52 protein-coding genes and 8 pseudogenes (2 of these 60 cut by a window edge) are annotated in these 56,067 nt (G+C 69.1%); 34 read left to right on the top strand and 26 right to left on the bottom strand.

Annotated elements, in window-relative coordinates:
* The 3 genes from RV986_RS05670 to RV986_RS05660 all read right to left on the bottom strand — a co-directional run.
* A protein-coding gene (locus tag RV986_RS05670; protein WP_475916326.1) for an ABC transporter permease crosses the window boundary here: on the bottom strand, positions 1–219 show its beginning. 573 nt of this gene lie to the left of the window's left edge; only the first 219 of its 792 coding nucleotides appear in the window; it begins with the start codon at positions 217–219; its stop codon lies beyond the left edge, outside the window.
* Positions 216–1,223: an ATP-binding cassette domain-containing protein gene (locus RV986_RS05665; RefSeq protein ID WP_475916325.1), complete on the bottom strand. Its 1,008-nt coding sequence runs from the start codon at positions 1,221–1,223 to the stop codon at positions 216–218. Before RV986_RS05665 ends, RV986_RS05670 begins: the two co-directional genes overlap by 4 nt.
* Before the next feature lie 433 nt (positions 1,224–1,656).
* A complete protein-coding gene (locus tag RV986_RS05660; protein WP_475916324.1) occupies positions 1,657–2,556 on the bottom strand; it encodes an alpha/beta fold hydrolase in 900 nt (299 codons plus the stop codon).
* 469 nt (positions 2,557–3,025) lie between these two features.
* Here RV986_RS05660 and RV986_RS05655 point away from each other — a divergent pair, with 469 nt between their 5' ends.
* From RV986_RS05655 to RV986_RS05615, 9 genes and pseudogenes are all read left to right on the top strand, one after another.
* Positions 3,026–3,283 (top strand): acyl carrier protein, encoded by a 258-nt coding sequence (locus tag RV986_RS05655; protein ID WP_475916323.1) that lies wholly within the window; start codon positions 3,026–3,028, stop codon positions 3,281–3,283.
* A complete protein-coding gene (locus RV986_RS05650; protein ID WP_475916322.1) occupies positions 3,280–4,503 on the top strand; it encodes a beta-ketoacyl-[acyl-carrier-protein] synthase family protein in 1,224 nt (407 codons plus the stop codon). The genes RV986_RS05655 and RV986_RS05650 overlap by 4 nt, the downstream gene beginning before the upstream one ends.
* A 32-nt stretch (positions 4,504–4,535) precedes the next feature.
* Entirely contained in the window at positions 4,536–5,963 is a 1,428-nt protein-coding gene (locus tag RV986_RS05645) for a cytochrome P450 (RefSeq protein WP_475916321.1), read from the top strand.
* A 129-nt stretch (positions 5,964–6,092) separates the two neighbouring features.
* Complete coding sequence (locus RV986_RS05640; protein WP_475916320.1) at positions 6,093–6,908, top strand: SDR family NAD(P)-dependent oxidoreductase; 816 nt, start codon at positions 6,093–6,095, stop codon at positions 6,906–6,908.
* 193 nt (positions 6,909–7,101) lie between these two features.
* The gene (locus RV986_RS05635; protein ID WP_475916319.1) at positions 7,102–8,319 is read left to right on the top strand and encodes a macrolide family glycosyltransferase; all 1,218 of its coding nucleotides are present in this window, start codon (positions 7,102–7,104) and stop codon (positions 8,317–8,319) included.
* 359 nt (positions 8,320–8,678) lie between these two features.
* Positions 8,679–9,800, top strand: a pseudogene (locus tag RV986_RS05630) (ABC transporter permease); the annotation flags it as partial.
* Between the two features lie 70 nt (positions 9,801–9,870).
* Positions 9,871–10,767, top strand: a pseudogene (locus RV986_RS05625) (hypothetical protein); the annotation flags it as partial.
* Positions 10,768–10,806: 39 nt separating this feature from the next.
* Positions 10,807–11,253, top strand: a pseudogene (locus RV986_RS05620) (ABC transporter permease); the annotation flags it as partial.
* Positions 11,254–11,608: 355 nt separating this feature from the next.
* Positions 11,609–12,010, top strand: a complete 402-nt coding sequence (locus RV986_RS05615) for a hypothetical protein (protein ID WP_475924185.1) — start codon at positions 11,609–11,611, stop codon at positions 12,008–12,010.
* Positions 12,011–12,271: 261 nt separating this feature from the next.
* Here the strand turns inward: RV986_RS05615 and RV986_RS05610 are convergent, their stop codons facing one another.
* The gene (locus RV986_RS05610; RefSeq protein WP_475916318.1) at positions 12,272–13,531 is read right to left on the bottom strand and encodes an MFS transporter; all 1,260 of its coding nucleotides are present in this window, start codon (positions 13,529–13,531) and stop codon (positions 12,272–12,274) included.
* Positions 13,532–13,622: 91 nt separating this feature from the next.
* On the opposite strand from RV986_RS05610, the gene RV986_RS05605 reads away from it, so the two are divergent.
* A complete protein-coding gene (locus RV986_RS05605; protein ID WP_475916317.1) occupies positions 13,623–14,174 on the top strand; it encodes a helix-turn-helix domain-containing protein in 552 nt (183 codons plus the stop codon).
* Between the two features lie 203 nt (positions 14,175–14,377).
* Here the strand turns inward: RV986_RS05605 and RV986_RS05600 are convergent, their stop codons facing one another.
* The 6 genes from RV986_RS05600 to RV986_RS05575 all read right to left on the bottom strand — a co-directional run bounded on the left by RV986_RS05600 (position 14,378) and on the right by RV986_RS05575 (position 20,953).
* Positions 14,378–14,941: a helix-turn-helix transcriptional regulator gene (locus RV986_RS05600; protein WP_475916316.1), complete on the bottom strand. Its 564-nt coding sequence runs from the start codon at positions 14,939–14,941 to the stop codon at positions 14,378–14,380.
* Between the two features lie 165 nt (positions 14,942–15,106).
* On the bottom strand, positions 15,107–15,529 hold the full coding sequence (locus tag RV986_RS05595) for a tautomerase family protein (protein ID WP_475916315.1): 423 nt from the start codon (positions 15,527–15,529) through the stop codon (positions 15,107–15,109).
* A gap of 77 nt (positions 15,530–15,606) precedes the next feature.
* On the bottom strand, positions 15,607–16,461 hold the full coding sequence (locus tag RV986_RS05590) for an enoyl-CoA hydratase/isomerase family protein (RefSeq protein WP_475916314.1): 855 nt from the start codon (positions 16,459–16,461) through the stop codon (positions 15,607–15,609).
* A 13-nt stretch (positions 16,462–16,474) separates the two neighbouring features.
* Positions 16,475–17,248: an SDR family oxidoreductase gene (locus tag RV986_RS05585; RefSeq protein WP_475916313.1), complete on the bottom strand. Its 774-nt coding sequence runs from the start codon at positions 17,246–17,248 to the stop codon at positions 16,475–16,477.
* A gap of 209 nt (positions 17,249–17,457) precedes the next feature.
* Complete coding sequence (locus tag RV986_RS05580) at positions 17,458–20,211, bottom strand: ATP-binding protein (protein WP_475916312.1); 2,754 nt, start codon at positions 20,209–20,211, stop codon at positions 17,458–17,460.
* 427 nt (positions 20,212–20,638) lie between these two features.
* Positions 20,639–20,953: a hypothetical protein gene (locus RV986_RS05575; protein WP_475924725.1), complete on the bottom strand. Its 315-nt coding sequence runs from the start codon at positions 20,951–20,953 to the stop codon at positions 20,639–20,641.
* Here RV986_RS05575 and RV986_RS05570 point away from each other — a divergent pair.
* A complete protein-coding gene (locus tag RV986_RS05570) occupies positions 20,852–21,070 on the top strand; it encodes an ATP-binding protein (protein ID WP_475924184.1) in 219 nt (72 codons plus the stop codon). The genes RV986_RS05575 and RV986_RS05570 overlap by 102 nt on opposite strands.
* A 1,041-nt stretch (positions 21,071–22,111) precedes the next feature.
* On the opposite strand, the gene RV986_RS05565 is transcribed toward RV986_RS05570, so the two are convergent.
* Together RV986_RS05565 and RV986_RS05560 are read right to left on the bottom strand one after the other, a co-directional pair.
* A complete protein-coding gene (locus RV986_RS05565; RefSeq protein ID WP_475916311.1) occupies positions 22,112–22,417 on the bottom strand; it encodes a hypothetical protein in 306 nt (101 codons plus the stop codon).
* Positions 22,414–23,442, bottom strand: coding sequence for a helix-turn-helix transcriptional regulator (locus RV986_RS05560; RefSeq protein WP_475916310.1), 1,029 nt, complete (start codon positions 23,440–23,442; stop codon positions 22,414–22,416). The genes RV986_RS05565 and RV986_RS05560 overlap by 4 nt, the downstream gene beginning before the upstream one ends.
* Before the next feature lie 102 nt (positions 23,443–23,544).
* Here RV986_RS05560 and RV986_RS05555 point away from each other — a divergent pair, with 102 nt between their 5' ends.
* The 4 genes and pseudogenes from RV986_RS05555 to RV986_RS05540 form a co-directional block, all read left to right on the top strand.
* Positions 23,545–24,123 (top strand): DinB family protein, encoded by a 579-nt coding sequence (locus tag RV986_RS05555; RefSeq protein ID WP_475916309.1) that lies wholly within the window; start codon positions 23,545–23,547, stop codon positions 24,121–24,123.
* A 261-nt stretch (positions 24,124–24,384) separates the two neighbouring features.
* Positions 24,385–24,957, top strand: a complete 573-nt coding sequence (locus RV986_RS05550) for a hypothetical protein (RefSeq protein ID WP_475916308.1) — start codon at positions 24,385–24,387, stop codon at positions 24,955–24,957.
* A gap of 131 nt (positions 24,958–25,088) precedes the next feature.
* Positions 25,089–25,910: an HARBI1 family protein gene (locus tag RV986_RS05545; protein WP_475924183.1), complete on the top strand. Its 822-nt coding sequence runs from the start codon at positions 25,089–25,091 to the stop codon at positions 25,908–25,910.
* Between the two features lie 38 nt (positions 25,911–25,948).
* Positions 25,949–26,431: pseudogene (locus RV986_RS05540) on the top strand (aminoglycoside phosphotransferase family protein); the annotation flags it as partial.
* A 19-nt stretch (positions 26,432–26,450) separates the two neighbouring features.
* On the opposite strand, the pseudogene RV986_RS05535 reads toward RV986_RS05540, so the two are convergent.
* The 3 genes and pseudogenes from RV986_RS05535 to RV986_RS05525 form a co-directional block, all read right to left on the bottom strand.
* Positions 26,451–26,975, bottom strand: a pseudogene (locus tag RV986_RS05535) (PP2C family protein-serine/threonine phosphatase); the annotation flags it as partial.
* A gap of 114 nt (positions 26,976–27,089) precedes the next feature.
* Entirely contained in the window at positions 27,090–28,091 is a 1,002-nt protein-coding gene (locus RV986_RS05530) for an AraC family transcriptional regulator (RefSeq protein WP_475916307.1), read from the bottom strand.
* A 186-nt stretch (positions 28,092–28,277) separates the two neighbouring features.
* Positions 28,278–28,401, bottom strand: a pseudogene (locus tag RV986_RS05525) (transcriptional regulator); the annotation flags it as partial.
* Between the two features lie 133 nt (positions 28,402–28,534).
* Between RV986_RS05525 and RV986_RS05520 the strand changes: the two are divergent.
* Positions 28,535–29,266 carry an SDR family oxidoreductase gene (locus RV986_RS05520; protein ID WP_475916306.1) on the top strand — a complete coding sequence of 244 codons (732 nt, stop codon included), beginning with the start codon at positions 28,535–28,537 and terminating at the stop codon, positions 29,264–29,266.
* A 143-nt stretch (positions 29,267–29,409) separates the two neighbouring features.
* Here the strand turns inward: RV986_RS05520 and RV986_RS05515 are convergent, their stop codons facing one another.
* Both RV986_RS05515 and RV986_RS05510 read right to left on the bottom strand, forming a co-directional pair.
* The gene (locus RV986_RS05515; RefSeq protein WP_475916305.1) at positions 29,410–29,793 is read right to left on the bottom strand and encodes a nuclear transport factor 2 family protein; all 384 of its coding nucleotides are present in this window, start codon (positions 29,791–29,793) and stop codon (positions 29,410–29,412) included.
* A gap of 186 nt (positions 29,794–29,979) precedes the next feature.
* A complete protein-coding gene (locus tag RV986_RS05510) occupies positions 29,980–30,912 on the bottom strand; it encodes a helix-turn-helix transcriptional regulator (RefSeq protein ID WP_475916304.1) in 933 nt (310 codons plus the stop codon).
* Between the two features lie 299 nt (positions 30,913–31,211).
* On the opposite strand from RV986_RS05510, the pseudogene RV986_RS05505 reads away from it, so the two are divergent.
* The 7 genes and pseudogenes from RV986_RS05505 to RV986_RS05475 all read left to right on the top strand — a co-directional run bounded on the left by RV986_RS05505 (position 31,212) and on the right by RV986_RS05475 (position 39,034).
* Positions 31,212–32,197, top strand: a pseudogene (locus RV986_RS05505) (aldo/keto reductase).
* Positions 32,198–32,659: 462 nt separating this feature from the next.
* Positions 32,660–33,010 (top strand): annotated as a pseudogene (locus tag RV986_RS05500) (transposase); the annotation flags it as partial.
* A gap of 1,009 nt (positions 33,011–34,019) precedes the next feature.
* Entirely contained in the window at positions 34,020–35,186 is a 1,167-nt protein-coding gene (locus RV986_RS05495; RefSeq protein WP_475916303.1) for a sugar ABC transporter substrate-binding protein, read from the top strand.
* A complete protein-coding gene (locus RV986_RS05490) occupies positions 35,186–36,823 on the top strand; it encodes a sugar ABC transporter ATP-binding protein (protein WP_475916302.1) in 1,638 nt (545 codons plus the stop codon). The genes RV986_RS05495 and RV986_RS05490 overlap by 1 nt, the downstream gene beginning before the upstream one ends.
* Positions 36,823–37,860: an ABC transporter permease gene (locus RV986_RS05485; RefSeq protein WP_475916301.1), complete on the top strand. Its 1,038-nt coding sequence runs from the start codon at positions 36,823–36,825 to the stop codon at positions 37,858–37,860. The genes RV986_RS05490 and RV986_RS05485 overlap by 1 nt, the downstream gene beginning before the upstream one ends.
* A 305-nt stretch (positions 37,861–38,165) precedes the next feature.
* Positions 38,166–38,354, top strand: coding sequence for a hypothetical protein (locus RV986_RS05480; protein ID WP_475916300.1), 189 nt, complete (start codon positions 38,166–38,168; stop codon positions 38,352–38,354).
* A 197-nt stretch (positions 38,355–38,551) separates the two neighbouring features.
* Positions 38,552–39,034 carry a DUF1003 domain-containing protein gene (locus RV986_RS05475; RefSeq protein ID WP_475916299.1) on the top strand — a complete coding sequence of 161 codons (483 nt, stop codon included), beginning with the start codon at positions 38,552–38,554 and terminating at the stop codon, positions 39,032–39,034.
* 102 nt (positions 39,035–39,136) lie between these two features.
* Here RV986_RS05475 and RV986_RS05470 read toward each other — a convergent pair whose 3' ends face one another.
* Both RV986_RS05470 and RV986_RS05465 read right to left on the bottom strand, forming a co-directional pair.
* On the bottom strand, positions 39,137–39,808 hold the full coding sequence (locus RV986_RS05470; protein WP_475916298.1) for a DUF305 domain-containing protein: 672 nt from the start codon (positions 39,806–39,808) through the stop codon (positions 39,137–39,139).
* A 101-nt stretch (positions 39,809–39,909) separates the two neighbouring features.
* Positions 39,910–40,374 carry a DUF6153 family protein gene (locus RV986_RS05465; RefSeq protein WP_475916297.1) on the bottom strand — a complete coding sequence of 155 codons (465 nt, stop codon included), beginning with the start codon at positions 40,372–40,374 and terminating at the stop codon, positions 39,910–39,912.
* Between the two features lie 325 nt (positions 40,375–40,699).
* Here RV986_RS05465 and RV986_RS05460 point away from each other — a divergent pair, with 325 nt between their 5' ends.
* The 4 genes from RV986_RS05460 to RV986_RS05445 all read left to right on the top strand — a co-directional run bounded on the left by RV986_RS05460 (position 40,700) and on the right by RV986_RS05445 (position 44,009).
* A complete protein-coding gene (locus tag RV986_RS05460; protein WP_475916296.1) occupies positions 40,700–41,068 on the top strand; it encodes a BlaI/MecI/CopY family transcriptional regulator in 369 nt (122 codons plus the stop codon).
* Entirely contained in the window at positions 41,065–41,982 is a 918-nt protein-coding gene (locus RV986_RS05455; RefSeq protein ID WP_475916295.1) for a M56 family metallopeptidase, read from the top strand. Before RV986_RS05460 ends, RV986_RS05455 begins: the two co-directional genes overlap by 4 nt.
* Positions 41,983–42,578: 596 nt before the next feature.
* Complete coding sequence (locus tag RV986_RS05450; protein WP_475916294.1) at positions 42,579–43,112, top strand: GNAT family N-acetyltransferase; 534 nt, start codon at positions 42,579–42,581, stop codon at positions 43,110–43,112.
* Positions 43,113–43,373: 261 nt separating this feature from the next.
* Positions 43,374–44,009 (top strand): lamin tail domain-containing protein, encoded by a 636-nt coding sequence (locus RV986_RS05445; RefSeq protein ID WP_475916293.1) that lies wholly within the window; start codon positions 43,374–43,376, stop codon positions 44,007–44,009.
* Between the two features lie 159 nt (positions 44,010–44,168).
* Here the strand turns inward: RV986_RS05445 and RV986_RS05440 are convergent, their stop codons facing one another.
* A complete protein-coding gene (locus tag RV986_RS05440; RefSeq protein WP_475916292.1) occupies positions 44,169–44,540 on the bottom strand; it encodes an MmyB family transcriptional regulator in 372 nt (123 codons plus the stop codon).
* Here RV986_RS05440 and RV986_RS05435 point away from each other — a divergent pair.
* Positions 44,424–44,702, top strand: coding sequence for an SDR family oxidoreductase (locus RV986_RS05435; protein ID WP_475916291.1), 279 nt, complete (start codon positions 44,424–44,426; stop codon positions 44,700–44,702). The genes RV986_RS05440 and RV986_RS05435 overlap by 117 nt on opposite strands.
* Before the next feature lie 60 nt (positions 44,703–44,762).
* Here the strand turns inward: RV986_RS05435 and RV986_RS05430 are convergent, their stop codons facing one another.
* A complete protein-coding gene (locus RV986_RS05430; RefSeq protein ID WP_475916290.1) occupies positions 44,763–45,230 on the bottom strand; it encodes a winged helix-turn-helix transcriptional regulator in 468 nt (155 codons plus the stop codon).
* A gap of 90 nt (positions 45,231–45,320) precedes the next feature.
* On the opposite strand from RV986_RS05430, the gene RV986_RS05425 reads away from it, so the two are divergent.
* Complete coding sequence (locus tag RV986_RS05425) at positions 45,321–45,806, top strand: PaaI family thioesterase (RefSeq protein ID WP_475916289.1); 486 nt, start codon at positions 45,321–45,323, stop codon at positions 45,804–45,806.
* An 83-nt stretch (positions 45,807–45,889) separates the two neighbouring features.
* On the opposite strand, the gene RV986_RS05420 is transcribed toward RV986_RS05425, so the two are convergent.
* A complete protein-coding gene (locus RV986_RS05420) occupies positions 45,890–47,074 on the bottom strand; it encodes an acyl-CoA dehydrogenase family protein (RefSeq protein ID WP_475916288.1) in 1,185 nt (394 codons plus the stop codon).
* A gap of 80 nt (positions 47,075–47,154) precedes the next feature.
* Between RV986_RS05420 and RV986_RS05415 the strand changes: the two genes are divergently transcribed.
* On the top strand, positions 47,155–48,381 hold the full coding sequence (locus RV986_RS05415) for a CaiB/BaiF CoA transferase family protein (RefSeq protein ID WP_475916287.1): 1,227 nt from the start codon (positions 47,155–47,157) through the stop codon (positions 48,379–48,381).
* On the opposite strand, the gene RV986_RS05410 is transcribed toward RV986_RS05415, so the two are convergent.
* From RV986_RS05410 to RV986_RS05395, 4 genes are all read right to left on the bottom strand, one after another.
* Positions 48,356–48,928, bottom strand: a complete 573-nt coding sequence (locus RV986_RS05410; protein ID WP_475916286.1) for a TetR/AcrR family transcriptional regulator — start codon at positions 48,926–48,928, stop codon at positions 48,356–48,358. The genes RV986_RS05415 and RV986_RS05410 overlap by 26 nt on opposite strands.
* A gap of 54 nt (positions 48,929–48,982) precedes the next feature.
* On the bottom strand, positions 48,983–49,756 hold the full coding sequence (locus RV986_RS05405) for an SDR family NAD(P)-dependent oxidoreductase (RefSeq protein ID WP_475916285.1): 774 nt from the start codon (positions 49,754–49,756) through the stop codon (positions 48,983–48,985).
* 153 nt (positions 49,757–49,909) lie between these two features.
* A complete protein-coding gene (locus RV986_RS05400) occupies positions 49,910–50,713 on the bottom strand; it encodes a FadR/GntR family transcriptional regulator (RefSeq protein ID WP_475916284.1) in 804 nt (267 codons plus the stop codon).
* A gap of 34 nt (positions 50,714–50,747) precedes the next feature.
* A complete protein-coding gene (locus RV986_RS05395; RefSeq protein ID WP_475916283.1) occupies positions 50,748–52,322 on the bottom strand; it encodes a class I adenylate-forming enzyme family protein in 1,575 nt (524 codons plus the stop codon).
* Positions 52,323–52,462: 140 nt separating this feature from the next.
* Between RV986_RS05395 and RV986_RS05390 the strand changes: the two genes are divergently transcribed.
* The 4 genes in view from RV986_RS05390 to RV986_RS05375 are tightly spaced (at most 37 nt apart) and all read left to right on the top strand, a layout consistent with a single transcriptional unit that may run on beyond the window.
* Entirely contained in the window at positions 52,463–53,656 is a 1,194-nt protein-coding gene (locus RV986_RS05390; RefSeq protein WP_475916282.1) for a CaiB/BaiF CoA transferase family protein, read from the top strand.
* Positions 53,657–53,667: 11 nt separating this feature from the next.
* Entirely contained in the window at positions 53,668–54,834 is a 1,167-nt protein-coding gene (locus tag RV986_RS05385; protein WP_475916281.1) for an acyl-CoA dehydrogenase family protein, read from the top strand.
* A gap of 37 nt (positions 54,835–54,871) precedes the next feature.
* Positions 54,872–55,765, top strand: a complete 894-nt coding sequence (locus tag RV986_RS05380) for an HpcH/HpaI aldolase/citrate lyase family protein (protein ID WP_475916280.1) — start codon at positions 54,872–54,874, stop codon at positions 55,763–55,765.
* On the top strand, positions 55,762–56,067 hold the 5' portion of the coding sequence (locus RV986_RS05375) for an acetyl-CoA hydrolase/transferase family protein (protein WP_475916279.1). It continues 966 nt past the right edge of the window; the window shows 306 of its 1,272 coding nt (coding positions 1–306); the start codon lies at positions 55,762–55,764; its stop codon lies beyond the right edge, outside the window. Before RV986_RS05380 ends, RV986_RS05375 begins: the two co-directional genes overlap by 4 nt.

The following is a 56,067-nucleotide window of genomic DNA, read 5'->3' as shown; positions in this document are numbered from 1 at the left end:
GATGCCCGGGACGATGTAGGCGATGTACTCGGAGCGGTCCGCGCCGCCGCCACCGATGCCCGCGCTCATCACGTCACCGAAGATGTAGACGAAGAGCAGCAGCAGCATGATCGGCGTGAGCAGCAGGTTCAGGGTTCCGGATGGGTAGCGCCACGCGTGCAGCAGATTGCGGCGCAGCATCGTGTTCGAGTCGCGGACGGCGAGGGAGAGGGCGCTCATCGGACATTCTCCTTGGACTGGTTGGGCCGGCTGGACTGGTTGGGCTGGTTGGGCTGGCTGGGTACATTGGTGGCGCCGGTCAGGGCGAAGAACACGTCGTCGAGGTCGGGGGTGTGCACGGTCAGCTCGTCCGCCTCGATGCCGGCCGAGTCCAGCCAGTCGAGGATGGAGCGCAGCTCGCGCTGGCTGCCGCCGCTGGGAATCTGCAGCGCCAGTGCCTCGTCGTCGCGGGTGACCTCGCGCAGGGCGACGGCGGCGGACTGGTACGCGTCCGGGTCGGTGAAGCGGAGCCGGACATGTCCGCCCGGGATGAGTCGCTTCAGCTCCTCGGCGGTACCCTCGGCGGCGATCTTCCCGTCGTTGAGCACGGCGATGCGGTCGGCGAGTTCGTCGGCCTCCTCCAGGTACTGGGTGGTGAGGAAGACGGTGACGCCGCCGGAGACCAGCTCTCGGATGACCCCCCACATGTTGTGGCGGGCGCGCGGGTCGAGGCCGGTGGTCGGCTCGTCGAGGAAGATGATCCGCGGGTCGCCGACGAGGGTCATGGCGAGGTCGAGGCGGCGCTTCATGCCGCCGGAGTAGGTGGAGGCGGGCTTCTTCGCCGCCTCGGTGAGGTCGAAGCGCTCAAGGAGTTCGGCGGCGGTACGGCGGCCCTCGCCGCGGGAGAGGTGGTGCAGGTCCGCCATGAGGAGCATGTTCTCCTCGCCGGTGATCAGGCCGTCGACGGCGGAGAACTGCCCGGTGACACCGATTGCGGCACGCACGGCCTGCGGGTCGGCGGCCAGGTCGTGTCCGCCGACGTGCAGGTCGCCGGCGTCGGCGGTGATGAGGGTGGAGAGGATCTTGACGGCGGTGGTCTTGCCCGCGCCGTTCGGACCGAGCAGGGAGAAGACCGTGCCGGCCGGCACCGCCAGGTCGATACCGTCGAGGACCGTCTTGTCCCCGTAGGCCTTGCGCAACCCCTTGGCCGCGATGGCGAGTGAGTGCGATGTCGTTGTCGTCATGCGGCAGAGATTGCGGCAGGGCGCATTCAACACGGTTTCAAGACGGTTTCAGTGCCCTGGAACCGGGCGGCGAAGGGCCAATGCCTCATTGCCGCCCTGCCGCTGCGGCCTCAGCACGGCTGCCGCCGCACCCCGCCGGAGTCCAGTGAGCGCTACAGCGATCCCGGCCCGCCCCACATCCCGCCTTCGTGAACCCGGGGCTCAGCCGGGCGGCCGTGCGGACGAAACCCGCCCGCGGATGTGCCGGGTACGTGTGCGACCCGTGCCGGCACTGGCGGGAAAGGGCGGAGCGGGGCCGATGCTGCCGCTGTGGGCACGGTCTCCCCGGACGGCGCGCGGGTCACATCGTCAAGGGTCGGCTGTCCGCCTACGGTGCGCCGAGTACCGCTCCCCAGCCCTCATGCAGAGCGCGAGCGCCTGGTCGGCCCCGGGTTCAGCTGCTCAAGGCGGTGCGGGGGCGTGAAAAGTGCTCGAGTGTGGCGAGGTAGGGCGAGTGTTCCAGGGGCTCGTCGAGGAGGAACCTGCGTGTCAGGTCGAGGTGCTCCCGGGCGCGTGTGAGGAAGACCCAGTGGTCGGCTTCCTGGATGGTGGCGAACACTGCCTCGGACGACATCGCGGCCAGGGCCCGGCAGTCGGTCGGACGGACAGCGACATCGTGTTCGCCGGTGACTGCCAGGAGGGGGGTCGACAGCCCGGTGGGTTGCGGTGCGTCGCACAGCAATTGCAGGCAGCGGGCCCACAAGTCGATGTGGGTGTCGTCCGCACTGTTGAAAATGTCGTTGAGAATCCAGCGCAGGGTCTCCCGTCCGCGTACGGGCAGGTCGGGGTCGAGGCACAGCAGATGGGAGACGACGTCGTCCACCGGTTCGTGCCGGGTAGCACTTTTTGCGCGGGCCGCCAGGCCGGCGGGGGTGGTGCCGCTGGGAAGGGCAGGCCGGTGTCCACTGGCGCCGGTCAGCACAACACGTTCGGTGCGCTCGGGGTGGCGTTCGGCGAGGCGATAGGCGATCTCTCCGCCGTGGGAGGTCCCGCAGACGTTCACCCGAGGGAGGCCGAGTTCGTCCAGGACACCCACGAGGCCGTCCGCGAGATCGCCGATCTCGCAGTGCGGAGGCAGTGTCCCGGGGCTGGACACGCCGGCGATGCGTACGCCCACGATGTCCGCCACGGGCAGCAGCGCTTCGGTCTGGGGACGGATGGTGGCCTCGCCCTCGGCCCGCGCGCGGACGAAGAGAACGGGCGAGATGCGCGGTGCGGGGCACGTACGGCTCTCGACCTCGAAAACCAGCGGTCCGCTGCGGATCGTGCGGGTGTTGACGTCGCGTTGCTCCATCAGGGGTCTGCTCCTCCTGCGCTCGTGGGTCTCTTGGGTCCGTGGAGGTGAAGTCCGCCGGGGAATGGGCCGGTGCCGACGGCAAGGGTGGCCGCCGAGAAGTGAACACTGCTTCGTACTGGACCTGCCGCAGTGTCAGCCGCCGTACCCGCAGCGGTTGTAGAGGGTCTTTTGTAGCAGCCGGTCCCACCACGCACGGATTTTGATCCTTCGGACGGGTGAGACGCCGAAGCTGACTGCCGCACGCCGGCGATCCCCGGAGCGTCGCCGCAGCGGTGGGCCCGATGCCGCGCGCCAGGGGGTGGTGGTCCAAGGCGCTTTTCGTCGACATCGGACAGATTGTGGTTGCGGCACGTTTCCCCGTCGGGCGTCACTCGTTGATCGTTCCGAGAGTTGTTGTGATGTGACGGAGACGTCGCGATGCGCGCGGCGAGCGGCCTTCGGGCCGGCATTCAACGGGAGGCGAACCATGGTGGGCACTGTCTACGACGCGCTGGTCGGCATTCTGGACGAGACGTTCCGGGTCGAGCCGGAGATGATCCGCGCCGATGCCACCTTGGACGAGTTGGAGTTGGATTCGCTTGCGGTGGCCGAGCTCGCCGCCATCCTGCAGGAGCAGTTCGAGGTCAAGGTCACGGGCCGAGACGTGGGCAAGGGCACCACGCTCGGCGAGGTGGCCGCACTGATCGACGCCGAGGAGGCTCCCGCGCCGATGGCGAGCCGATGAGCGCAATGGACATCGCGGTGACCGGACTGGGGATGCTCACCCCGGCCGGCACGGGGGTGGAGGCCACGTGGCGCCGGGTGCGTGAAGGCGGATCCACCGTGGCGGCGACCAACCCCGCGTTAGCGGGCATGCCGGCCGATTTCTGCGCCTCCGTCAGTGGGATCGACATCAACGTGGTGGGGCGCCGGAACGTCTATCGGCAGGACCGGTTCGTCCAGTTCGTGTTGGTCGCCGCGCACGAAGCACTGGCCGACGCCGGACTGGCCCCGACGGAGTGGGACGCAGACAGGGTCGGCGTGGTGATCGGGTGCGGTATGGGAGGCGTCGCCACCTGGGAGAAGCAGCATGCCAGGCTGCTGGGACAGGGGCCGGAGAGGGTCTCTCCGTTGATGATCCCGATGATGACGCCGAACTCGGCCGCCGGTGAGGTCGCCTTGGCCTTCGGGGTACGAGGTCCCAGCTGCGTGGTGTGCACGGCCTGCGCATCTGGTGCGACGGCCATCGCAGCAGCCCGTGACCTGCTTGCCTCCGGTCAGTGCGACATCGTGATCGCAGGTGGGACGGAAGCGGGGATCACTCCGTTGACGGTCGCGGCGTTCGCCAACCTTGGAACGCTGTCACAGCGGTGCGCGAACCCGCAGGCCGCGTCGCGGCCCTTCGACGCCGACCGGGACGGCTTCGTGATGGCCGAGGGAGCGGCCGTACTTGTGCTCGAACGAGCCGAGCACGCCGCCGCCCGCGACCGGCGCCCGCGTGCCCTGCTGGCAGGTTGCGGAGCAGCCTCTGACGCCCACCACCCCACCGCGGCACACCCCGAGGGCAGAGGAGCCCGACAGGCTCTGCAGTCGGCATTGCGCGATGCGGAGCTCGCTGCGGGGGACATCGACCATGTCAACGCCCACGGCACGTCGACTGTGTTGAACGACGAGGTCGAGGCAGTCGTCATCGGCGACGCGCTGCCGCATGGGCCCCAGGTCACCTCCACCAAGGGGGTACTCGGGCACATGCTCGGTGCAGCCGGCGCCGTCGAAGCGGCGCTGACGGTGTTGACGATCCAGCAGTCGACCATCCCGCCCACAGCCAACTTGGAGACACCCGACCCCGGCATGGACCTGAACCTCGTCTCCAAGACCGCCCTGCACCAGCCGGTGCGCGCGGCACTGTCCAACTCCTTCGGCTTCGGCGGCCACAACGTCGTCCTGGCATTCCGCACCGTGTAGAACGCACCCCTGTCGCAGGAGGCTTGTCGCCCATGGGCACCGCCACCACACATCAGGCCGCACCACCCGCCCCGCGCGGCATCATCCGGCGGCTGCAGTCCCGCCAGGGACGCGAAAACCCGTTCCCGCTGTTCGAGGAGATCCGCAGCGTCGGGCCGGTGGTCGGCCTGGGACCATGCTCGCTCCTGGTCACCGGATACACCGAATGCCTCCAGATCCTCACCGACCGGCGCTGGCAGGTACCCGACCATCAGTGGCGCACCGCACGCGGCCTCGACACCGTCAGCCCCGGCTCAAAGATCCTCGCAACCCTTCCGCGCCTCAACCCTCCGCGGCACGGCTCGATGCGTCGTCTCCAGTCCGGGCCCTTCACTCCCGCCGCCCTGGAACGGCTGCGACCCACCGTCCGCACCCTCGTGCGTACCCACCTCGACCGGTTGGACGCCGAACTGTCACAGCACGGCAGGGTGGACTTCGTCGAAACGGTCGCCCGCGCGCTGCCCATCGCCGTCATGTCCGAGATCCTTGGCCTGCCCGCAGCAGACCGAGCCCTCATCACCCGCTACAGCATCGCGACCGCCACGCTGACGGAACCCTTCGCCACGCCCGCACAGACCGCAGCCGCCGACACGGCAGCCGCCAAGTTCCACGCGTACGTCCTGGCCCTGCTCAATGAACGAGCGCGCACTCCCGGCGATGACCTGCTGTCCCAGTGGCTCACCCAGCAACATCCTGGTGTCGGCCCCGTCTCCCGCGACGAGTTGGCCGCCCACATCGTGTTCCTGGTCGGTGCCGGCGCCGAGACGACCTCGGCCCTGTTCGCCACCGCCGTGCAAGCCCTGGAACAACATCCCGATCAGGCACTGTGGCTGGCTGCTCACCCCGAGGCGCTGCCTCAGGCCATCGAGGAACTCACCCGGTGGGACCCGTCAGTGCAGAACGCCGTCCGCGTCCCGGCACAGGACACCACTTTGGCGGGGATCCCCGTTCCCGCAGGCACACTTGTTCACGCGCTGGTCGCAGCCGCCAACCGAGACCCCGCCCACTTCCTCCACCCTCACACCCTCGACTTCCAGCGTCCCCCGCAGCGCAGCCTCGCCTTCGGCGCCGGGATTCACTACTGCCTCGGCGCACCCCTCGCCCGACTGAACGCCACCGAATTCCTCCCCGAACTCCTTCGCCGCTTCCCCACCCTTCGCTCCGAGGGGCCGGCAACCCGCCCCCCGGGTCTCAACCTGCGCACCTTTCTGGCCCTCCCCGTCACCCGCACCCCACCGGACGTCGATGGCAACGATGCAGCCGACGGATCCGGACCGATGCGCGTGAGCACGCTTTCGGGGGACCTCCGCACGAGCGGCCGGAACGAAGTCTCCTCTGACCGCGGCTTACCCCGGCGCGTTCCGGCAGGTCCCGACACATCCGAAACAGGAGTGGCCCCTTCCCTCGGTACACAGTGCTGAACCTCGACGCAGAGGGCTGCCTGGCTCCGGGTCCGCTCCGCGCGCCCAGGCCGCGGCCCACGGACGAGGCGTCCCAAGAACCGGCCGTGGTGCTGTCCACGCGCCGAAGCACGAGAGAAACAGCTCAATATGAAGATCTTGAAAGGCCGTGTGGCAGTTGTCACCGGCGGGGCGAGCGGCATCGGCCTGGCAATGGCGACAAGGTTCCTGCGTGAGGGGATGCGCGTGGTCGTCGCAGACAACGACGACGCCTCTTTGGAACGCGCCGAGGCCTCACTCGCGGAACTAGGCGAAGTCCTCGCCGTCCACACGGACGTGGCGGCCGCCGCCTCGGTCGAGGCGCTACGGGACGCGGCGGTCCTCCGGTTCGGTGCGATTCACGTTCTGTGCAACAACGCAGGCGTGGGCGGGCTGCAGCGGTTCGCTCACACCACGCTGGCCACCTGGGAGTGGACCTTGGGTGTCAACCTGCATGGTGTCGTCTTCGGTTGCCACCTCTTCCTGCCGGTGCTCGCGGCTCAGGACGAGGCCCACATCGTCAACACTGCGTCCATGGCCGGATTCCTCACCGGCCCCTACCTGGGTCCCTACTGCGCTTCGAAGGCCGCCGTGGTCGCCCTGTCGGAGTGCATGGCCGCCGAGTTCGCGACGGAGTTCCCCCACATCGGCGTGTCGGTGCTGTGTCCCGCCTACACCGCCACCAACATCCGCCACGACGAACGCAACGCCCCTGCGGGCCACATGATCCGCGCCCAATCCGATCCCGACCTCGACGGACAGCGACAGGAGAGCTATCGCAACATCGAAGCCGGTATCTCCCCGGACGAGGTCGCCGAACTCGTCGTCCGCGGCATGGCCGAGCGCCGAACGCACCTGTTTCCCCAGCCCCGATGGGTCGGCTTCTTCGAACAGCGTGCCGCTGCCATCGCCGCAACCCTCGGCTGAACCAGCCGCGGCCTGAGGCAGGGACGGCTCTCGGCAGCGGTCGATCCGGCCGCTGCCGACGAGGCTCCCACAGTCCGTCACAGGATTCCCGCCACTCGGTCGGGCCACTGCGCTCAAGCCGTCGCCGTGCTGTCTTCCACGGTGTACGCCCGTTGCATCTCTGATCACCATTGCCGAAGCACTCGGAGGAACCATGTCATCTGCGTTTGCGTGCACTGGCGTGCCGACGCCCTCGCCCCCGAGTGGGGGCGGCAGACACATCGCCGTGTTCAATGCACCACAGTCTGGACATGTCAATCCAACGCTGGCCGTTGTGGCCGAGCTGGTCGCCCGTGGCCACCGAGTCAGCTACGCGATCACCGAGGACTTCGCGCGCCAGGTGAAAGCGGCAGGAGCAAACATCGTCACCTACCGCCTTCCGAGCACCAACCTCGAATCATCGGAGGACCTGACGGCCGGAGCGGCCCAGGCGATGCAGCAGAACATGCGCGCCCTGCCTGAACTGATGGCGGCCTTTGCCGACGACACACCTGATCTCGTCCTCTACGACCTGGCCGCCGCTGGAGGGAGGCTGCTCGCCGCGCACTGGCAGGTTCCCGCGATGCTGCTCGCTCCGACCCACCTGCCTTACGAGGGTGTCCTGCCAGAGCTGTACGGGGTGCCGGATCTGAGCCACATCCCCGGTGCCGACATGCTGAGGATGGTGCTCGCAGCCCACGGCGTGAACGAGTCACTGGAGGAACTGCTCCTTGCTCCTCGCCAAGCCGTGGCGTTCTTTCCTCGGGCCTTCCAGCGCAACCCCGACACCGTCACCGCCGGGTCCGTCACCTACGCAGGGCCTGCGCTGGGTGACCGCTCGTACCAAGGCAGCTGGAAGCCCCCGCAGGACGGGCGCACAGTCCTCCTCGTCTCGCTCGGCACTCAATTCACCCGTCGACCCGAGTTCTACCGGGCGTGCATCGAAGCCTTCGCGGACACCGACGTGCACGTCGTCATGTCTGTCGGACACAGTGTCGACCCCGCCGGCCTCGGACCTGTGCCGAAGACGATGGAGATCCACACCAGCGTGCCCCAGCTCGATGTGCTCGCCCACGCGGCAGCGTTTGTCACGCACGGTGGAATGGGCAGCGTCATGGAAGCACTGGCCCACGGAGTTCCGCTCGTCGTCGTCCCTCAGATGGCGGAACAACAGGCCAACGCCCACCAGGTCGAGCACCTCTCTCTCGGCCTGCATCTGCCCCGAGAACAGGCCACACCCCAGGCACTGCGCGACTCAGTCCGGCGCGTCACCACCGACCCGGAAATCGCCCGAGGTGTCGCCGTGCTCCGCCAGGCGATCCACGAGGCCGGCGGGGCCGTCGCCGCGGCGGACGCCATCGAGCGGGCTTTGACACGCGAACCGACGCACTGAACGCTGTTGCGGCGTGCCGTCGTACGGCGGGGGAGCGGACCAGCCCCAGAGCGCGGCTCTTCTCCCCGCGGCCGGAAAGGGAGTTCGAGAAGGCGGCCGGCGCTGGTCCTCGCACGATCAGGCACGCCGTCAGTGCTCAGGGCAGGTCACGCCTTGCACCCATTCGCGTGGGCAACCCGACAGAAGCGTGTCGAACGGAGCCAGGAGCGTCGAAGGCGCCCGGCAGTATCCGGTGCCGACCGGAATCCGGTCGGCACTCGGGTGATCCGAAGTTGCCATCGCCCGAGCTCTGCCCGCAGGTCTGGTCAGCACCCGTTCTTCTCGGACGGGCACAACGCAAGCGAGCCGATGAGGACGTCATGGTGCTGCTGAGGATCTCCCTGCGGAACGTCCTCGCCCACAATGGACGGATGGCGTTCTCCCTGGCGGCCGTTGTGCTGTCGGTGGCATTCGTCGTCGGCTCGCTCGTGTTCTCGCGCACCGCGGCGAGCACGTTCGACAGGCTCTTCGCCACCACCGCCTCCGACCTGTCCGTGCGGCTTGCCGAGAACGGCGACGAGACGGCGGGCGGACCTGCTGACGGCTCCGCCCGGCCCCTCCCGGCACGGACCGCCCGCCGGATCGCCGCGCTGCCCGGAGTGCGGACCGCGGTGGGGGACGTCAGGGTCGGCAACGCGGGGCTGGTGAACCCTGCCAATCACCAGCAGGTCGGACCGCGCGACGGCGCGCCGGTCACGGTCGGCGCCTGGACCGCCTCGGCCGGACGCCGGCTCGCCCTGTCCTCCGGGCGTGCCCCGACCGGCAGCCGCGAGATCCTGTTGGACGCCGACACCGCCGACAACTCCCGGATGCGGATCGGTGATCGGCTGCGCGTGGTCGCCCAGACGGGCTCCCACGACTTCACCGTTTCTGGCATCGCCCGCTTCACCGCGGTCAGCCCCGGTACCGCCCTCGCCCTGCTGGAGCCCGCCACCGCTCAGAGGACCCTGCTGGGCACCGCGGGGTTCACCTCGATCGAGATCCATGCCGACGGAACCCGCAACGTTCACCGCCTCAAGGAGGAGATCGCGCGCGACCTCGGCCCCGGCTACACGGTGCTCACGGCAGCCGAGCAACGCCGACAGGACACCACCGACCTCCACTCTCTGCTCGGCTTCCTCACGTATGCCCTGCTGGGCTTCGCAGGTATCTCGCTCCTGGTCAGCGGCTTCCTGATCATCAACACCTTCTCCATGTTGGTTACCCAACGGACCCGTGAGTACGGGCTGTTGCGTGCCATTGGCGCCAGCAACCGGCAGGTTTCCCACGCGCTGCTGCTGGAAGCGGTGGCCCTGGGGATCCTGGGCTCCGCCCTGGGCCAGCCGGCCGGTCTCGGCCTCGCCGTTCTGCTGACCCGCCTCATGGCCACCGTCGGTATGGACTTCGGAGACGCGCGCCTGGTCTTCCCGGTCAGCGTTCCGGTCGCGTCGACCACGGTGGGCGTGCTGGTCACTGTGCTCGCGGCACTGGTACCCGCACGCAGCGCCGCCAAGGTCTCCCCCCCTCGCGGCGATGCGCCACCACGGCGTCCCCTCGGAACAGGGAGTCGGCTGCTTGCGGACGGGCACCGCCCTGCTGTCGACCGGTCTCGGCACCGCGTCCCTGATCGCCTCCGCGGCCTTGGCGGACACCACCACCGGAGGCCCGGTGCTGGCCGTCGGCGTCCTCCTCACGCTCACCGGGTTCGTGACGGGAGGTCCTGTGCCGGCCACGGCGGCCGTCCGCATCCTGGGGGCAGCGCCAGCCGCGATGTTCGGTGTGGCCGGCCGACTCGCCCAGCGCAACGCCATGCGCAGTCCGCGCCGTACCGGCGCCACAGCTGTCGCTTTGATGATCGGCATGTCCGTGGTGACCTTCGCCGGCGTGGTCACCACCTCCCTGACCCGCTCGGTCGACTCTCAGGTCGACCGCTCGATCGGTGCCGACTACGCGGTGATGACCCGGCACGGTGTACTGCCGCGGCCCGCGGTCGCCGCCGTGCGGGCCGTCCCGGGCTTGCGACATGTCACCGAGCAGAAGGAGGTCAAGGCGGTCATCCTCACTCCCGACGGGCAGCGGACCACCACCAGGGTCCGCGCCTGCTCCCTCTCGGTACTCCATGACCTGCGCCTGCCGGTCACTGCGGGCACTCCTGAAGGGGCCTTCACGGGCGGGATCTCCGTGGATGCGGACTTCGCCGACGATCACCACCTCGCACTGGGCTCACGCCTGACTGTCACCTACGTCGGCGGCCGGGCGCAGTCGCTGCCGGTCGCGCTGATCACCACGGTCGGCAGTGGGCTGTTCAACGGCGCGTTCTACACCGGTCTCCCCACCTACACGAGCGTCGTCCCGGAGGTCGAACAGCCCGGCCCCCGCATGCTGTTCGCCCAGGTGTCGCCCGGCACCGACGAGACGCGGACGATGGCTGCCCTGAAGCGTGCGGTCACGCCCTACCCCCAGCTGACGGTCCAGGACCAGGCCGGCTACAAGAAGAGCGTCCGAGAGCAGATCGGGGCCGTGCTGTATCTGGTGTACGCCCTGCTCAGCCTGGCAATCACAATCGCTGTGCTCGGAGTGGTCAACACCCTGGCACTTTCGGTGGTCGAGCGCACTCGGGAGATCGGTCTGCTTCGGGCCATCGGCCTCTCACGACGACAGCTGCGCCGGATGATCCGTCTGGAGTCCGTGGTGATCACCTTGTTCGGTGCGCTTCTGGGGACCGGTCTCGGCCTGGCGTGGGCGATCTGCACCTGCAGAGTGCTCGCCACCAAAGGGCTGGACCGGATTTCCATCCCCGTCACCACGATCACCTCCATTCTGGCCGCCTCCGTCCTGGTCGGCCTTGTCGCCGCGCTCGGCCCGGCCTACCGAACGGGACGGATGCACGTACTGAGCACTGCGGGAACGGACTGACTGTGGTCGGTGCCGACCGGCCCGAGGCCGGTCGCGCTCAACGCCGTCGTGGACTGGCCTCGCGGGCGGCCGAGAGCGGCTGCCCGGCATCCCGGCCCCGCAGGCCCCGTAGCGTCACCGCGGCCGGCGCGTTGCCCTCCACCCCGAGCGCCATCCGCGTCCCCGGCCGAGACTGCGCCCTGCGCCCGGACAGCAACTCCCGCGTCAACTCGGCGGGTTCGGCGGGCGACGCCGGCCCCTACACCGCGCCCCGCCTCCGCTCACCCACCTGCTCAGGGGCCTGATCCCGTTCCTGAAGGGAGCGGATGGTTCGGCACCCTGTGTCAGTCGGCACCCTGTGTCAGTGCTCTGCGGCATGATGACCGCCGTTAACACCGAGATACTCATAGGCGTCTGGCAGCGGCTTCTCACCGACCCTCATAAGTCGTGGGTGCTGTTCGAGTACGGCACTTGCGTCGTGCTGACCGCTCCGGATGGAGACCTTGCGGAGCAGGCCACCGAGATCCTGAAGGAGTTCGGCCCGGCGCATGCCGGATCTTCGGCGGGAGACTTTGGGGTGATCGACCTCAAGGACGCGGAGGGATGGGTTGTCACCGGGCACCACCACGATGTCCTCACCTATGTCGGCCCTGACGAGCCTCATGATCAGTCGGAGATCGCTGTCGGGCTGTTCGGACGTTCCAAGCGCCATCGGGATGGCACCGAACTGCACATCGTGCACGTTCAGGACAAGCGAGGTTCAGCGGACCTGGCATGAGTGTCCGCGTGCCACCGTCGGTGGTCGCCGGGGGCGTATCGGCTCCAGGTTCCGCCTGCTTCGGTGACCAGCCATGTGGCGGTCTTGTCGTGGTGGCCGAGGGCCTTCGCGATGACGGGGGCGGGAGAGGGCAGTTGGATCGCGCGGAGAGCTTTCGGGCCGTCAGGGCGGGAGAAGTTGATGGCCGTCATGGTGTGCGCTTTCCCGTCCCGTGATGGATGTGAGCCCGGTGGTCGCGTCTCGATCTGCGCGTTTGCCGGGTCAGTGGCGTGTGGTGACGCGGGTCTGCGCGATCAGCCCGAGCGTTGCGGCGAGGAGGATGGCGACGCCGTAGCCGAGGACGGTGCCCTGCAGGCCGACCGGACTGATCAGGAGTCCTGCGATGATCGCCGGCACTCCGAAGCTCAGATAGGCGACCAGGTAGATGGATGCGAAGAGTCCTGCCCTCTGGTGGGGCTGTGCGAGGGGGGCGATGGTTCGGATGGCACCGGAGAACGAGGCGCCGAAGCCCACGCCGCCGATGATGCCTCCCACCCACAGCAGGGAGAGCGTTCCGGCGGCGACACCGGCCATGATCACTGCGGTGCCCAGCAGCACACCCGCGCCGCCGACGAAGGTGGTGCGGCGTGCTGTCAGACGGCCGAGGAAGAGGCCGGCGACGGCGGCCGCCGCGGGCTCGACGAAAGCGGTGGCACCGTTGAGGAGACCACTGTGCAGGCCCAGCAGGTCCCGGATGATGGTGGGTACGAGCCCCATGAAGAGCCCGGCCAGCATCCAAGCTGCCAGGTGGACGGGAATGCTCGCCAGGAACTCACGACGTACGGCCGGGGGGACCGAGACGCGGGGAATCAGGGCGCGTGCCGCTCCGGGACGCGTGGAGGCGGTCTCGGCGGAGAAGGCGGCGACACCCGTGCCGACGGCCATGATCACCGCGAGGGCCGTGAACACGATCACCGTCGCGTGGCTGCTGAACTGGACCGCTGTGCCGGTCAGCAGGGCTCCGAGGCCGAGTCCGCCGGCCGGAGCGATGCTGGTGATGATGGTGCCCAGCTTCTTGTGGCGGTCCGGGGCATGTTCCACGACCGAGGCGGAGAAGGCGCTCGTGGCCGCGCCGGTGGCGATGCCCTGGATGGTGCGGGCTGCGATGACCCAGCCGATGTCCGGAGCGAGGACGAACATGAGCATCGCCCCGAGCTCGATCAGGAGCGACCCGGTCAGGACTGGCCGGCGTCCGATGTGGTCGGAGAGTGAGCCGGTGACCAGCAGGGCCGCCAGCAGGCCGAGTGCGTAGGAGGCGAAGGCGACCGTCAGTACCCAGGCGGGGAAGTGCCACTGCTGCTCGAAGACGACGAGCAGCGGGGTGGGTGCTCCTGCGGCCAGGTAGAGCGCTGCGAAGACGGCGGCCGACCCGGCGAACGCCGCGGAGGAAGGAAGGAGCCTGCGGGAGGGACCGGGCTCGGAGGGCGTGAGGTCGGGCGCGAGGCCGGAGCTGCGGTCGTGTATTGATTCGGTGAGGGACACCCCAGACCTCCTAAGCCCAAGTGTTGTGCGTTAGCTGCACCGTAGACCTGGAGGAGGGTTAATGCAAAGCGGTGTGCGTTACGATGGGGGCATGGTTGCAGAATCGTCCCCGCGGCGCCGCACCGGAGGCCGCAGCGCCCTGGTGCTGACGTCCATCAGGAAGGCCGTCGAGGAACTGATCGCCGAACGGGGCAGCGACGCTGTCACCATCCCCATGGTCGCGGAGCGCGCGGGAGTGAATCACTCGAGCATCTACCGACGGTGGGGCGATGCGCGGACCATGATCAACGACCTGGCGACCTACCGGCCCGACCCGGACCGCGGCCTTCCCGACACCGGAGACCTGCGCGCCGATCTGACCACATGGGCACAGGAACTGATCAGCCACTACAGCGTCCCGGTGAACGCCGCCCTCCTGCGCGGCGGGGCCGCCGCGGCCGGTGAGAGCGAATCGGACTGCCTGCGCGACCGGCGGGCAGAAGCAGCCGCCTTCGCCGCCCGGCCCGGCAGCACCTTCAGCGGCAACCAGGTCATCGACGGACTGGTGGCCCCCATCATCTACAGGACCATCTTCCTGCCCTGGACACTGCCCGAAGTGGATCCGCGCACCTACGTGGACGAACTCTGCAACCGCTCCGCCTGATCCCCGCCCCCGGAGACACAGGTACCAGTCGCAGTCTTCGCCCACTCGGATCGAACCCGTCCGGGAGCCCGACGAGCGCGGCACACACATCAAGTGCCGCTATGGCGCCGCATCACAGCGCATCCCGCCGACGCCGCTCCGTGTCCGAGTCCCCGTCAGACCCCATCGGACCCCATCGGACCCGGAGCGGTTCATCGGTCGACTCAAGCCGGAGGTTCAGGGGATACCGGGCTCCGACCGGACAGCTCGGCCTCCCGTCCGTGGAGTGCGTTCGCCAACTGCACGCGCGAGTGAATGCCCAGCTCGGCGAAGATCGAGCGGACGTGGGTGCCGATCGTGTTGGGTGACAGGCCCAGGTTGTCGGCGACCGCTCTATTGGTGAGCCCGGAGCCGATCAGACGTGTGACCGCCAGTTCCGTCTTGGTCAGTGCCTGCCACCCCGACGCGGGGCGCGCCGCTTCCGTCGCCCACTTCGCGCGTCGAACCTTGGTGGCGAACCACTCGGGTTCGCCACCCGGGTGCGGGAGTATCAGCCCGTACTCCATCGTGATGTCCGAATCGATCTCGGTGAGGCCGGCAAGGACCTGCTTCTCCGGCCGGCCGGTGATCGCCGACCAGGATGCCACGATTTTCTTGATCAATTTCTGTTTGACTTCGAGGGGACGTCCGGCACGGATCGCCCCCTGAATACCAGAAGGTTCTATCTGGCAGACGGCTCCGGGTATGGCGCCGAGAGGTCTGAGGTCTGCCGAGAGTCCGTTCTTCACCTGGTGGGCCCTCACATCGACGTACGCCGCGCAGTCGGCGAAGTCGCCGGAAACTGGTCTCGATAGGGGCAAGGAAGTGATCGACGGTGGACGTGGCCACCCGGCCACCGTCGCTGAGAATTCACGCGGGACCCCGGACCGCCGTATCCGACCCGGCGGCCGTGGTCAGCTCTTGCCGAGCAGCTCGCGCACGTGCTGGACGATTTCCTCGTTCGTGTAGGAGTGGCCGCCGATGCCCCAGCCTCCCGGGACGGCTTCGGTCAGGGCTACCCAGGTGCGGTCGGCGAGAGAGGCGTCACCGGCCGCCTCGGCGACGAGGTCCGAGATCTCCTTGACCAAGCCCAGTTGCTGCTCCCGGTTCAGCGCCCCCGCGTTGGTGGTGACGTTGACGCGGATGTGGCCGCTGCTCCCGCCGGCGTCGGAGAAGGCGTCGGCGTCGAGCTCGTGAACGAAGGCAGCCGTGTTGTCGGTGAAGAACGGGATGGCCGGGACCTTCTCCCATCGCATGATGGCTTGTGCCAGGTCCTGGGCCAGCTTCTTGCGGTCCTTGATGGTTCCCTTGGCCGTGTAGACGTCGATCATGGGCATGGAGGATTCCTCGTTTCGTTGTGTGATGTTCCAGGGTGGGCCGAGCAGTTGTGGAAGACCTGCGTGCGGGACAGCGGTCAGTGCGCTTCGGGCGGCTGGGCCCGGTAGGCGTCCGCGATGTGTTGGCCCAGGTCCAAGTCGAAGTCGGCGCCCGCTCGTTGGGCCTGCGCCCGTATCCGTTCGAGCGCGGGCCGGAACCCGGGCCCGGCGGCCAGCTGCGCGGCCGCGTCGGCCGAGTCGAGGAACGCGCTTGGATCGGGCAGCGAAGTCCGGTTGACCAGCCGCTTGGCCGCGGCCAGGGCATGGCGGTCGAACCGTGCGATCCGCTGTGCCAGCGCGTCCACCCGCTGTGCCAGTTCTGCGGCTGGAAGCGCCCGGGTGATCCAGCCGTACCGCTCGGCGGTCTCCGCGTCGTAGTCCTGGCCGGTGACGGCGATCTCCAGGGCGCGGCTGCGGCCGACCAGCGAGACCAGGCGTTCCATGCCTCCACCTGCGGGCACGAGAGCGGAGCCGATCTCGGGCTGGCCCAGGACAGCGGTCTCCAGAGCGGCGTAGCGCAGGTCGCAGGCGAGGGCCAGTTCGTTGCCGCCGCCCCTGGCTCGGCCGGCGATCTGCGCGATGGAGATCGCCGGCAGGGTGCTGAGCCGGATCGTGAGGTCGAGGAAGAAGGGCAGACCGGTGGGTCCGGGATCGGTGGGCAGCGGGCCGGCGGAGAGGTCGTAGCGCGCGAAGAAGTAGTCGCGGTCGGCGCTGTCGAGTACCAGGACCCGTAGGTCCTCGGCCTTCTCCGCGGCTTCCACCAGGGTCCGCAGCTCGGCGGCCGTAGCCGCGTTCATCAGGTTCGTCGGCGGGTGGTCGAAGGTGGCCCGCCAGTAGCCGGGTGCTGCCTCGGTGATCGTGAACTGTGTGAGGTCAAGTCCGTGAACATCCATGGGAGTTCGTCCTTCAGGCCGGTTGGCGGGTCGGCAGGACGGCGATCTCGGCCAGGTTCACACGGGCCGGCAGCGATACGGCATAGGCGACGACGTCGGCCACGTCCTGTGGGGTGAGCCACTCGATCTGCGTCCGGGTGTCGGCCAGGCGCTCACGGGATTCCGCGCTGGGGATGTGGGACTGCAGCTCCGTGTCGACGATGCCCGGCTCCACCGTGGTCACCCGCACCTGCTTCGGCCCCAGTTCGGCCCGCAGGTTCCGGCCGAGGTGGATGACGTAGGCCTTGGAGGCGGCGTAAGCGGCGTAGGTGGGGAAGACGGTTCGGCCGGCGATGGAGGCGGTGTGGACGAGGTCGGCCACCCCGTAGGCGGCCGCCGACTCCACGAGTTGGCTGCCGAAGGCGAGCACAGTGTTGTTGACCGCGCCGACGTTCAGCGCGGTCTGCCGCGACCACTCCCCGGGGACGGGCTCGGCCAGGGGCGTGGGCAGCATGATCCCCGCGTTGCCGACCACGATGCCCGCGGGGCCGAGGGTGTCCGCGACGCGACCGGCGACGTCCTGGAGCGCGGTGGCGTCGGTGACGTCGACGGTGAACCAGGCGGCGTGGCCGCCGCCGGCCTCGATGTCCGTGCAGATGTCCTTCAGGCGATCCTCGCGGCGAGCCAGCAGCGCGACCGCTGCCCCACGGCGGGCGAGTTCCCTGGCGACCTGCTCGCCGATTCCGCTGGACGCGCCCGTGACGACGGCGACGCGTCCTGCCAGCTCGGCGGGCTCCGATGCGTTCATGCCGCCAGTGTCGCCGCGGGCCGCGGCGGTGGAATCACGTACGGCACGTGGTCCTGCGTAGTGGATCACTACGTGCCGGCCCATCGCGTGCGGCGCCGTCCCGGGTGCGACACGTGGTCGGCTGCGCGGCTGAGCCCCGCGTCGCGGGCGGTTCCGCCTCCTGCCCCTTCGTCACCCCGCCGCGGTCGGGGCCCCGCCGATGGCTCGGCCTACGGGGGTGCGCTCAGACCGCGGCGGTCGGCGAGCTCGCGGCGGGAGCGGACGTCGAGTTTCCGGAAGACTTTGCGCAGGTGGTAGTCGACCGTGTGGGCGCTGAGGAACAACTGGGCGGCGATTTCGGCGTTGGTCGCGCCGGAGGCAGCCAGGTGCGCGACCCGGGCTTCCTGGGCGGTCAGCTCGCTGCCCGTGTGGTGAGTGTCTCGCAGCTCGACCGGGGCGCCTGCCGCGGAGAGTTCCTGCGCCGTGCGCGCGGCGTACCCGTATGCGCCCATGGCCTCGAACAGCTGGTAGGCGATACGGAGTTGGCCGCGGGCCTCTTTGATCCGGCGTTCTCGGCGCAGCCACTCGCCGTAGAGCTGGTGGCTGCGCGCGCGGCGCCCGGGGCCTCGGGTGTTGTCGTGATGCTTGATGGCCTCCAGGTAGAGCCGCTCCTTCTCCGCCGGGTCTGCACAGGTCAAGGCCTGCGCGCGGGCGAAATCCCCCAGCAGGCCGGCCACCGGGGACCGCTCGGCGAGCCAGCTGAGGCGCTCCAGCAGTTCCGTGGCCTCCTTGTCCTTGCCGCAGCGGACGGCCGCCTCGACCATGTCCACGAGCGCGAACTTCAGCTGGCACACCTCCCCGATGTGGTTCTCCAGGCTGAGGTAGGCCTCGCGATAGCGCCCTTGGCCGAGTTCGACGACGCACTGCGCGTATGAGCGGAAGACCAGTTGGTAGCCCTGGCCGGTTCGCGCCGCGTGCTCGTCGACCGCCTCCATGAGTCGGCGCGCCCGGTCGGCGTCCCCACGCCAGGCAGCCACCAGGAGGGCTCCCAGGTGGAGATCCTCACCACGGGCCTCTTCCAGCGCCGCACGTTGGTCGAACAGACGCTCGGCCTCGGCCAGGCGGCCGACGATGAGTTCGGACAGAGCCGTGTGACTGAGGGCCAGCGCCATCGGGATGACCATGCTCTGCCGTCGGGCTTCGGACTCCATCCGCCAGGCGAGTTCGTGCAGGGCGATGTCGTCGCCGAGGATGGTGGCATGCGAGCAGGCCGCCGCCAGCCACTGGAACAGTTCCGGGGCGGTCGACTCCTCGCTGCGAGCCGCCGCGATCGCTTCCTTGAGCAGGGGAGTGGCTACGGCCAGCCCCTCCAGGTGGACCGCGGTGTCGGCCTCAAGGATCACATCGCCGGTGGTAGGAGGTAGATCCGCCGGCAGGGGAAGGGTACGGACGACCTCCGCCACGCTGCGCCGGGTGGCTCCGCGAGGGGCGAGCGAGTCGCTGATCTGGGCCTGGACAACGGCTTCGACCAGCACGTCCCGAGCCAGGCGGATGTCGACAGGGCCGAGCTCGCGCGCCGCCGAGAGCAAGGAGCCGGTGGCCGCGGCAGGCGCGCCCATGAGGCGGTGGACGCGAGCCTGGGCACGCAGGACCAACCCCTTGTGACGTCGATCGTCGCGGTAGGCGGCGGCTTCGTCGAGCAGGGTCTGCGCGCGGCCCGGAGTACCGGCCACCGCGCTTGCTTCGGCGGCGGCGAGGAGGCGACGACAGCGGGTGGGCAGGTCGGGAGTCAGGGTGGCGGCGCGCGACCAGAGGGTGGAGCTTCCGGTCCACCCTCCACGGTCCCGGGTACGTTCGGCGGCGTGCTCCAGCTCCGAGGCGACCGCTTCGTCGGGATCGGTGGCGGCCGCGGCCAGGTGCCAGGCCCGCAGCTCGGCCTTGCCCAGGTCGCCGGCGACGGCGGCCAGGGCGGCGTGGACGCGTGCGCGCTGGGACAGCGGGGCGCCGTAGTAGATCGCCGAACGGATCAGCGGGTGGCGGAACCGGACGGTGTCCCGGATGGTGAGGAGGCCGCGCTTCTCGGCGGCGGCAGCGGCGGACGCGGCGAAACCGAGTGTGGTGCCGGCGCGCCAGAGCAGACCGGGATCGCTGGTGGGGTCGGCCGCGGCGGCCAGCAGCAGGACGCGCGTGCGCGGCGGCAGGGCCATCACCTCGCGGAGATAGCCGCGCTCCAACTCCTGCCCCAGGGGGATGAGTTCAGGCAGCGGGGACTCCCCGCTGAGTTGGGCGGGGTGAAGTTCCCGGGCGGCCTCGACCAAGGCCAGAGGGTTGCCTCCCGTACCGGTGACGATCCGGGCGCCGACCTCCGGATCGAGGACCCCGTCGACAGCCGACGCGAGCAACCGGCCGGCCGAGACGGGATCCAGACTGTCGACCGGAAGACGGGTCAGGCCTGCCAGGCGATCGACACGGTCGGCTGTTTCGCGTGCGGCGAACACCATGGCGGCCGAGTCCGCGTGCATCCGCCGGGCCACGAAGCACAGCACCTCGGCGGAGTCGTCGTCCAACCAGTGGGCGTCGTCCACCAGACACAGCAGGGGCCGGTCGTCGGACCGCGTCGCCAGCAGGCCGAGCGAGGCCATGGCGACCAGGAAGCGGTCCGGCGGCGTCGTCCGCCTCACGAGCCCGAAGACCTGGCCGATGGCCTCGCGCTGCGGCTCCGGCAGCTTGTGGAGATGGCTCAGGTAGGGCAGAAGGAGCTGGTGAAGAGCCGCATAGCCGAGTTCCGCCTCGGACTCGACGGCGTCGAAGCGCACGACCTCGAACTCTGGCGCCGCTGTTCGGTGCACGTAGTCCACGAGAGCGGTCTTGCCGGTGCCCGCGCCGCCTCGCAGCACGACGACCGCACTCATCCCACGCCGGGCATGATCGAGGACAGCACGCAGGTGGGTGCATTCCTCGTCACGGCCGAAAAGCTCACCCACGTGTCAACCCTCTGTCCGAGAGAGATGCGGTGCCCGAGGGAGGTGCGCTGACTTCCCGTGCCGGGGCACGGGATACCTCCCAGCACGTGCGCGCGCCAAGCGGTGCGCCCTCGAACATCCCTGGCTCCTGCAGTTGCTGATCTGGCCCGGAGCACTCCAGGTTAACCTCACCACCGGGCCCGGAGAACGTCGTGACCCACCGGCCGCTCGGGTCTCAAGCCCGGATCGGGTCGGCGACGCGCGCGGCCTCGGCCGTTCGGCGACCACGTACGACACGGGGATGCGCTGAGCCGGCGCCGTCCGGACGCTGAAGGTCGAGGTGGTCCCGACCGCACCCCCAAGCGCCCGGCCGGGAGTCCCGGCCGAGCGCCTGCCGAAGCGGCCCGGCGCACGCGGAGCCGTCCCCCAGGGTTGCCGAGCGCCCCGCCTACGGCCGCGTCAGCGTGTGTCCCTCCTCACCGACGACGTTGGGGGCATCCGTCACCGGAGTGACGTCTCCGGGCTGCACCGGCTGCACGTCGTGCGGCTCCGCGCCGGGCACCTCGCTGAGAGAGGGCTGCTCGTTCGTGCCTTCGCCGACCGTGAGGTCTTGCACCGGGGTGGGGGTGTACGGCCGTACGTGGTGCGGCTTACCGGGCACCTGGGTGACGACCGCTTCACGCGTCTGGACAATGCCCGTACGCGCAGTGAGGGCGGCACAGGACTCGGCCTCGCCATCGCTCGCGAGATCGCGACCGCCCATGGGGGAGCCCTCACTGCTCAAGCACCTCGTGCCGCCGACCGTGGTGCCCGCATGGTCCTGACCCTGCCCTTGCCCAAAACACAACGGCCGCCCCGCAGCTCGTGCCCGGGTGACTGATGAACGGCTACGGACGCGCGGTGACGGCGTGATGGCGTGATGTGGTGTGACCGTGTGTCGGTGTGTGTCGGTGTGCGCGACGCACGAGGATCCCGCGGCGTTGAGGGAGGTGCTCGCAATCTCGGTACGTCGCCACCTCTCACTCTGGTCGAGTGGAATCCGATGGTCGAGTGCCCCCTCACGGTCAGACCTGTTCCGGCGGCTGGAGGGCCACGTGACGGCCGAGCACGTTGAGCCGGCTGACCTGGTACCGAGCCCCAACTCGGCCAGTGACTCCACCACTTGACGCGGCACGACCCGGGATCATGCAGGCCGCGCTTCCCTCACCTATTCATGTGAGAGACAAGCAGCCGATTGTTCATCGACCCTGGTTCCAGATCGAACGAGGTAACGCTGCTCGTGAGAAGGCGGGCACGGCTGAACCAGCGCCGTGGTGAACACTCGTGGCGGCTCACAGCGCTGGAACCGCTTCCCAACAATGACCGCGCGACCCCGGTCCCCGCACCGGGGACCGAAGCACGCTCCAGTGAGAGGTGGACCCGATGGAAGGGACAGCCCTGAAGGTGCTGAACTACTCCCAGGCGCCGACCAGGAAGATCGCGGGCCTCCAGAGACGAATCGACCACTGAGTCCCAGCCGGTGCTCGGACCACAGCCCGAGCCGGTGGTCGGCTCGCTGACCACCGCCGCGATCTTTGGACGAGGCCGCCTCCCAGGTGGAGCTGACACTCCCCGGGCCTTCGTTGCTTTGGACGTGCCGGCTGCCGTGTCCTTCTGCGGATCTACCGGACAACTGGTCGATCACGGCGGCCGGTTCGAGTTCTTGATGAAGTTGCTCCGGCCGGTCGGCGTCCGCCCGGATGGCGGGTCATCGGCGAGGCGTGACGGGTCGCCGCGGACTCGTCACGTGGGTGGAGCTTATGTACCGGGCATTGACGCGATCAGATGGACGTGGACGTCTGTCCGGTGTTGTCAGGGTCGGTCGGGTTCGGGCCGGTCAGCGGCCCCCTTGTGCGCCCCGGTCGGCGAACAGGGCTCTGTATCAGTCCTGTTCCTGTTCACTCACGTATCGCTCGACCCCCATGTCGATGAGAGAGTCCATCGAGTCCAACTGTTCGGCCGCCGAGACGAGTTGATCGTATTCCGTCCGGAGGATGGGAACGCGGAGGTATTCGATCACGTGCGCAAGGTGGTCCAAGGCCATTTCGACCTCGTCGTTGTCAACGAGGTTGATGACCGACGCCAATGACCTTGTCCGCCTCTTCTCTTCTGCCATGCGCTGCTTGATGCTCTCGGCGGCGGAACGAATGAGTACATCGGGTGAGTGCTGCCGCTTCGGATCGCTCATGGGCTTGAGGGCGGCGTGGTGAGTGTGGTGGGTCCGTCGGTCGCGGCGTTGGCGTAGCGGCGGGCCAGATGCGCGAAGGCGACTTTGAGTTCGGTAGGCCCGATGACCTCGATGTCGGCGTCGAACCCGCCGATGGCCGCGGCCAGGCCGGGCCATGACCACGAGCCCAGCACGAGCCGGCAGCGGTCCGGGCCGAGTTCCTCGACGATTCCCTCGCGGGTGTAGCGGAGCACGACGGCGGCGGGGAGGTCGAGGATCACCTCACCGCGGCAGGGCCAGCCGCCAGGGCCGTCGGAGCCCCGGAACCTGCTGGTGACGAAGGCGGCTACGTCCCCTCCGGGTAGTTCGCGCGGGGTGAAACGGGGCCCTGTGGGGATGCGCGGGGTGATCCGGTCGGCGCGGAAGGTGCGCCAGTCGTCGCGGTCGAGGTCCCGGGCGACGAGGTACCAGCGCCCGCCCCAGGTGACGAGGTGATGGGGCTGCACCCGGCGCGGTGGAGGTGCGGCGAGGTCGTCGGCACCGGCTTCCGGCGGGGCTGCCGGGGTGTAGTCGAAGCGCAGCTCCTCGCGGGCGTGGACGGCGGCGCTGAGCGTCATGAGTACGCCGCTGTCGACCGGTGAGTTCGGCCGGGTCGAGGACCGCTCTACGGCGGTGACCTGCAGTGTGTCGATGCGGCGGCGCAGCCGTGCGGGCATGACCTGCCGGACGGTGGTGAGCGCGCGCGCCGCGGCTTCCTCGATGCCGGCACCGGTGGTGGTGGCGATCTGGAGTGCGACGGCGAGGGCGACGGCCTGCTCGTCGTCGAACAGCAACGGAGGCAGTTCCGTGCCGGCGTCCAGCCGGTACCCGCCGTCGGGCCCCTTGAAGGCCACGATGGGATAGCCGAGTTCGCGCAGGCGGTCGACATCACGGCGCACGGTGCGTGGGCTGATGTCCAGCCGCTCGGCCAGCAGCGCCCCCGGCCAGTCCCGGCGTCCCTGGAGCAGCGAGAGCAGCGACAGCAGTCGTGCTGAGGTCTTCGGCATGGCTCCCATCCTGCCCCGAGAAGCGGACACGTCCTGACCGCTTCCCCTGCGAGGGTGGTTCTCGTACCGAACAACGAAAACAACCAGAAGGACCCGATCACCATGACCGCCATGACCACGCCTCCTTCCGCTTTCGACGGCGAGCGGGCCGACCTGCTCGCCGAACTCGCGACCGCGCGATCGGCCCTGACCAACACCACACGCGGGCTCAGCGACGAGCAGGCCGGCGAGCGCCCGACGGTCAGCGCGCTGAGCCTCGGCGGTCTGATCAAGCACGTCGCGTCCGTCGAGGAAGGATGGATGCGCTTCGTGGTCGAGGGCCCGTCGGCGATGCGCTACGACCTGCCCGACGGCGTCACCTGGGCCGACCTCGCATCCGGTACCGCCCGCGAGTTCCCACAGTGGGCGATCGACCACCAGAACGACTTCCGCATGCTGCCCGGCGAAACCCTGGCCGGGATCGTCGAGCGTTACGAGCAGGTCGCCGCCCGGAGCGAGAAAGTCATCGCCTCCGTGCCCGACCTGTCGGCGACGCACCCGCTGCCGGAGGCACCCTGGCACGAGCCGGGAGCGGAGCACAGCGTGCGTCGGGTGCTGATGCATGTCATCGCCGAGACCGCCCAGCACGCGGGGCACGCGGACATCCTGCGCGAGGCGCTCGACGGGCAGACGTCCACCTGACCGGTGCCGCGCGCCGGACGCGGTGAACCAGGACCGGGCGGCGGCTGCCCGCCGGCCGTCCGGTCCCGGCCTCGGGACCTGCGCGGAAATGCGTACGTAGAAACACGTACGTAGAAACACGTACGTAGAAACACGTACGTAGAAACACGTACGTAGAAACACGTACGTAGAAACACGTACGTAGAAACACGTACGTAGAAACACGTGCGCGGAAACACGTGCGCGGAATCGAAGGGAACGGCGTCACCGTGAAGACTCCGCATGGTCGAGCCGCACAATGGTGCCCATCAATGTGGCAGCCAGAGAGGCACCAGAATGCGGGAAAAGGCCGACTTCATTGCGGATACCTACGCGCTCGGCACCGGATCGTGGACCATGGCACCCGTCACTCGTGGCGCGCTGGGGCAGATCTGGAAGTTGTCCGGAAACGGCTCCTCATGGGCGGTGAAGGAGCTTCTCTTCGGCTGTGACGAGCGCCAGGTCCACCGGGAATCCGCACTGCGGAACGCCACGGAGAAACTGGGGATATCCTCGCCCCGGCTCATCGCGAATCGCAATGACACCTACGTCTCTCAGCTCACCCCCTCGCTGGGCGGGTCCTATGTAAAGCTGTACGAATGGGTCGACGGAACTGCGGCGGACACTTCCGATCCGGAGATCCTCAGCTGGTGCGGCCGGACCCTGGCCATCCTTCACATGGCCGGAGCGGGCGCGAGCGAGACACCCGACTCCTGGTACGAACAGTGCCATCAAGAGGCCGACTGGGCAGAGTTGCACAAGGAGATTCGCCGGGTCGGTGTGCCGTGGTCGGACACACTGAGTCTTTCCCAGTAAGCGCTCGTCGCTCGCTGTGATCGCGATGCTGGAGTTGCGGCCCGTGTGGTCCCCAAGTCCGGGCAGGCGTAAGGCCCCTGGTAGGAACGATCTTGCGAAGGAAAGATCCGACCGAGGGGCCTCACGTGTCGATCAGTGTCACATACACCGCCGTGCTCGATGTGAAGCGGTCCACCGCCGAGCACCTGGCCCGGCTGCTGCGCGATCACCGCATCGTGGCCGGGACCCGCAAGGGGCGGCGTGCGCTGGGCTGTTTCAAGCAGGCCGTGCTCGTGCTGCGCTGGTTCCTCGACGGCACCCGTCTTTCCCAACTCGCTTGCGACAACCGGGTGTCGGCCTCGACCGCATACCGCTACCTCCACGAGGGGCTGACCGTTCTGGCGGCCGGGGCACCGGACCTCGCGACCGCGTTGGAGCGTGCGAAGGCGGCCGGGCTGACGCATCTGAACCTCGACGGAACGGTCATCCGCACGGACCGCGTCGCCGCTCCCGGCCCCAACGGCGCGGACCTGTGGTGGTCCGGAAAACACAAGCACCATGGTGGGAACGTGCAGGTCATCTCCACCCCGGACGGCTGGCCGATCTGGGTCTCACCGGTTCGCCCGGGCAGGGAGCACGACACCACCTGCGCCCGCCACCACGGCCTGACCGACGCCCTCAACCGGATCGCCGCCGAGCTGGACATGCCGACCCTGGTCGACCTCGGCTACGAGAACGCCGGCGACGGGTTCCGCCACCCCGTCAAAAAGCCCGCCGGAGGCGAGCTGACCGAGGCCCAGCAGACCTACAACAAGGTCATCCGCGGCATCCACGGCGTCTGCGAGCGCGCCAACTCCCTGCTGAAGACGACCTTCAAGGCCCTGCGCAGAGTCAGCCTCGACCCCAGCCGCATCACGAAGATCGCCGCCGCAGCCCTCGTCCTGCTCCAGCTCGAGTACGACCGCACCATCTGAACGATCACACAACGTCATGATCCATTACTGGGAAAGGCTCACTGGGCCGGTTCATCGCCACTTCAGCGGCAGAGCTCGCGCGCTATGTCACTCCGTCCGACCCCGCTGATCTGGTGACGTCACATCTTGATTTGCAGCCACAGAACGTTCTGGTCGGTCCGGCGGGGCCGGTTCTCCTCGACTGGGACAACGCGGGATCCATCTCGGCGGAACGCAAACTCGCACGTGCCATATACGTGTGGGCGGGTGGGAACCACTTCCGTGCCGATTCCGCCCGACGATCGGTGCGAGCGTATCTGGATGCCGGAGGGAGCGCAGTCGTCAGAAACCTGAACTCGTTCTCGGTGCTTTTCGCAACGGCCTTGAACTATGTCTACGTACAGGCCGAGTGTGCCATCGATCCGACCGTAACCGCGGCACAGCGCGAGTTCGCGAGCGATCAGGTCGTCGCTTCTCTGTGGAGCTTGCCCGATCCGACCGCCGTCTCCCGGTTGGCCGAAGCTCTTGAGACCGAGTGGTGAGTGAGCAGGCCGCTCGCTCCTACCGCTGGAGTTCCACGACGTCGGCGACCACGCAGCTGACGTTGTCGGGGCCACCGGAGCCGTTGGCGAGGGCGATGAGTTCGCGAACCGTCGGCTCGGTCTCCCCCGGCTCGGAGAGCACCCGGCGGATCTCCTCGTTGGGCACGACGGTCGACAGACCGTCGGAGCAGAGCAGGTACCGGTCTCCCCGCCGGGCATCCCGCAGGTGCAGGTCGGGGGTGCCGTCGGCTCCTTGGCCCAGGGCCCTTTTCAGCAGCGACCGTTGGGGATGGGAGACGGCTTCCTCGGGGCTGATACGTCCTTCGTCGACCATCGACTGCACCACGGTGTGGTCGTGGGTGATCTGGAACAGCTCTCCGTCGCGCAGGAGGTAGACACGGGAGTCACCGATGTGGACGAGGGCCAGCTGCGATCCGGTCCAGAGCATCGCGGTGAGCGTGGTGCCGGCCTCTTCGGGCGATGAGCCGGTTCCGGCGACGCCGTGCACCGCCTGCTCGGCCTGTTCGACGGCGTCTTCGAGGACGGCTCGATCGAGGCGACTCCGTTCTCAGATCCTCAAGATCGGCGTTTCGGGGGTCGTTCGCCTACTCCCGTTACTCCCGTTACTCCCGTTACTCCCGTACTCCCGCTCCGGCAGTTACTCCCGCTCGGACAGTGCCTGGAGCCGGAATTCCTTGGGTGAGAGACCGTAGGCGGTGCGGAAGGCTCGGGTGAAGTCGGAGGCGCGGGGGAAGCCCCAGCGGGCGGCGACGGCGTGGATCGGTGTGGTGCGCAGCGAGGAGTCCGCCAAGTCGCGGCGCGCGCCCTCCAGTCGACGGCTGCGGATCCAGGCCGCGACCGTTTCGCCCGGCGCCTGTTGCTGAAATATCCGGTGCAGGTAGCTGAGGGAGATGTGGTGCGCGGCGGCGATCACGGGCGGCGTCAGTTCCGGGTCGTGCAGGTTCTGCCGGATGAACGTCCGGATGCGTTCCGCCGTGGCCCGCTGGCGGGTCTCCTGCGGCAGGGCGGTCTCCGCGTCCAGCGCCTGGGCGGCCCAGGCCGACACCAGGTCGAGTACGACCGTACCCAGACGTGGCGCGTCGGACGGCTGGAGGGTTTCGGCCTGTCGGTCCAAGCCGATGAGGAACTCCGTCAGCAGAACGCCCATGCCCTCCCGCCTCGGCAGCCCCCGGCCCAGCAACTCCCGGACCCGGTGCGGTGGCAGGGGCAGCAGCGCCTTGGGGAAGTCCACCCCCACTCCCCTGACGACACGGTTCTCCGGGTCGTCGGTCGACCGAATGCCGTACGGCCGAAGGTCATACGGCCGCGAGCTGTCGACCAGGTGCAGGTCATGTGGGCCGAAGGTGTCGGTCCGCCCGGCGTGGTCGAGGGCCAGTCCTCCGCCGAGCAGCAGCGTCAGGTGATACAGCTCGGGGTCGGACTGACGCACCATTTTCGGGCTCCGCCGATAGCGCGTCGGCTGGAACGACGACGGCCACACGGTGACCGGCCCCAGTTCCATCCGTCGGCACTCGGCCCAGAAGTCGGCGGCGTGGGCACTGATGAAGTCGCTGGAGCGCGTCCGGCCGACCAGTTCCCGCCAGTGGTCGAATCTGTCTTCCGCGGGCACGTCCTCGCTCCGGAACACGGTTCCGATCATTTCGTCCCATCTCCGATACCCCGCTGGGCGCTCCCGCCAATATCTTTCCATGCGGAGTGCGGGCGGCGGTTACGAGTACCTGCCGAAGGAACCGGGCTTCGTACGGTGAGGTGGCGGACAGGGGAAAGGGAGCAGGGGGCAGCGGGGGACTGGGGGGCAGACGGTCCTAGACCTCGCTCGTGCTCAGAGGTAGCTGGGCGAGACGTCGTGCGGCTGTGCCGGTCGCGCGGCCGGTACCGGCTCTTCCGCCGAAGTCAGCACGACACAGCAGTGCAGTGCAGTGCAGTGCCCACTCGACCCCACCAGACATCTTCACGGCGCCACTCCAAAACCACACCCCCTTTGACTCGGACTCCAGGTGTCCGAGTTTATGGGTAAAGTACGCGAAAGCCGCATAGCATCGATAACGGACGGCGGTCATCGACTGAAGGGCAGGACATGCCATGAAATTCGCAGTCATCGGCGGAACCGGGTTGATCGGATCACAGGTCGTACAGAACCTGAACGCTGCCGGCCACGAGGCGGTGCCGCACTCGCTGTCCACCGGGGTCGACGTCCTCACCGGTCAAGGCGTGGACGAAGCGTTGGCCGGCGCCGACGTGCTCGTCAACCTGACCAACTCCCCGACCTTCGACGACGCCTCCCCCGCGTTCTTCCAGACCTCGATGGACAACCTCCTGGCCGCGGCCCGGAAGGCAGGCGTCGGGCACTTCGTCATCCTGTCCATCGTCGGCGTCGACCAGGTACCCGGGCTCGACTACTACCGTGCCAAGACCCTTCAGGAAAACATCCTCAAGGCGGGCTCCGTCCCCTACTCCATCGTCCGCGCCACCCAGTTCATGGAGTTCATCGACGCCGTCATGTCCTGGACCGCCGACGGCGACACCGTCCGCCTGCCCTGTACCCCCATCCAGCCGATCGCCGCGGCGGAGGTCGCAGCCGCCGTCGCCGACGTCGCGGCCGGACCACCCCTGGACGGCGCCCTCGAAGTCGCCGGGCCCGACACGTACCCGCTGGACGAACTGGGCCGGATCACCCTCGCCTTCAAGGGTGACAAGCGCTCGGTGACCACCGACGAAACCGCCGGCATGTTCGCCGCCGCCCACGGCGACGTCCTCCTCGTCAAGGAGGGCGCCCGCATCACCGCCACCCACTACGCCGACTGGCTGAAGTAGACCCGCAGGTCTCACCCGGGTCCACGGAGCCACCCCGAGCGCACGGCTGGTCTCCGCCCGGAGCAGGATCGGACCGACCACGCACGGGGCCACGTCGCCGCCGACTGTGGTGTCGGCTCGCCCGTGTGCCCGCTCCGGGCGGATCACCAGGTCGTGGCGACGGAGCGCAGCGCGGTCCAGGTGTCGGCCTCGCGGGAGTAGTCCATGGTCAGCCGGAGCCGCCAGTCGGCGTGCGCGCCGTAGACCGTCGCATCCGTGACGATCCGGCCGACGAGGCGAGCCGTGTCGCCCTCGACATCCACGGTGACGCTCTTCTCGTCGACCTTGTGGTAGTCGAACTGTCCGGCCCGCATCTGCGACAGCCACTCGGCCTTCGGCTGCGCGTACCCGGTGATGTGGGTGAGGCTGAAGTCGTCGTCGAGCAGGTCGTCGAGAGCGTCGGTGTCGCCGTCGGTCATCGCTCGCAGATGAGCGCGATAGGCGCTGACGACCTCCTCGCGAGCACTCTGGTCGGATGTGGTGCGCATGGTGACTCCTGTCGTTGTGGTGGTTCGGTGGACAAGGCGATGCGTCGATGAACGGCGTCCGGGGGAGGACCCACCACCAGATTCCGGCGGCGGCGACTCCGACGACGCCCGCGGTCGCGCGAGTGAGCCTGCCGACCCCGAGAACAGCACCATGGTGGGGGTCGAGCGTGACGACGGGCGGGCGCGTCAGGCAGGGGGAGCCGAGGCCCCGTCCGGGGCGACGGCGGGCGGCTCGCCGCCGTCCGGTGGCGGCCGGTTCGCGGACCGCTCCTGCCCGAGCAGGTCGAGCAGGACGATCGCATCGTGTTCGGGGGTACCGGGTTCGGCGTAGTACGTGATCAGGCGGTGTCCCGGGGTGCCTTCCAGCTCCATGGACTGGTAGCCGAGGGTGAGGTCGCCGACCTCGGGGTGGTGGAACGTCTTGCGGCCGTGGGTGCTTCCCTTGACGTCGTAGCGCTCCCACAGACGGGCGAACTCGGGGCTTTTCAGAAGGAGTTCCCCGGCGAGCCGGGTCAGGTCGGGGGCGTCGGGGTCGGTGCCGGCCAGGGCGCGCAGAAGGGCGACGCAGCCGCGGACCTGGTTGCCCCAGTCGTGGAAGAGGTCGCGCGACGCGGGGTGGAGGAAGAGATAGCGGGCGATGTTGCGCTGCTTGGCCGGCCAGTCCTCGATGCCGGTGAGCAGTCGCAGCCCGCCCGGGTTGGCGGCGAGCAGGTCGTTGGTACGGCTGACCACGTGCGCGGGGCCCGGCCGCAGACTCTCCAGCAGCATCCTGATCCCGGGCCGTACGGTCCGGCTGGGCGCGGCCGGGGCTTCGGGAGTGGTCCGGGCCGCCAGGACGGCGAGGTGGCGCAGGTGCTCGTGCTCGGCCTGCTCCAACTGAAGGGCGCGGGCCAGCGAGTCGACCACGGACGGGCTGGGCCGCGTCTCCTTGCCGCGCTCCAGTCGTACGTAGTAGTCGATGCTGATCCCGGCCAAGGTGGCCAGCTCCTCGCGGCGCAACCCGGGCGTGCGGCGCAGGCCGACACCGGCCGGCAGGCCGGCCTCCTCCGGGGTCAACCGGGCCCGGCGGGCGCGCAGGAAGCGCCCGAGCTCGGTGCCGTTCTGCTGCTCACGCGTCATGCCTTTCAGTCTGCGGGCGCCGTGACCAGGACGGGAGGCGTGTGAGGGGCCGTGTCACACCCCGGAACGCGGCTCCCCGGCGCGGCGCTCCCCGGTACAGCTCGCCCTGCCCCGGGGCGAGCGATCGAGGAAGAGTCGTTGTCGTAGGAGAGACCTTCCTTCGGCAGGAGATCGCATACCGGCAGATGCCCCTCCGGTACGGCGCGGCCGGAGGCAGGCCCCTCCCTGGCCGGCGGCATCCGGCGCGCGGCGCCGGAACGTCCGTGGCCGATCCACCCCACGCAGAGAGCAGTAACACCATGAAACACATCACACTCGGCGGACAGCTGGACGTCAGCCAGATCGGCATGGGCGCCATGCCCATCAACGCGCTGTACACCGGCGCGAACGCGGACAACGAGGAAGGCATCCGCGCCATCCACCGGGCGCTCGACCTGGGTGTCACGCACATCGACTCGGCCGAGGCGTACGGTCCCTTCCTCAACGAGGAGCTCATCGGCAAGGCTCTGCAGGGCCGCCGCCGCGACCAGGTGGTGCTGACGTCGAAGTTCGGCTTCGTGTCGTACACCGGCCGCGAGGGTCTCGACAGCAGCGCGGTCACCGTCAAGGCCGCGGTGGAGGGCTCCCTCAAGCGGCTCGGCACCGACTACATCGACCTGTACTACCAGCACCGGGTCGACCCGGCCACGCCCATCGAGGAGACCGTCGGCGCGATGGCCGAGCTGGTGGAGGAGGGCAGATCCGCCACCTCGGCCTGTCCGAGGCCGGGCCGGGCACGATCCGCCGTGCCCACGCCGTACACCCGTTGACCGCGGTGCAGACGGAGTACTCGCTGTGGTTCCGCGACCCGGAGACCGAGATCCTGCCGGTGACCCGGGAGCTGGGCATCGGTTTCGTGCCGTGGGCACCGCTGGGCCACGGCTTCCTGGCCGGCGGATTCCGTACGACCGACTGGTTCGACGCCGAGGTCGACCTGCGCGCGACCATGCCGCGCTTCAACGACCCCGAGTACTTCCAGCAGAACCTTCGTGTGGCCGACGAGGTCGAGGCCATCGCCGACGAGGTCGGCATCACGCCGGGGCAGCTGTGCCTGGCCTGGCTGGTGGCCCAGGGCGGCGACATCGCTCCGATCCCGGGCACCCGGCGCGTCTCCCATCTGGAGGAGAACGTCTCGGCCGACGGCATCCGGCTGTCCGCCGACGTCCTCCAGAAGTTGGACCATCTCACCCCGGCCGTTGGTGACCGCCTGGGCAAGGACCACATGGACATGATCGACCACAACTGATCCGTCCATTGACCCCGCCCATTGACCCCCGCCGCTCCCGCGGCGGCGGCAGTGATCCGTGGTCGTACATACGCGCGGACACCCGCACTCACCCGGCCCGGAACACACCACCATCCTCACCCTCCCCATTGCCGTCTTCGTAGCCCCGCAACGGGGTTACCGGCCTTCGGAGTTGGCATGACTACCTCCCCTTGTCGAGTGCATGGCCTGGGGGGGGGTCACCAGCTCCGAAGGCACTGACAGACCGCTGATTAGGGGCATGACCACCGACTTCTTCGCAGGTCGGGAGGCTCTTCGTCATGTGGATGTGGCGATCGGTGCCTGGCAGGCCGTACTGCGGGACCAGCCAGCAGTCTTCGGCCCCATCGCCTCGGCACCGACGGCCTGGCGGCTGCTCGCCGATGTTGACGAGACCGCCCTCGCCTCGCTGGCTTCTGCCCGGGCCCAGGCCCGGCAAGTCGCCTGGCTGCAGGCCGCGGAGCACGGCGAGGGCATACCCGCAGCCCCCGGGCCGCGGGACGCACGCTGCCCGGACTGGTCCTGGACCCCGACGCCACGCTCGTCACCTGCCACTCAGAGAAACAGCAGGCCGCACCCACCTATAAAGGCGGCTTCGGGTTCCATCCGCTGCTGTGCTTCCTCGCCGACACCGGCGAGGCACTGTCCGGCCGGCTACGGCCCGGGAATGCCGGTGCCAACACCGCGAGCGACCACATCACGGTGCTCGACCAGGCGCTCGGGCAGATCCCCGACGTCCACCGGCACGGCACCGACATCCTCATCCGCACCGACAGCGCCGGATCCCCGAAAGTCTTCCTCGCCCACGTCCGCGACCTGCGCAAACGAGGAATCCGTACCTGCTTCTCCGATGGACGAGAATGCGGCCCAATGATCGCAGGCACGGCGCGAGGAGCACGGGAGCCACCGGGTAACACCCGCGGTGACCTCTCCCGTCTCGAGGGCCGCCCGACCACACCGCTCGCCGACACGATCGCCGTGGCCCTCAAGGGTTGACGCCCTCGCCCACCTTGGGGGTCAGGCGTCCTGCGACTGCAACCAAGCACACCAGCCCCGGCCGGGGGATCCCCGTGAGGGCAGCATTCCAGCCGCATCGACGGGCGGAGAGCAGAAGGCGGAGCCGTGACCCGCCAGCGGGGGGATGCCGTGTGGGCGGTACAGCAGAGCGGAAGTCCCGCCCCGCAGCTGCCCAACGCACATCCTCGGCGCCGATCAAGCTCCCGGTGTCGTGCCTGGTCGCGGGGAGGGTGCAAGTGCGGCCGGCGCCGCTCCAGCTCGACCGCCAGGAAGCGGTGGAGACCGTGGCCGGTGCGAGACTCGCAAACTTAAGTTGTTGCCGGTGTGCTTCCGCCTCCCTGCTGATGTGCAGACACTTTGCGCCAATAACGGGATCGGTCCGCGAGCCGGGCCTTTGCGTGGGACAGGGGTTGACGATGCAGTTCGCGATCGCTGTCCAGCACTCGGTGCACACGCGGAGGAATGGGTCGCAAAGGTGCTCGGCGTCATCGCGAAGCCGAGTCGGAAATCTTCGACTACCGGGAAACCGCGCGATCCGAAGCAGTCCGCGGTGTTTGTGATCTACGAGGGGCACGTGGACGAGGACGCCATTGTGGCCCCGTGAAGCCACGGCCCGCTTCGGGATCCGGTTCACGTGTGAGGTGCCGCCGCGGCTCAGGCCGCGGACAAGGGCCCGAACGCGCTCCCCTCGTCACTCTCTCCGCCCGTGCAGTGGCGGTGGGCGGTACCAGACAGAACCATCGTCCGCTCAAAGAAGTTCGGACGCTTGGCCATGGAGGCATAAGCAATGACGCTTATCAGAAAAAAGTGGCTGGCCTCGTGCACGGCTGCGCTCGCCGTGTCGGCGATGCTGGCGGGGTGCGGCGGCTCCAGTGCCGGCTCCAGCAGTTCCGGCGCATCGGGCACGGGCAGTTCCGCATCGGGTCTTGCCACGGCCGAGAAGAAGGTGGCAAGCCTGCAGGCCATCACCAAGAGCTACCCCGTTCCCACTGCGAGTGTGCCGGGCGTCGTGAAGCTCAAGGGCCGCAAGGTGTATTACATCCCGATCGTCCAGCAGGTCCCCGCCTTCGTCGCCACGGCCCAGTCGACGGGGCAGGCGCTCGCCAAGGCCGGCCTCTCACAGCAGGTGTGTGACGGCAAGGCCCAGCCGAGCGCGATGGCCTCGTGCGTCCAGCAGGCGATCACGGCGAACGCGGCCGGGATCATCCTGGACGCGATCCCTTACGGCATGGCGCAGAACGCCCTCGACGCAGCCAAAGCCAAGGGCATCCCGATCGTCATCGCGGACCAGAACCCGCCGCCCGGCGTCAAGAACAGCAACCAGGTGAGCTACGTGCCGGGGGCGGGTGGTCAGCCGAGCGCGATCGCCTGGTGGATCATCGCCAACTCCAAGGGCAAGGCCAATCTGATCATCGCGCAGAATGCCGACAGCCCCACGGCGAAGAAGATGGTGGCCGACTCGCTGCCGATCTACAAGAAGTACTGCCCCGACTGCAAGGTCACGGTCAAGGAGATCACCGCCTCGACGCCGGCACTGCTGGCCTCGAAGGCGAGTTCCAACGTCCTGAGCAACCCGGGCGCCAACTACTACTACACGGAGTTCGAGGACAGCCTCCAGCCCACCATCCAGGGCATCCAGCAGTCGGGGCGTTCTTCGGGCATCTCCCTGTCCACAGCGGCCGGTTCGGTCAACGGCCTGGGTCTGCTCAAGGGCGATTCGGTTGTCAAGGCGGTCGTGGTCGCGGACCAGGTCTACATGGGGTACGGCGTGACCGACGAGCTCCTGCGCATGATGACCAAGTCCGGGCCCGTCGGCGAGGTCCAGCCCATGCGGCTGTTCACCAAGGAGAACGTCGGCAGCATCAAGGTGACGGCCGCGGCCCAGGCCTCGGGTGAGTGGTTCGGCGACGGCTCCTTCAAGGAGGACTTCGCCAAGCTCTGGGGTCTGGGGTGATGAAGGGGGCGCACACCGTGAGCGCCGACTCGCAGACCGACCCGCCGAACACGGTACGGCACCAGCGTCTGGAAGTGGCCAAGCTGTCCAAGGCATTCGGCTCGACGCGGGCACTTCGCGAGGTTCATCTGCAGGTCGCCCCCGGAGAGTTGCACGGCCTGGTCGGCCAGAACGGGTGCGGGAAATCCACCCTCGTCAAGATCCTCACAGGCATACACTCCCCCGACCCGGGAGCGTCGATCGCGGTGGACGGGCAGCAGCTTGCGCTGCCGGTCCGCCCGATGCAGCAGCGCGAGGCGGGAGTCTCGGTCGTCCACCAGAACAGCGGTCTGGTGGACGACCTGACGGTGTGGGAGAACATTCGGCTGGGGCACTATCGGGCAGGCCGGCTTTCGCGGCGGATCAACCGCCGCGAGGAGCAGCGGGCTGCCGAGCAGGTCCTGGCCCGGCTGGGCCGCCCCCTGGAGGTCGGACGGCAGGTCGGGCGGCTCTCGGCGGAGGATCGGGCCGTGGTGGCCATCGCCCGGGCGGTGCAGGACCACCGCCGAGGGGGTGGGCTGATCGTCTTCGATGAGTCGACCCGAGCCCTGGGCAGGTCGGCGCGGGCCCGTTTCTTCGAGCTGGTCCGGTCGCTCGTCGAGGAGGGCACCTCGGTCCTGCTGATCTCACACCAGTTGGAGGAGGTCGTCGAATCGACCGACCGGGTCACCGTCCTGCGCGACGGCGCCGTAGTCGAGGCGGGCCTGCCCACGTCCGAGGTGGACGAGGTCTCGCTCACACGCATGATGCTCGGACGTCACCTCGTTACGCACGGGCGGGTCGGGAGCCAGGTCCAGGACGAGGTCGTCGCTTCGGCGCGGGGTCTTGCGGTCGGTGCGGTGACCGGCCTCGACCTCGATGTCCGGCGCGGCGAGATCCTCGGAGTGACCGGACTGATCGGCTCGGGCTTCATCGAGGCGGCCGAGGCGCTGGCGGGCGCGCGCACGGCTCGCGCCGGCACGCTGTCGGTCCACGGGCGCGACCTTGCTTTGGACCGCAGACGTGGCTGCACCGAAGAGTTCGTCGACGCGGGGGTGGCTTTCGTGCCTGAGAGCCGCCTGGAGGCGGGGGTGGCCGGCGAACTCTCGGTGGCCGACAACCTGACGCTGCCTCGCGTGCGCCGCCGCGGCAGCCGACTGCGGACCGGCTCCGCGTGGCAGGCCGAGGAGACCGCCGCGATGATCGCGAAACTCGATGTCCGGCCGCCCAACCCGCACGCGCCGGTCCATACACTCAGCGGCGGCAACCAGCAGAAGGTCTTGCTGGCCAAGTGGCTGGCCGGCGCACCGAACCTGCTGGTGCTGCACGAACCGACGCAGGCTGTCGACGTCGGTGCCCGCCACGACATCATCGCGGCAATCCGGGAGGCCGCGCGGGATGGCTGCGGAATCATCATCGCTTCGATCGACCCGGTCGACCTCGCGGTGCTGTGCGACCGGGTGCTGGTGTTCCGCGACGGCCGGGTCGCCAAGGAGCTGAGCGGCGAACTGGAACAGGACACCATCGTGCACGCAGTGTTCGGCGGCGACACAAGACCGCAGGGAAAAACTCAGGAAGAACCTCGGGAAGAACCTCAGAGAAAGGGGTGGGTCGACTGATGGACGTCACCAGCCAGGACGACCAGGAAGACCTCGACATCCCTCCGGCCGTGCCGCGGGCGGCGCACACCGGGAAGCCGCTGTCGGCTTCCGCTCTGGCCGGGCAGTTCACGTCGCGTTACTCGGTGATCGGCATCTGGTTGGCCATGATCGCGGTGTATGCCGTCGCGGAGCCGGGGGTGTTCCTGATCAAAGGAACCTTCCAGACCATTTTCGGCTCCCAACAGTCGCTGGTGTTCCTCACCATGGCTCTGCTGTGCACCGTCTGCGTCGGAGAGTTCGTCGACCTGTCCGTCCCGGCGGTTTTCGGATTCTCCGCCACGATCCTGCCCGTCCTGGTTGTGGAGCATGGGTGGGGAGTGTGGCAGGCGGCGGTCGTCGCCGTCCTGGGCGCGCTCACGGTCGGTGTGGTCAACGGCCTGCTCGTCGTCGTGGTCGGGGTGAACACCATCGTGGTGACGCTGGGAATGGGCACCTTCCTCGGGGGCATCAGCCTTTGGCTGTCGCACCTCAACACGGTCAGCGGTCTGCCGACCGGGTTCGGCAAGATCGCGTTGTACTCCGTGGGCGGCCTGCCGATCTCGTTCTATTACGGCGTGGTGCTGGTGGCCGGCTTCGCCTATCTGCTCGCGTTCACACCCCTGGGCCGCCACATCCGCTTTGTCGGAGCCAACAGAGAGGTCAGCCGGCTCTCCGGCATCCGCGTCAACCGGATCCGCTTCGGCTCCTTCGTCGCCTCCGGCGCCCTGTGCGGTGTCGGCGCGGTGATCGCCGTCGCGGCCCTGGGCGGCTACAACCCCACCACGTCCGACACCTTGCTGCTGCCGACCTTCGCCTCGGTCTTCCTCGGCACCGCGATCGTCCTGCCCGGGCGCTTCAACCCGATCGGTACCTTCATCGGCATCTACTTCCTGGCGACCGGCATCCTCGGGCTCCAACTGCTGGGTCTGGAAGCGTGGGTCTCTTCGGTCTTCTACGGCGGTGTCCTGGTAGCAGCGGTCACCATCGCGACGTTGCTGCGTCGCCGAAGTTCGTGATCGGCTCGCCGGCACCACAGCCGCGCGAGGGACACCGCCGCCCGGCGGTGTCCCTCGCGCGCGACCGATGGCCTCCCTGTGAAAGCCGCAGGCCAAGGGCAACGAGACGGAGGTCGGCGAGGGCATCCGGCGCTCCGGCATTGACCGCGGCGACATCTTCGTCACGACCAAGCTGTGGCTCGACGACTACGGTCATGACTCGGCCCTGCGCGCCCTCGACACCAGCCTCGGCAAGCTCGGACTGGACCACACCTGCACCAGTATCTGCCGCACCAGCCGGTCCCGTTCGCGCGGGACGCCACGAGTTGCACGAGCGACTCGGCATCATCACCCAGTCCTGGTCGCCGCTCGGGGGGATCACCCTCTACCGGCCGCAGGCTCCGAACGGCGGACGGAGCGTCCTGGAGGAGCCAGTCGTCGTCGAACTGGCCGCCAAGTACGTCCCGAAGCCGGTCAAGACGCACCGCATCGCGGAGAACTGCCCGGACCGGTAGCCGGGGTGAGGGCGCCGACTTCAGGGCGAAGGAAGCCGGTTTCGGGGTGCAGGAAGGGGCCCGCCGGCTCGGCGATGTACTCCCTCCTGTGCCGGAGCGCTGGGTCGGCGCCCACCTGTTGATCGACGCGAGCGTGTGCCCGGTCCCGGTGCGTACTCTGACGACGGTTCAGTGTGAGTAACAGCCGGGGAGTGGTCATGGGATCAGCGACGAACGGGTCGGGCGTACCGCTCCGCCATGAGCAAGTCGTCTTCGCACGGATGCGCGGCACTCAGGACAGGGTCGCGGACGCGATCACGGCCTTCGCCGGGACCATGGGGTTCGTCTATCTGCACGCGGTCTGGTTCGCGGTCTGGATCGTCTGCAACGAGGGATTGCTCGGCGCCTCGGCGATTTGGGACCCCTATCCCTTCGGGCTGCTCACCATGATCGTCAGCCTGGAAGCGATCTTCCTCTCCACCTTCGTGATGGTGAGTCAGAACCGTCAGTCGGATCGCGAGAAGGTCCGTGCGGACCTCGACTTCGAGACCACCCTGCGCTCCGAGGTGTGGTCGGCCCACATAGGGCGTTCCCTCGGAGTCGATTCCAAAGAGGTCGAACGCCGGGTTCAGGAGCTCATCGCGGCGAACCGCGCCGCGCTCAACGGTGCCGCGCAGTTCCCGGATCAGTCAGCCGACTGAGCAACTGAGCTCGCCCGCCCGGGCTCCGCGGTGTGAGAACCGCGCAGCCCGGGCGGGCACCAGGTGACACGCGCCGGGCTGTCCGGCGCGCGCGGCCCGGGATCAGAGCCGGTCGAGGATGCTCCGCAGCTGCTTGACCTCGGCGGACTGGCCCGTGACGATGCCGTCGGCCATCGTCTTGGCGTCGGCGCTCCTGCCGTCCTTCTGCTCGGTCTTGGCCATGCTGATCGCGCCGTTGTGATGGTCGATCATCATCTGGGCGAACATCTTGTCGAACTCGGAGCCCTTCATGGCCTTGAGTTCCTTCATGTCCTGGTCGGACATCATGCCGTCACCGCCCATGCCCATCGTGGGCATGTCTCCCATGGCGGTCGGCTTGCCCCAGGAGCTCAGCCAGCCCGTCATGGTCTTGATCTCGGGGTCCTGGGCCTTCTCGATCTTTCCCGCGAGGTCCTTGATCTCCGAGTCGGAGGCCAGGCCGTCGGCCAACTGGGCCATCGCCACGGCCTGCTGGTGGTGCGGGATCATCGTCTGCGCGAAGGTGACGTCCGCGTCGTTGAAGTCGCCGGCCCGGGCGGCCGCCGATGCCGTGACCGTGCTCTTGCCGTTGCCGTGGTCCATGCCGCTCGTGTCGTTGCCGTCGTCGCCGCAGGCGGACAGCAGCAGGGCTCCGGCGGCCACGACGCCCACGACCGCGATACTGCGGGCGGGACCACGGCGGAGAGCGTGGAGGGTGTGGGGGGTGCGGGGGAGGGCGCGGGGGAAGACAGTCATGATGGATTTCACCTCGTGTGTCGGTTCTTCGGAGTGGGCTGTTTCGGCGCACGCGACATCGCGGGACGACGCCTGACGCGCGTCCGCGAGAGAGGTGCGGCCTACAGCCGCAGAACCGACAACTGGGTGAGATCAGGGCCACGTGGTGGAGGGCCGGGCCGTGGTGCGACGCCGATCCGGGCAAGGAGTGGGGTCGGCCCTTCCCGGTGCCGGGTGAACGCCATGAGCAGCAGGGCCGCGAGCGCCCAGGCGCCGAACAGGACAGCCACGCACAGCGAGACCATGTCCATCGCCATGACGGGCCGGTGTGCTGACGACGAGTGACCGGGATCGGTCGCCAGGCTTCGATGGGTGGAGGCGGAGCTGCCCAGGGAGGTGTCCTCCGCGGCGGGTACGTCTTCCGTGGCGGGCCCATCCATGGGCGAAGCGTGGGAGACGCTGCTCATTCCGGCGTCGGGCGATGGATCGGGATGCCCCACGGTGTGCATGACGAAGACGCCCAGCGCGAGCACGACGACGAGCAGCAGATGCCCGAGGGCACCCGCTCTGCGTACGTACCGGCTCATGTGCACTCCGGATCTCCACCTCGGCCTTTTCCCAAGGCCATGTCTACGGCCTTGTCCACGGCCATGTCCGCGGCCGGTTCCCAACGGCCTGTTCCAACAGTCCTTTCGCCATCTCCCGTTCCGGCGGTGACGAAGTGGCGGCAGGCGCCGTGCCGGGGTGGAGATCAACTGTACTACTAAGCTGCTTGGCATTATATGCAGGCGGAGACTAGGCAGTGCGGCAATTCCCGCACTCGCGACGCCACCGGCCGGTAAGCGGGCGCGGACTACGATGAGCGGCCACTGGTGCCGGAGGGCGTGTTCTCCGGCGGCGAAGGGAGCGGCGTTGCGTCAGCTGGGTGAGCTGGAGGCGGAGATCATGTACCGCCTGTGGGCCTGGGGGCGGCCGGCGACCGCGCGTGACGTTCTGACGGACATCAACAAGGAGCGGCCCATCGCCTACAGCACGGTCAAGACCGTGGCCGACATCCTCTACCGCAAGGGCCTGCTCAAGCGGCACAAGGAAGGACGGGCCTGGGTGTACACACCCACATGCACCCGTCAGCAGTACACGGCATCGCTGATGCAGGAGGCGTTGGGCAGCAACCCGGACCCGGCCGGGACCTTGGTCAGCTTTCTGGAACAGATGACCCCGGACGAGGCGAACGCCCTGCGCTCGGCGCTCCGAGCGGTCAAGAGGCGGAGCGACACATGATCACAGCCGTGGCGCTCGCCGGATACGCGGCCCTGGCGGCCGTCGCGACGCCGTCCCTGCTGTCCCGTGCGCGATGGCCCCATCGCGCACCGGTCCTCGCCGTCCTCGCCTGGCAGGGGCTGATGGCGACCTTCGTCGTCGCCGCCGCGCTCTCGGTGTACCACCTGGCTCTCACCGAGCAGCATGTGCACGACGGCCTGGTCGGGCTGCTCAATGCCTGCGCGCCGGCCTCCGACGCGCAGGCGGCCGATTCTCCGCCGACGCTCCGTGATGTCCTGACGCTCGCCGCTCCCGCCGTGATCGTGCTGCTGCCCCTCGGCTGGCTCGCGCGCTGCGCCTGGAGGGCGCGCCGCGCACGGCGGCGCCACCTGGACATGCTCGCCCTCGTCGGCGAACCGGCACCCCGATACGACGCCACCGTCGTGGACCACGAGGTCCCGGCCGTCTACTGCCTGCCTGGCCGCTGCCGCCGCTTCCGTCGCGTCGTCATCACCCGCGGCGCCCTGGACGTCCTGTCGGAGGAGCAACTGCAGGCCGTGCTGGAACACGAACAGGCGCACCTTCGGGGCAGGCACCATCTCCTGCATGCGTGGATGGACGCGTTCTCCCGTGCGTTCCCGGGCCTGCCGCTGGCCCGGCACGCCAAGGAGCAGACCGCGCTGCTCGTCGAGATGATCGCGGACGACCGCGCCCTGCGGTTCCATCCCCGGGAGGCGCTGGCGACCGCGATCTGCGAAGTGGCGGCGGGCCGGGCACCCCAAGTGGCCCTGGGGGCCGGTGGATCGGGTGCTCTGATCCGCCTGCGCCGGGTACTCGCTCCGCAGCCCCGTCCGCACTGGATGACTTCGCTGGGTGTGGTGGCGGCCAGCGTCGCGGCGCCGCTGCTGCCGCTGTTGCTGGTGTGCGGGCCCTGACGAGAACGGAGCGCGCACACCAGGAGTCGCGCAGCGCCCCCCGGGGTGGCTGCGCTGGTCACCGCGTTCCTGCTGGGGCCCGGACCTACGGTGTCCGTATCGGCGGAGCTGGACTTCGTCCGAACATCCGCCAAGGCACTTAACGGTATCCGTGGTGGTGCATTCGCTTCGCTCTCCGGCGGCCGCGGAGAGTCCGGCACCGGCGGTGACCAGGACGCGGTCGGCCTCGGCGAGCCAGGCACGGGCGGTGTCGGCGACGCTGTCCGGGTCGAGGGGGTTGTGGGCGGGTGGTGGTTCACGTGGTCGGTGTCCCTTCGGCCCGTGCGCGGTTGTCTTCGCCCCGGACATGGAGGTCACGGAGGTCACGGGGGCGAGGTCCCGGTGGACCCGTGCGTCGGCCAGGTCGCGGCCGTCGACGAACCAGGCGCGCCGCATCGCCGGGGCGCAGTCGCGCGCCCGGTTCCCGGGTCGGCCGCGCAGTGCGACCGGCTCCACGGCCGCGGCGGCGGAGTCCGGCACCGCCGTTCTCTCGGACAACCCTCGGGCACACGAACCGAAGGCCGTCGATGTCTCACCCATCAGGCAAGATGGGCGCCATGACCGAGATCCACACCCCTCGCCTCCTCCTCCGCCGCTGGTACGACGACGACCTCGTGCCCATGGCGGACATCAACGCGGACCCTCAGGTCATGCACTGGATCAACGACGGATCGGTCCGCGACCTGGACCACACGGCAGCGGCCATCGAACAGTGGGAAGAGGAATGGGACGAGGAGGGCTTCGGAATCTTCGCCGTCGAGTTGCTCGCCTCCGGTGAACTGGCCGGGTTCGCGGGCCTGTCCGTGCCCGAGTTCCTGCCGGAGGTCATGCCCGCCGTGGCGATCAACTGGCGGCTCGGCTCACAGTTCTGGGGCCAGGGATACGCCTCCGAAGCCGCCCATGCCACGCTGGAGTTCGCACTCCAGGACCGTGGCCTCGACCGCGTCATCAGCATCAACCGGATGGGCAACGACGCCTCCGAGAACGTCATCCGCAAGCTCGGCATGACACCGGAACGCGAGACGGTGCACCCGGTGTACGGCTTTCCACTGAGCGTCTACGCCATCGATCTCACCGAGTTCCAGGGCTGAGCCCGGCCCAGTCGGTTCCCACGGGACGTGCCCTGCCTGCCTGTCTGCCGGCTGTCATCCACTCTCGGGTGACGGCCGAGTCGCAGGCGGAGTGTCACGAAAATATTCGCGATTGGTAACACAGGTCGTATATCGCCCGGATCGTACCGAAACAGGAGCAATGTGTGGGTGTCGGCCAGCAGGCCGTACATCCGCACCCGCACTCCGTGCCCGGCCCGATCCGGCCGTCCACGGGGTGCCGGCACCCTGTAGGAGGGCTTTGTGTCCGCTTCTGCGTTTGTGCACGTCCGCCGTCTCGCCGCTGCCACGCTGACGGTCGCGGCGGTGGCCGGGGCGGCCGCGCTGCCGGCGTCCGCGGCCGACCGTACGTCACACCGTGCGACCGTGGAGATCAGCAACGTGCAGCACAACTTCCCGGGCCGCGAGACCCGCTCCAACCGCTCGTTGAACAGCGAGTGGGTGGAGGTGAGCAACACCGCGCGCCGCTCGGTGAACCTGGACGGCTGGACGCTGTCGGACCGCGACGGCCACACCTACACCTTCCACCACTACCGGCTGGACGGACGCTCCAGCGTCCGCGTCCACAGCGGCATCGGCCGCGACACCTCCGGCGACATCTACCAGGACCGTCGTGCCCGTGTGTGGGACACCCGCTCGGACACCGCCACCCTGCGCGACGAGGACGGTCGCTTCGTCGATGCCGTCTCCTGGGGCGGTCGTGGCCGCAGTGACCGCCACGGCGAACTCGGTGGCCGCCCCGGCGGCGAGCACAATGACCGTCGCAACGGCGGTGGTCGCTACGAGGCCGGTGGCCGCCACGGCGACGCCGGTGGCCGCCACGGCGACGCCGGTGGTCGTCACGACAACGGCGACGGTCGTCGCGACGGCCGTCGTTGATCCGGCTCCGGCGGTGACTGTGTAACCAGCCTCAGGCCGGGTGACCAGCCTCAGGCCGGAGTGCCATCTGACGGCGCGCGGCGGCCCACTCGGCCGCGGCGCGCCGTCGGCCTGTCCCGGCCGAACGGTTCAGCGGGCTACGTCGAACAGTTCAGCGGGCTACGGCGTGTCCGTGGTGACGTGGGCGTGTGGGGCGGTGACGCGGAGGAAGCCGAGTTTCTCCGCGAGAGGTGTTCCGGCGGGTGCCGTGTGCGCGACGATGTTGAGGTCTGCTCCGGGGACGGTGAGGACGTCGCAGTCGAGGGTGATGTCCCCGACGAGGGGATGGGCGATGGTCTTGTGGTCGTGGAGGTGCTGTCCCACGGCTCCCCGGGACCAGAGCTGTGCGAAACGGGGGCTGTGTGCCTGGCATTCGTGGATGAGCCGGTGCAGGTCGGGATCGTCGGGGCAGGCGGCTGCCGCGGTACACGCGTCAACGCCGTCACCCCTGGTTCCACGGCCACCGAGATGTTCCTGGGCGGCATGGAGCACGCTCCCGCCGAGATCGTCGCCAGGTTCAACTCTTTCAGCCCGATGAACCGCCTGGGCCGCCGGCTGGAAATCGCCACCGCCGCTGCCTGGCCCCTGTCCGATCAGGCCGGCTTCGTCACCGGTGCCACGCTGCCGGTCGACGAGGGCTTCCTGCTCGCCTGATCCGTCCGGCCCCGGCCGTCCTCGTCGCCGTATCACCCCGTACTGCTCCGCTGCTCCGTACTATTCCGCCGGTCGCGCCGACGGGCCGGGGCGGGTGCGGGCCTCGGACGGAATGAGCGCGCCGTGTCCCGCGGTGCACACGACCACGGCCTGTACCGGCTCGCCGCAGTCGGTGTGCACGACGTCCAGGGGCGGACCGTCGGGATCCGCCACATGGCGGTCACCCCACTGCTTCAGGGCGATCATCGCCGGCCACAGCTCCCAGCCCTTGCGGGTGAGCCGGTACTCGTGGCGGGTACGGGTGCCCGGCTCGCTGTAGGGGACGGTGCGCATGACCCCGGCCGCGACCAGCTTCCGCAGCCGGTCCGCGAGCACGCTCTCGGACAGCCCGACGTGCCGCCGGAAGTCGTCGAAGCGCCGTACGCCGTTCATGGCGTCCCGCAGGACCAGCAGGGACCACTTCTCGCCGATCAGGTCGAGCGTCCGCTGGACCGTGCAGTTCTCGGTGCTCGTCTCAAGCCACGTCATGGGGACCATCGTAGGCTGGCTTCGAGATTGACAGCCAGGCCCGGCGCTGACTAGCTTCGAATGACAGAGCCAGACCGTCGAGGGAGCAGCATGGGCAGGTCACGTACGTACGACTGGGAGGACCCGGCGGTCTCCGCCGTGGCCGTCGGGCAGCACAGCGGTCTCGACTTCCTCCGCGAGATGCAGGCCGGACGGCTTCCCGCCGCGCCGATCTCGGCGACGCTCGGCATGACCCTCGAAGAGGTCGAGTACGGCCGGGTGGTCTTCGCCCTGGTCCCGGGCGAGGAGCACTACAACCCCATAGGAAGCGTCCACGGCGGCGTCTACGCCACTCTGCTCGACTCGGCCGCGGGCTGCGCGGTGCAGTCGGTCCTGCCGCGGGGCACGGGGTACACCTCGCTCGACCTGAACGTGAAGTTCCTGCGCCCGGTCACCGTGGACACCGGCAGGATCCGTGTCGTCGGCACCGTCCTCAACAGCGGACGCCGCACAGCCCTCGCCCAGGCCGAGCTCTTCGACGCCGCCGATCGGCTGCTCGCCCACACCACCAGCAGCTGCCTGCTGTTCCCCGTCTAGCGTCGCGCCTTCGCCTTCTGCATCAGATATCCGCAGCTCAGAGCAGTTGCGGGTGCCCGTCTGGCGGAGGTCGTCCAGGAAGCCTAGTGACTCCGCTCCTCCCGCACCCGGAGGCTGCCGCGGTCGTTCTCCCTGAGCGCGCGACCGATGATCAGGCGCTGAATCTGGTTGGTGCCTTCGAAGATCTGCATGACCTTGGCCTCGCGCATATAGCGCTCGACCGGGAAATCGCGGGTGTAGCCGGCGCCCCCCAGCACCTGGACGGCGTCGGTGGTCACCTTCATGGCGTTGTCCGTGGCGATCAGCTTGGCGATGGAGGCCTCGCAGCCGAACGGGAGCCCCTGGTCCTTGAGCCGGGCGGCGGCGAGCGTGGTGGCGCGCGAGGCGTGCACCGCCGCGGCCATGTCCGCGAGGACGAAGGCCAGTCCCTGGTGTTCGATGATGGGCCGGCCGAAGGTCTCCCGCTCCCGCGAGTAGCGCAGGGCGTGGTCCAGTGCCCCCTGGGCGAGCCCCGTGGCCACCGCCGCTATGCCCAGCCGTCCGCAGTCCAGCCCGGCGAAGGCGATCGCGAGGCCCTGGCCCTCCTCGCCCAGACGGCGATGTGCGGGAATGCGCACGTCCTCCAGGCGCATGGTGGCGGTGGCCGACCCGGTCAGGCCCATCTTGTGCTCGGGGGGATCGGCTGTCAGACCCGGGGTGTCGGCCGGGACGAGGAAGCAGGAGATGGCGTGGGAGCCCGCGTCGGACGTACGGGCCATGACCGTGTAGAAGTCCGCGTGCCCGCCATGTGTCGTCCATGCCTTGGCGCCGTTGAGCACATAGTGGTCGCCGTCCCGGACGGCGCGTGTGCGCATCGCCCCGGGGTCGGAACCGGCATGGGCCTCCGACAGGCAGTAGGCGCCGAGCAGTTCGCCGCCGAGCATCCCGGGGAGCCACTCCTTCTTCTGCTCCTCGGAACCGAAGGCGGCGAGGCCGAAGCAGGACAGCGCGTGCACCGAGACCCCGACCGCGACGCTGGCCCACACCGCCGCGATCTCTTCCAGAACCTGCAGATAGACCTCGTAGGGCTGGTCCCCGCCGCCGTACTCCTCGGGGTAGGGCAGGCTCAGCAGGCCGGCCCGGCCGAGCGTCCGGAAGACCTCGCGGGGGAACTTCTCCTCGGCCTCGGCCTCGGCGACCCGGGGTGCGAGCTCCTTCTCGGCGAGCTCGCGGGTCAGACCGATCAGGTCGACGGCTTCCGGGGAGGGCAGCGTTCGCGTGGCTGGCATGGTGTTACCTCGGTCGCTCAGGGGTCAAATTATTGATACGGCAAGCGATACAACAGTATCGTTGTTGGTACCGTGATGCCATGCTCCCCAGTGGTGGATCCGGCGGGCCCCTCACCGGCCTGCGCGTTCTCGAACTCGCGGGACTCGGCCCGGCCCCGCACGCGGCCATGGTGCTGGCCGACCTGGGTGCCGACGTGGTCCGCGTCGAGAGACCGTCCGGCCGCGCACTGCGGCTGGGTCCCGACGGCGCGACCGACATCGTGCGGCGCGGCCGCCGGTCGGTCTTCGCCGACCTCAAGGAGCCCGAGGGGCGCGTACTCGTACGTGCGCTGGCCGCGCGGGCCGACGTCTTCATAGAGGGCCTGCGTCCGGGCGTCGCGGAGCGGCTCGGGGTCGGCCCCGAGGACTGTGGCCAGCAGAATCCGGGGCTCGTCTACGCACGGATCACCGGCTGGGGCCAGGACGGCCCGCTCGCCCAGGAAGCCGGACACGACCTGAACTACATCGGCCTCACCGGAGTGCTCCATGCGATGGGCCGCGGCGACGGTTCGCCGCCCCCGCCGCTCAACCTGGTGGGCGATTTCGGCGGAGGGTCCATGCTCCTGGTCGTGGGTGTGCTCGCCGCGCTCTGGGAGCGCTCACGCTCCGGCGCCGGGCAGGTCGTCGACGCCGCCATGGTCGACGGGACCGCCCTGCTCGGTCAGATGACGTTCGCGCTGCGCGGCATGGGGGAGTGGTCGGACGAGCGCAGTGCGAACCTCCTGGACGGCGCCGCCCCCTTCTACGACACCTACGAGTGCGGTGACGGCAAATACATCGCCGTCGGCGCGCTCGAGCCGCACTTCTTCGCCGCCCTGCTCGACGGTCTGGGCATCGCCGGGGACGGGCTGCCCGCCCAGGGCGACCGCAGCGGCTGGCCGGTACTGCGGTCACGGTTCGCGGAGCGGTTCGCCTCCCGTACGCGCGACGAGTGGGCCGCGCACTTCGCCGGCAGGGACGCGTGTGTGACGCCCGTGCTCACCTTCGCCGAGGCCGGAGCCCATCCGCACGTGGTGGCCCGCCGCACCCTGGTCGAGGTCGACGGCATCCTTCAGGCCGCGCCGGCCCCACGCTTCTCGCGCACACCCAGCGGTCAGCCCTCCACCCCGGGCGAACCCGGCGCGGACACGGAATCGGTGTTCCGGGACTGGGGCATCGGCTCCGCTACCGCAACCCCATCCCCGCCCCCGACGCCGACCGCAACCCCGCCCCCGACCGCAACCTCGACCGGCACCGTTCCGGTCACGGCGAGACCGCGTGCACGATGAGCGACGCCAGTTCGGCGTACGCCTCCGCGTCGGTCAGCCCGGTGCGCGCGGTGACCTCGCCGCGCTGGATCTCCTGCATGGTGGCGATCACCACCTCGCCCACGAAGGCGGCATGGACGTCACGGAACGCGCCGGCGGCGACGCCGTCCGCGATCAACTGTCTGATCCGGCCGGCGGCAAGGCGGGTGTTGGCCTCGTACGCCTCGCGGGCCGGCTCGAACTGGGCCATGTCGTCGAGGAACCGCCGGGACAGCGGCCTCAACTGCTCGGCCACCGCGTTCAGGTAGACCACCACGCGTTCCGCGGGCGCGGAGGTGTCCGCCACCTGCTTCTCGATCGCCCCGGCCGCCTCGCGGAAGTAGTGCTTCACCGCTTCCCGGACCAACTCCTGCTTGCTGCCCGCCAGTTGATACAGCGTCGTCTTCGAGCAGCGCAGCCGCTCGGTCAGCTCGTCGAGCGTGAACGATGCGAAACCCTCCGCCGCCAGCAGGGCGACCAGCCGTTCGAGCAGGTCGGTCTGGCGCGCTGTGCGACGTGTGGACGGCATGATCTCAGCGTAACCGCTCTTCTGAGCAGGGGCATGACCTCGTCAAGGAGGAGCTCAGCGCGCGGTCCAGCCGCCGTCGACGACGACCGTCTGGCCGGTGACATAGCTTCCGGCGTCCCCGACGAGCCACAGCACGGCGCCGACGATGTCGTCCGCGGTCCCCTCCTTCGGCAGTGGGGTGTTGCGCCGCAGGTACTCGGCGGCGCGCTCGCCCTCGTAGAGCGGACCGGTGATCTCGCTGCGGAAGAAGCCGGGGGCCACGGTGTTCACCCGGATCGAGTGCCGCGCCCACTGCACCGCGAGTTCGGCGGTCAGGCCGGACAGGCCGGCCTTGCTCGCCGCGTACGACGCCTGCGGAATCCCGGGGATGCCGACCCGGCCGCTGATGGACGAGATGTTGACGATCGTGCCGCGGCCGACGGCGCGCATATGAGGGAAGACGGCCTGCGCGAGCAGCAGCGGGGCCAGCAGGTTGAGGTCCATCGTTCGGCGGACGGCGTCGAGCGGCTCGGACTCGGCGCGCTCGGTCGTGAACATGTTCCCCGCGGCGTTGACGAGGATCTCCGGCGGTCCCAGGCCCTCGACCACGGCGGGTACGACGGAGCCGATGCGGTCGAGGTCGGACAGGTCGCAGGTGACGGCCATGCCGTCGATCCGTTTGGCGAGTTCGGCCAGCCGGTCGTGACGGCGGGCGACCACGGCGACCCGGGCGCCGAGCGAGGCCAGTGCGTGGGCCACCGAGGCGCCGAGACCCGACGAGGCACCGGTCACGATCGCCACCCGGCCGTCGAGTCCGAACATCCGTGCGGCGGCAGCGGGGTCCGGCACCACGTGGGTCTCCCTTCAGCCGCGGGGCGGGCGGCGGACGGCCGTGGACCGGCCCTGGACGCATCCTAGGGCGGGGGCTCCATCCTTACAAGGATTCACACTTTACGGATCCCGCTGCCGCTGCCGACCCTGCCGACCCGCTGTCGTCCGGCCTCAGCCGCGGCGGAAGCGCATACGGCTCTGGGCGGACGCGGCGTCGATCACCCTGTCCTTGAGCGAGCGGCACACCCAGCGCTGGGTCGCCGTGAGGTGCTCCTCCGCGATCCGCGCGGCCTCGTCGGCGTCACCCTGCTCGATGCTCGTCACCAGACGTTCGTGTGCCCGCTGGGCATGGGCGCGGTCGGTGGGCGAGGGGTAGGTGCCGCGCGACATCTGAGCCTCCGCCCAGGCCTCCTCCTGAACGGACCAGAGCGACGTGAGGCTCTTCACGACGACGCGCAGCGTGGCGTTCGGGTCGGACCCGACGACGGCGTCGTGGAACGCGCGCGAGGCCCGGGTGAACGCCGCCCCGTCGTCGATGCAGTCCGCGCTCTCGGCGAGCAGCTCCCGCAGACCCGGCAGCACGACACGCTCGCGGTCCGGGCGCTGGGCGCAGTGCGCCGCGCACAGCGGTTCGAGGGTGGCGAGGGCGGCCCCGAGGTCCGGCACCCCGACCTGCATCGACTGGAGGGTCAGCCCGAGGGCGTAGCCGGCGGTCCCGATGTCCGGAGCGTGCACCGTGGCACCGCCGCGGTTGCCGCGCCGCACGGTGATGAAGCCCTCGGTCTCCAGGATCCGCAACGCCTCGCGCACCGAGGGGTAGCTGACGCCGAACTCCGCGACGAGCTCGTCCTGTTTGGGGAGTTCGGAGCCGTCGCCGATGCCGCCCGCGAGGATCCGGTCGCGCAGTGCGGCGGCCACCAGCTCCGCCATGCGCATCTGCCCGATCTTGGTGCGCTCGGAGCCTGTACGTTCCATGATTGCAAGGCTAGCAGTGATACGGGACCGTCCCTCAGGCCGTTCCCGGGCGCCACTTCGGGTCGACGAGCTCCGGCAGCCGGGTGCGTTGCACCTTGCCCATGGCGTTCACGGGCAGGGCGTCGACCTGGGACCAGAACTCCGGAACCTTGTACGGCGACAGCTCGCGTCGGCAGCGTTCGGCGAGCGCGTCGAGGTCGAGCGGGGGACCCGAGCTCTCGACCACGGCGGCCACCCGCTGCCCGAGACGGTCGTCGGGCACCGCGCACACCCCGACCGCGGCGACGTCCGGGTGCGCGGCGATGACCCGTTCCACCTCCAGCGGGTAGACGTTCGCCCCGCCGCGGATGATGACGAGCTTCTTGCGGTCCAGCACCGTCAGCCAGCCGTCGCCGTCGACCGTCCCGATGTCACCCGTGGGGACCGGACCGGGCTCGGCCGGCCGGACGCCGCCCCGTTCCCAGAATCCGAGCATCGGCGTCCACGCGTCCGCCCAGGGGCCGGCGGTGGTCCCGCTCAGCCGCAGTTCGCCGAGCTCGCCGGCCGGGAGGCGGTTGCCCTCGTCGTCGTACGCCGCGAGGTCGTAGTGCGGCAGCACCCGCCCGCCCGTGCCCGGACGCCACTCGCTGCCCGGCGGGTCGATCGACACGACGGTCGGCGCCTCGGTCAGGCCGTAGGTGACCCGGGGAACGAGCCCGTGCGCCTCGGCGAACGCCCGGCGCAACGCGTCCGGAGTGTCGCTGCCTCCGCTCCACACCTCCTGGAGCGGGCCGAGATCGAGGCCGGGGCGCGCGGCGAGGTCGTAGAGCTGCGCGGGGGCGCCGTTCCACACCGTGACACGCCGCGCGGAGATCCATTCGGCGACCCCTTCCACGTCACGCCGGTCCATCACGACCGAACACCCGCCGGCCTGCGCGGTGAGCAGGGTGGACAGGACCATGAGGTTGAGGATCGTCAGCGGGAAGCTGTCGCCCTTGCGCAGTTCGGGCCCCCAGCCGCGGGTGGCGACCAGGACCGCTCCCGGCAGGAGCAGGTTGCGCTGGCTGTGCACGACCGCCTTGGGGTGCCCCGAGGTCCCGCTGGTGAACGCGATCCCGGCCGGTGCGTCGCGGTCCGGTTCGACTTGTGGAGCCACTTCGTCGCGCGCCATGAGCGCCGCCCATCGACCGGGGTCCACGCAGTCCGGCGAGTCCAGCCGGCAGCGCGCCCCGGCCAGTACGACGGTCGGCTCGCAGAGGTCGTACAGCTCCCGCTGTTCGCTCGCCGCGAGTGCCTCGCCGATCCCCGCCCAGACGGCGCCGATCCGCTGTGCGCCGTGGAAGGCCGCGACGATGTCCAGGTCGTTGGGCAGACAGGCCGCGACGCGGTCGCCGGGGCGCACGCCGAGCGACCACAGCGCGCCGGCCGCCCTGCGCGCGTGGGTGTCGAGTTCGGCGTACGACCAGGCGCCGGAGGCGGCCTCCACCGCCGTGGCCTGCGGACGCGCGGCGAGCGCGGCGTTCAGAACCCCGCCGACGGTCCGGGGGAGTGCCGTGCCCCGGCCGGAGTTCGTGTCCCCGGATCCCCGACTCGTGCTCTGCGGTGCGCCACCGGCGTCGGTACGACTCATGCCACCTTATTATCACTATCCTTGTAAAGATTCATCCTATAGGCTCGATGGGCACCGTCCCCGAGAGGTCGTTCGCGCCCGCGGGGCTCCTCCGGGCCGGAGGCCGGGTCCGTCCCCGCCGGCAGAGGAGTGGTCGACACGTGAAGGCAAGCGAGCAGCGGCGCGGCCGGACACGGCACCCCGGCCCTCTGTCGGACGTGCGCGTGGTCGATCTGACGGCGATGGTCATGGGGCCGTACTGCACCCAGATCATGGCCGACATGGGAGCGGACGTGATCAAGGTCGAGCCCCCCGCGGGTGACAACACCCGCTATATCTCGGTCGGGCCGGAACCGGGTATGGGCGGCGTCTTCGTCAATGTGAACCGCGGCAAGCGCAGCGCGGTGCTGGATCTGCGTTCCGAGGACGGAAAAGCCGCGTTGTGTGAACTCATCAAGAGCAGCGATGTGTTCATCCATTCGATGCGCGCGAAGGCCATTGCCAAACTGGGATTCGGTTACGAAGAAGTGGCCGCGCTCAATCCGTCGATCGTCTACACCAACTGTTACGGTTACGGCCGCCGCGGCCCGGACGCGGATCTCACCGCTTACGACGACACGATCCAGGCGGAATGCGGCCTGCCGTTCGCGCAGCAGCTGCTGACCGGCGAGGCCGGCTATGTCGGCACCATCCTGGCGGACAAGGTGGCCGGAATGACCGCCCTGTACGCCACGATGATGGCGCTGTTCCACCGCGAGCGGACCGGTGAGGGCCAGGAGGTCGAAGTCAGCATGTTCGAGACCATGGCCGCCTTCATGCTGGTCGAACATGCCAATGGCGCGATGTTCAGTCCTCCGCTGGGTTCCGCGACGTATCCCCGCGCCGTGGCACCGAATCGAAAACCGTACCGCACCAAGGACGGCCATATATCCGCACTGGTGTACAACGACAAGCAGTGGTCCGCATTCGTCGCCGTCGTGAAGCCGAAGTGGGCCGGCGAGCACTTCGCCACCCTCGAACAGCGAGCGTGCCAGATCGACACCGTCTACGCCCTGCTCGCGGAGACCTTCACGGAGCGCACGACGCGGGACTGGCTGGACCTGCTTCGATCTCTTGACATTCCGGCCGCGCCGGTCCGCACGCTCGACGAGCTGTTCGACAATCCGCATCTGAACGAAGTGGGATTCTTCGAGACGGTGGACACGCCGAACGGGCCGGTGCGTTTTCCGGGTACGCCGACCTGGTTCTCGCGGACGCCCGGTCGTATCGCCGGTCCGGCCCCCAGGCTCGGCGCACACACGCAGGAGATCATGTCCGCGCTCGGTAGGGACGCGTCGGCTTCATCACAGGAATAAGGGGTGCGATCGTGGATTTCTCCCTCACGGAAGACCAGCAGACCATCCGGGACGCGGTTCTCGAATTCTGCTCGCAGTTTTCCGACGAGTACTGGCTCGAACTGGACCGTGAAGGTGTCTTTCCGCATAAGTTCCATAAATCGATGGCCGATTCCGACTGGCTGGGCGTCGCCATGCCCGAGGCGCTGGGCGGCTCGGGCATGGGCATCACCGAAGCCGCGATCATGATGCAGGCCGTCGCCGAGTCGGGCGGCGGGATGACCGCCGCCTCCAGCATTCACGGCCCGGTCTTCAGCATGCAGCCGGTGGCGCAGTTCGGAACCGAGGAGCAGCGGCGGCGCATGATCCCGCCTGTGCTCAGTGGTGAGGACCGCATCTGCTTCGCGGTGACCGAGCCCAACACGGGCCTCGACACGACGAAGCTCACCACCCGCGCGGAACCGCGCGACGGCGGATATCTGGTCAACGGGGAGAAGATCTGGATCTCCGTCGCGCAAGTGGCGAACAAGATGATGCTGCTCGCCCGCACGACGCCCCTCGACGAGGTGAAACGCAAGACGGAGGGACTGTCACTGTTCTTCACCGATCTCGATCGTTCCAGGATCGAGATCAGCATGATCCACAAGATGGGCCGGCACGCCGTCGACTCGAACATGTTGTTCATCTCCGACCTGTGGATTCCCGAGGAAGACCGGATAGGAGCCGAAGGCGCAGGATTCCAGATCATTCTCCATGGCCTCAATCCCGAGCGCATACTGCTCGGCGCCGAGGCCGTCGGACTCGGACGCGTGGCCGTCAAACGCGCGGCCCGCTATGCCAGGGAACGCATCGTCTTCGACCGCCCCATCGGTATGAACCAGGGCATCCAGCATCCGCTCGCGAAGTGCTGGGCCCAGCTGGAGGCCGCCAACCTGATGGTCATGAAGGCGGCCACGATGTTCGACAAGGGTCTGGACTGCGGTGTCGAAGCGAACGCCGGAAAGTACCTGGCCGCCGAGGCGGGATTCGAGGCGTGCCACACCGCGATGCTGACCCTGGGCGGTATGGGATACGCGCAGGAATACCACGTCGAACGCTATCTGCGGGAGATCCTCATACCGCGGACCGCACCGGTGAGCCCCCATATGATCCTGAACTTCCTGGCCGAAAAGGTGCTCGACCTGCCCAAGTCCTACTGAACCGGAAACACCACTGAATCGAGGACGGGGAGTACCGATGACCGGCACCGGAGAAACCTTCAGCGCGCGCTCCTGGCTGTTCGCCCCCGGCGACAGCGAAAGGAAGATGGAAAAGGCCGCCGCCGGTGCGGCGGACATCGTCCTCCTCGATCTTGAGGACGCGGTGACAGAGGAGGGAAAACCCAAGTCGCGCGCCATGATCTCGGACTTCCTTGCGGACCGTCCGAAAGAGGCCAGAAGCCGCTTGTGGGTACGGATCAATCCGCTGGACGGCCCCCACGCACTGGCCGACCTGGCCGCGGTGACACCCGCCCGGCCCGGAGGCATCATGCTTCCCAAGTCACGCGGCCGTGCGGATGTGGAGCGACTGGACCACTACCTCTCGGCGTTGGAGGTCTCCGCCGGTGTGGAGCAGGGTTCGACCAAGGTGATCGTCCTGGTGACCGAGACGGCCGAAGGCATGTTCACCACCGGCACGTACAAAGGCGCGCCGAGGCTGGTCGCCATGACCTGGGGCGCGGAGGATCTCGCGGACGCCGTGGGGGCGGCCGAGAACCGGAACCCCGACGGAAGCTACGGCTTCACCTACGAGCTCGCCAGAAGCCTGTGCCTCCTGGGCGCGGCCACTGCCGGTGTGGCGCCCATCGAGACCATCCAGGGCGACTTCCGTGACGTGGAAGGGCTGCGCGGACGAGCCGAGAAGGTACGCCGTGACGGCTACCGCGGCATGCTGGCCATCCACCCCGCCCAGGTCGATGTCATCAACGCGGCCTTCACGCCCACGGAGGAGGAGCGGGCCGCCGCTCAGGAAATCGTCGATCTCTTCGCCGCCCATCCCGGCGTCGGCGCCATCGGCCACAAGGGCGTCATGCTCGACCGACCTCATCTTGCCCGCGCACAGGCACTGTTGGCGTCGGGGGAACGCGCATGAAGGTCATGTCCGACGCCGGTGACCTGGACCTCGGCCGGTTCCTGCGCCCCGGTGACCGCATCGTCATGGGCCAGGCCTGCGGCGAACCGACCACACTGATCGAGGCGTTGATCGACCAAAGCCCTGGCATCGGCGGGCTCTCGGCCTTCATCGCGACGAGTTTCTCCGGTCTTTTCACCCCCGACAACGTGAGCGGATTCTCGCTGTCCAGCATGGGGGCGATCGGCGCGCTGCGCTCACTGACCAAGGCGCACCGGCTCAGTGTGATCCCCTGCCATGTCAGCCAGATCGGGCCGATGATC

This window comes from Streptomyces sp. RLA012, assembly GCF_056270325.1.
The sequence above is the reverse complement of the archived record's forward strand: the minus strand, read 5'-3'. Positions and strand labels throughout refer to the sequence as shown.

Bases quoted from the DNA above. Each gene is read 5' to 3' on its own strand.
- RV986_RS05510 (WP_475916304.1), bottom strand. From the start codon at position 30,912: ATGACGCGTGAGCAGCAGAACGGCACCGAGCTCGGGCGCTTCCTGCGC.
- RV986_RS05555 (WP_475916309.1), top strand. From the start codon at position 23,545: ATGACCGCCATGACCACGCCTCCTTCCGCTTTCGACGGCGAGCGGGCC.
- RV986_RS05380 (WP_475916280.1), top strand. From the start codon at position 54,872: ATGACCGGCACCGGAGAAACCTTCAGCGCGCGCTCCTGGCTGTTCGCC.
- RV986_RS05425 (WP_475916289.1), top strand. From the start codon at position 45,321: ATGGGCAGGTCACGTACGTACGACTGGGAGGACCCGGCGGTCTCCGCC.
- RV986_RS05650 (WP_475916322.1), top strand. From the start codon at position 3,280: ATGAGCGCAATGGACATCGCGGTGACCGGACTGGGGATGCTCACCCCG.
- RV986_RS05410 (WP_475916286.1), bottom strand. From the start codon at position 48,928: ATGCCGTCCACACGTCGCACAGCGCGCCAGACCGACCTGCTCGAACGG.
- RV986_RS05590 (WP_475916314.1), bottom strand. From the start codon at position 16,461: ATGGATGTTCACGGACTTGACCTCACACAGTTCACGATCACCGAGGCA.
- RV986_RS05565 (WP_475916311.1), bottom strand. From the start codon at position 22,417: ATGAGCGATCCGAAGCGGCAGCACTCACCCGATGTACTCATTCGTTCC.
- RV986_RS05450 (WP_475916294.1), top strand. From the start codon at position 42,579: ATGACCGAGATCCACACCCCTCGCCTCCTCCTCCGCCGCTGGTACGAC.
- RV986_RS05395 (WP_475916283.1), bottom strand. From the start codon at position 52,322: ATGAGTCGTACCGACGCCGGTGGCGCACCGCAGAGCACGAGTCGGGGA.
- RV986_RS05475 (WP_475916299.1), top strand. From the start codon at position 38,552: ATGGGATCAGCGACGAACGGGTCGGGCGTACCGCTCCGCCATGAGCAA.
- RV986_RS05550 (WP_475916308.1), top strand. From the start codon at position 24,385: ATGGTCGAGCCGCACAATGGTGCCCATCAATGTGGCAGCCAGAGAGGC.
- RV986_RS05485 (WP_475916301.1), top strand. From the start codon at position 36,823: ATGGACGTCACCAGCCAGGACGACCAGGAAGACCTCGACATCCCTCCG.
- RV986_RS05665 (WP_475916325.1), bottom strand. From the start codon at position 1,223: ATGACGACAACGACATCGCACTCACTCGCCATCGCGGCCAAGGGGTTG.
- RV986_RS05605 (WP_475916317.1), top strand. From the start codon at position 13,623: ATGGTTGCAGAATCGTCCCCGCGGCGCCGCACCGGAGGCCGCAGCGCC.
- RV986_RS05400 (WP_475916284.1), bottom strand. From the start codon at position 50,713: ATGGAACGTACAGGCTCCGAGCGCACCAAGATCGGGCAGATGCGCATG.
- RV986_RS05520 (WP_475916306.1), top strand. From the start codon at position 28,535: ATGAAATTCGCAGTCATCGGCGGAACCGGGTTGATCGGATCACAGGTC.
- RV986_RS05515 (WP_475916305.1), bottom strand. From the start codon at position 29,793: ATGCGCACCACATCCGACCAGAGTGCTCGCGAGGAGGTCGTCAGCGCC.
- RV986_RS05455 (WP_475916295.1), top strand. From the start codon at position 41,065: ATGATCACAGCCGTGGCGCTCGCCGGATACGCGGCCCTGGCGGCCGTC.
- RV986_RS05415 (WP_475916287.1), top strand. From the start codon at position 47,155: ATGCTCCCCAGTGGTGGATCCGGCGGGCCCCTCACCGGCCTGCGCGTT.
- RV986_RS05490 (WP_475916302.1), top strand. From the start codon at position 35,186: ATGAAGGGGGCGCACACCGTGAGCGCCGACTCGCAGACCGACCCGCCG.
- RV986_RS05575 (WP_475924725.1), bottom strand. From the start codon at position 20,953: ATGGGCGGTCGCGATCTCGCGAGCGATGGCGAGGCCGAGTCCTGTGCC.
- RV986_RS05560 (WP_475916310.1), bottom strand. From the start codon at position 23,442: ATGCCGAAGACCTCAGCACGACTGCTGTCGCTGCTCTCGCTGCTCCAG.
- RV986_RS05635 (WP_475916319.1), top strand. From the start codon at position 7,102: ATGTCATCTGCGTTTGCGTGCACTGGCGTGCCGACGCCCTCGCCCCCG.
- RV986_RS05470 (WP_475916298.1), bottom strand. From the start codon at position 39,808: ATGACTGTCTTCCCCCGCGCCCTCCCCCGCACCCCCCACACCCTCCAC.
- RV986_RS05655 (WP_475916323.1), top strand. From the start codon at position 3,026: ATGGTGGGCACTGTCTACGACGCGCTGGTCGGCATTCTGGACGAGACG.
- RV986_RS05495 (WP_475916303.1), top strand. From the start codon at position 34,020: ATGACGCTTATCAGAAAAAAGTGGCTGGCCTCGTGCACGGCTGCGCTC.
- RV986_RS05640 (WP_475916320.1), top strand. From the start codon at position 6,093: ATGAAGATCTTGAAAGGCCGTGTGGCAGTTGTCACCGGCGGGGCGAGC.
- RV986_RS05465 (WP_475916297.1), bottom strand. From the start codon at position 40,374: ATGAGCCGGTACGTACGCAGAGCGGGTGCCCTCGGGCATCTGCTGCTC.
- RV986_RS05585 (WP_475916313.1), bottom strand. From the start codon at position 17,248: ATGAACGCATCGGAGCCCGCCGAGCTGGCAGGACGCGTCGCCGTCGTC.
- RV986_RS05660 (WP_475916324.1), bottom strand. From the start codon at position 2,556: ATGGAGCAACGCGACGTCAACACCCGCACGATCCGCAGCGGACCGCTG.
- RV986_RS05645 (WP_475916321.1), top strand. From the start codon at position 4,536: ATGGGCACCGCCACCACACATCAGGCCGCACCACCCGCCCCGCGCGGC.
- RV986_RS05420 (WP_475916288.1), bottom strand. From the start codon at position 47,074: ATGCCAGCCACGCGAACGCTGCCCTCCCCGGAAGCCGTCGACCTGATC.
- RV986_RS05615 (WP_475924185.1), top strand. From the start codon at position 11,609: ATGATGACCGCCGTTAACACCGAGATACTCATAGGCGTCTGGCAGCGG.
- RV986_RS05430 (WP_475916290.1), bottom strand. From the start codon at position 45,230: ATGACGTGGCTTGAGACGAGCACCGAGAACTGCACGGTCCAGCGGACG.
- RV986_RS05595 (WP_475916315.1), bottom strand. From the start codon at position 15,529: ATGCCCATGATCGACGTCTACACGGCCAAGGGAACCATCAAGGACCGC.
- RV986_RS05530 (WP_475916307.1), bottom strand. From the start codon at position 28,091: ATGATCGGAACCGTGTTCCGGAGCGAGGACGTGCCCGCGGAAGACAGA.